We start from the raw sequence: 51,058 nt of genomic DNA on the forward strand, positions 1-51,058 counted from the left end.
GGCGGCGGCTGCGGCCGGGCCGGCGGGGTCGCCGGCGGCGCCGGGGCGGGCGCGGCGGCGGGGGGCGGCGGGGCCGGGGGGAGGGGGGCGAGATCGACCTCGACCGTCTGTTCCTCGGGCGGGAGCGGCGGCGGGCGGCGCAGGCGCTCGTAGCTGACCAGCACCAGCGCGGCATGCAGCAGCAGCGAGGCCGCCAGCGCCCAGGGCAGCAGCGACCGGCGCCATGGGCGGGGGATGGGGCGACGGCCGACCCGGCGCGGCGCCCGCAGGGTCACGCCTGTGCCGGGGTGGTCCATAGGCGTCGCGCCGCCGCGACCACCCGGTCGGGGTCGAGGTCGAGCATCAGGCAATCGCCGCGGCGGTGGTCGAAATCGGGGGCGTGGCAGATGTCCTCGAACGAGCGCGGTCCACGCACGCTGGCGGCGCGGGGGCCGACCGGGCCGTAGAACAGTTCGGACGAGGGGCCGAACAGCCCGAGGGTCGGGCAGCCGGCGGCGGCGGCCATGTGCATCAGCCCGGAATCGTTGCCGAGATAGAAGGCGCAGCGGCCGAGCGCGGCGAACAGGGTGACGAGGTCGGCGCGGCCGTCGGCGAGGTCGATCCGCCGCGCCGCCGGCACCGCGTCGAGCACCGGCTGGGCCTGGGCCCGCTCGCTGGGGGCGGCCAGCACCGCCACCCGCGCCCCGGGCAGGATGCCGTCGGGCGCGGTCAGCCGCTCGATCGCGGTGACGAAACGTTCGGCCGGCCATTGCTTGGCGGCCCAGTTGGCGGTCGGCCCCACCGCCAGCACCGGCGGGCCGGCGGGGATCAGGCGGGCGGCGGCCTCGTGCTGCGCCGCGCCGGCCCACAGGCGGGGCGGCGGCGGCGGGTCGAGGTCGAGCAGTCCGGCGAGGTGGAACAGGCGGTGGCGCGGTTCCCACGACGAGCGCAGCACCCGCCGCCGCCACGCCGGCAGCAGCCAGCCGAGCGCCGAGCCGCGCAGATCGACCACCAGGGCCCAGCGCCGGGTGACGGTGCGGCGCCACAGGTCGAGCCAATGGCCGGCGCGGCGGCGCTTGACCATCGGGATCACCTCCTCGACGAACGGGGCGGCGGCGAACAGCGGCGCCGCCACCGCGCCGCAGGCGACGGTGAAGCGGGCTTCGGGATGGCGGCGGGCGAGGGCGTCGAGCAGGCCGCTCGACAGCACCGCGTCGCCGATCCGGCTGGCGGTGATGAACAGGATCCGCATCAGTGCCGTCCCGTCGCCCGCCGCGCCACCGGGTCGTAGATCCGGCCCACCGCCAGCAGCAGCGAGGCGCGCCCGAGCGTCGGCGCGGTCAGCTCGTCCCGCACCATCCGGGTCAGCTCGATCAGCGCGGCGCGGTCGGGATCGTCGGCGAACAGCGGGCCGAAACTGTCGAACAGCGCCAGCCCCTCGGCCAGCGCGGCGGTGAGCCCCTGCCGTCCCAGCCCCAGCCAGCACTCCACCAGCAGCGCCACCGTCGTCCCGACCACGTCGGCATGGGCGCGGCGGCGCATCGCCTCGCGGAACTGCACCACCAGGGCGCCGGGGCGGGCGGCCAGTTCCTGGGTGCAGAACGGCCGGGACGGGGCGGTGCCGGCGGTGTCGCGCGACACGCCGTGGCAATAGGATTGCAGTTCGGTCAGGCCGAAGCGGGCATGGCCGAAGCGGGTGAACAGCATCATGCCGAGGATGTCGACCAGCACCGGGTCGAGGCTGTGCTCGGCCGCCTGCAACTTCTCGACCAGGAACGGGCCGCTGGTGCTGGCATGGCCCATCAGCGCCATCAGGGCGTCGCGGGTGGTGGCGAACGGGCGGGGATCGCCGGCGAGCAGGGCGCGGATCAGGGCCAGATCGACCCCGTCGGGCAGATCGATGCCGTGCTGTTCCGCCTCGCGGTCGAGCGCGGCGAACAGGTCGAGCGCGGTCACCTCCTCGGGGTCGAGCGCGTTGGGGTCGGGCCGGCGCACCCGCACCCGGCGGGTGGTGGTGACCTCGCCCAGGGTGAAGCCGACCCCCAGCACCTTGAACACCCGGGGCCGGGTCACCCGCTTTTCCACCACCCGATAGCTCGGCGCGGCCGGCGCGGCCTCGGGGGCGGTCTGCTTGGCCTCGGCCCGCCGCTGCGCCTCGGCCAGCTTCCTCAGCCGGTCGAGCAGGATCGCCCACACCGCCTCGCGCTTGTCCTCCATGAAGGCGGCCCAGTCATGGTCGTCGAGCGGGATGCGGTCCTCGAACGGGCGATAGACCCGCCGCTCCATCCCGTCGCGGCAGGCGCGCAGCAGCGGCCCGGCGACGAAACCGGCCAGCAGGTCGGGGAAGGACGGATCGAACAGGAAGAACGGGGGGCCGACCCGGTAGGCGGCCGAGGGCATCCGCGCCGGCGGGGTCTCGAACGCGGTGACGCGGCGGCGGACCAGTTCGGCCAGATAGCGGCCAAGCCCGGCCTCGGCCACCGCGAACGGATCGTCGAGGGCGGGGACGGGCGGGGGGGGCGGGGCGGGCGCGTGGTCGGGTTGGTCGCTGCTGCGCCGGGCCGGGGCGTCGGCGGCGGCCGCGCCCCCCCGCGCCGCCCGCCACGCCCGGGCGATCTCCGGCCGCTTGACGATCACCACCCGGATCACCTCGGCCGCCAGCGCCCGCTGTTCCGGCCGGTCGTGCTGCACCACCCCCTCGACGAAGGCGGCTTCGATCGCCTCGCGGAACTCGGTGTCGCCCTGGCGGCGCAGCAGGCTGCGCAGCACCTCGGTGACGAAGTGGATCAGCGCCGCCTGATCGGGCTGGCGGCCGAGCTGGGCCAGCAACCCGTCGAGCAGCCGCCGCTGATCCTCGGGCAGCGTGGTCACTGCGCCACGTTCTTGTCGAGCGACACCGCCGAGACCGAGTTCTTGGGCGAGCCCTCGATGATCTTGTCGCTGTAGACCAGATAGACCAGCACGTTGCGCTTGCGGTCGAAGAACCGCACCACCTGCATCGTCTTGAACAGCAGCGAGGTGTCGGTCTTGAACACCGTCTCGCCGTCGCGGAAGGATTCGGCGATCTGGACCGGCCCGACCCGGCGGCACGAGATCGCGGCGTCGTCGTCGGGCTCCTCGACGATGCCCATCGCCCCCTTGATCCCGCCCAGCTTGGTGCGCGACAGGTAACAGGTGACCCCGGCCACCTTGGGGTCGTCGAACGCCTCGACCACGATCTTGTCGTTGGGGCCGATCGCCTTGAACACGGTCGAGACGCTGCCGATTTCCTCGGCGCCCAGCGGCGCGGCCAGCGCCACCGCCGCCACCATCGCCAGCCCCAGGCTTTTCGCCAGTCTCGTCATGGTTTCCCTTTCCATCGCTCGCGACCGGCCGGCCCCGGTCGTCTCCGTGATGTCCCCTATCCTGTCTTACCCGACGCCGCCGCCCGGCGCACGGGTCTTTTTGGCCGGTCCGCCGCGCGAAACGTCCTGCAAAATCCGGTCAGGATTCCCGTGGCAACGGGAACCCGGGGCGGACACGCGCGGGGGCGGGCCCATAACATAGGGAGATTCGACGAGTCCGCCAGTCGTGGGGCCGGTTTCGCCCCCCCGGTCAGGACGGCAGCGGCACGGCGGCGAAGCGGCGGGGCGGGTCGATCATCGCCGTCTGGGCGGCGACCAGGGCCAGTTCGCGCCGCCCCTCGGCCCGGGTGCGCTCCAGCACCGCATGCAGGCCGGACACCGCCAGCGCCAGCGCCTCGGGCAGGGGGCGGCCGGCCAGCCGGTGGCCGAACAGCAGCGCCGCCAGCAGGTCGCCGGTGCCGCTCGGCTCGGGGGCGAAGGGCAGGCGCGGGCTGTCCACCCGCCAGCCTTCCCCGGCGGTGACCGCCAGCACCGCCAGCGCGTCCTCCCCCGCCGGCAGGCCGGTCACCACCACCGCGCCGGGCCCGGCGCCGTCGCGGCCGAGCAGGCGGCGGGCGGCGGCTTCGGCGGCGGCGAGGTCGCCGACCGGGGTGCCGGCCAGCATTTCCAGCTCGAACCGGTTGGGGGTGATCAGGTCGGCCAGCGGCAGCAGCAGGCGGCGAAAGGCCTCGGGCAAGGCGGGATCGACATACAGCCCGCCGGGGAAATCGCCCATCACCGGGTCGCACAGATAGAGCGCGGCGGGATTGGCGGCGCGGATCCGGCGGATCGCCGCCGCCGCCACCTCGGCCACCCCGGCGGCGCCGAGATAGCCGCTGAGCAGCCCGTCGCAGCCATCGAGCGCCCCGACCGCCGCCAGCCCCTCGACCATCTCGGCGAGGTGGTCGGGCGGCAGCCGCCGGCCGCGAAAGCCGCCATGACCGGGATGGTTGGAGAACTGGACCGTGTCGATCGGCCAGACCTCGTGGCCGAGCCGCTGCAACGGCAGCAGGGCGGCGGAATTGCCGACATGGCCGAACGCCACCGCCGATTGGAGGGAAACAATCTGCATCGCGGCTCCGGTATAGACGACCTTTTATTGCGCTGCAACCTTGCCAAGCCTTCCCCGGGTTGTTACCCTTTCCACCCCTTTCGCCTCGTCCCCGACCAAGGAGCCGCCCCATGGCCGCCACCCCCCGGCCCCGCCGGTCCGTCCTCTACATGCCGGGTTCCAATCCGCGCGCGCTGGCCAAGGCCCGCACCCTCGCCGCCGACGGCCTGATCCTCGACCTCGAGGACGCCGTCGCCCCCGACGCCAAGGAAGAGGCCCGCCGGCTGGTGGTCGCCGCCTTGGCCGAGGGCGGCTATGGCGGGCGCGAATTGCTGCTGCGGGTCAACGGTCTCGCCACCCCGTGGGGCCAGGCCGACCTTGTCGCCGCCGCCACCGCCGGGGCCGACGCGGTGCTGATCCCCAAGGTCGAAAGCGCCGACATGGTCCGTCAGGTCGAGGCCGCGCTGGTCGCCGCCGGCGCGCCGGACTCGCTCGCGCTGTGGTGCATGATCGAGACCCCGCGCGGGGTGCTGCGGGTGGCCGAGATCGCCGAGGCCAGCCCCCGTCTGGCCGGGCTGGTGATGGGCACCTCCGACCTCGCCAAGGACCTGCACTGTGCCCACACCCCCGACCGCCAGCCGCTGGTCACCGCACTCGGCCTGACCCTGCTGGCTGCGCGGGCCAACGGGCTGGCCGCGCTCGACGGGGTCCATCTCGACCTCGACGACGAGCTGGGATTCGAGGCCGCCTGTCGGCAGGGCCGCGATTTCGGCTTCGACGGCAAGACCCTGATCCATCCCAAGACCATCGCCGCCGCCAACCGGGTGTTCGCCCCCAGTTCGCTCGAACTCGACTGGTCGCGCCGGATCATCGCCGCCCATGCCGAGGCCCAGGCCGCGGGGCGCGGGGTGGTGGTGGTCGATGGCCGGCTGGTCGAACAGCTGCATGTCGATAATGCCCGCCGTCTGGTCGATCTGGCGGCGCGGATCGGCGAGCTCGACGCCGCCCAGGCGGAGGCGGGGCGATGAGCAAGACCAATCGCGGCAATTTCCTCGAGGATTTCCGGCTCGGCCAGATCCTCCGCCACGCCACCCCGCGCACCGTCACCTGCGGCGACGTCGCGCTCTACACCGCATTGTACGGGTCGCGCTTCGCGGTTCAGTCCGCCGCCAGCTTCGCCGGTTCGGTCGGGCTCGGCCGCGACGGCCACGCCCCGCTCGACGATCTGCTGGTGTTCCACGTCGTGTTCGGCAAGAGCGTGCCCGACATCAGCCTCAACGCGGTGGCCAATCTCGGCTATGCCGGCGGCCGCTTCGGCGCGCCGGTCTATCCCGGCGACACCCTCGACGCGGTGTCCGAGGTGATCGGGATCAAGGAGAATTCCAACCGCCAGACCGGGGTGGTCTATGTCCGCACCACCGGGCGCACCCAGCGCGGCGCGGTGGCGGTCGAGTATGTCCGCTGGGTGATGGTGCGCAAGCGCGACCCCGAGGCGGTGCTGGCCGAAACCCGGGTGCCCGAGCTGCCCGGCGCGGTCGCCGCCGCCGATCTGATCGTGCCGGCCGGGCTCGACCTCGCTTCCTATGACGACACCCTTGCCGGCAGCCCCTATCGCTGGGACGATTACCAGCCGGGCGAGAAGATCGACCATGTCGATGGCGTCACCATCGAGGAAGCCGAACACATGATGGCGACCCGGCTGTGGCAGAACACCGCCCGGGTCCATTTCAACCAGTTCAGCGAAAGCCAGGGCCGCTTCGGCCGGCGGCTGATCTATGGCGGCCACGTCCTGTCGCTGGCCCGGGCGCTGTCGTTCAACGGCCTCGGCAACGCCTTCCGCCTCGCCGCGATCAATGGCGGCCGCCACGCCAACCCGACCTTCGCCGGCGACACCCTGTTCGCCTGGAGCGAGGTGCTGGAACGGATCGAATTGCCCGGCCGCACCGATGTCGGGGCGTTGCGGCTGCGGCTGGTCGCCACCCGCAACCAGCCCTGCGACGCCTTCCCGCTGCTCGCCGCCAACGGCCGCGACACCGATCCGGCGGTGGTGCTCGATTTCGATTACACCGTGCTGATGCCGCGACGCTGAAAGCGGGCTCCCGCCCGCACCCGGCCGGGGCGATGCCCCCGACCCCCTTTGTTTTCGTCGATAAAAAAAGAAGGAGGTCCGGAGCATCGCTCCGGGCGGGGCCTGGGCGGCAGCCCGCCCCGGGAGGCGGCAGCCTCCCGGGGGATTAGGGTCAGTGCAGGGCGGCGAAGGCGTGCTCGATGGTCTGATCGGCCTCGCTGCGCCAGCCGGCGCGGATCGTCTTGGCCTCGGCGCTGTCGGGGTTGCGCAGCAGCGCGTTGAGGGCCGGGTCGGCCGCCGCCGCCGCCGTCAGCGGCGGGTGGGCCAGCGCGGCGCGGGCCAGGGCGGCACGGCCCCGGTCGCCCTTGGCCTCGGCGGCGTGGATCGCGGCGAACAGCGATTGCAGCTTGGCGTGGCGGACGGCGATCCATTCGTCGAACAGCGCGGTCACCGCCGCTTGCCGGGCATTGGCCAGCGCCGGGTCGAACCGGCCGCCGGCGGCCTGGGGATCGAACGGGCGGGCGACGTCGGCCGGGGCCTCGGCATAGACGGCGCGGCGCACCGGCAGGCGCGACACCGCCGGGTCGAACAGCAGGGTCTGGCCCTGGTCCGACAGCAGGAAGGCGACCAGGGCCCGGGCGGCCTCGGGATGGGGCGCCTTGACCGGGATTCCGACATGGGCCGGGCTCAGCAGGGTCGGCGCCGGATAGGTGAAGGTCAGCGGCTTGCCCTCCTTGCGCAGCGGACGGACGAAGAAATCCATGGTCAGGGCGATCGAGCGGTCGCCGTCGAGCAGTTCGTTGAGCACGGCGACGCCGCCGCCGGCATCGACCAGGGTGGCGTTGGCGGCGATTTCCGCCCAGGTCGCCCAACCCTGCTCCCAGCCGCGCTCCTGCAACAGGGTCTCCAGCATCGGCGGGGCGTAGCCGATCGCCGACGGCACCGGCAGGGCGATCTGGCCGGCATAGATCGGCTTGGCCAGATCGTCCCAGCGCGCCGGCAGGGGCAGACCGCGCGCGGCAAGCCGGTCGGCGCGCAGGGCAAGGCCGTAGCCGGCCAGTTCGAACGGCAGCAGGCCGCGCGCCGGGTCGCCCAGCGCGACGCCGCGCAGGCTGGTCTCGATCCCGGCCTCGAGCCCGGGCAGCTTTTGTAGGCCACCCTCGCGCGCCAGCACCGGGAAGGCGTTGGCGGCCGGGGCCCACCACACGTCGATCCCGCCCTGGTCGGGGCTGCGCAGGGTCTTCAGCGCGCCGCCGCCGTGATCATATTCGACCTCGAGCGTCAGGTCGGGCCGGACCCGGGCGAAGGCCTGCTGGTACAGCTCGATCATCTCGGGGGGATAGCTGGTCAGCACCCGCAGGGTTTCGGCGGCGGCCGGACCGGCCAGGGCCAGCCAGAATGCCGCCAGCAGCAAGGTCATCCTTGGATTCATCTCAAACTCCTATTCCAGACGGAAGGTGATCGGCGCCACCACCACCAGATCGGGGCGGGGCGGAGAGGCAAGGGCCAGCCGGCGCGCCGCCTCGATCGCCGCGTTGGCCAGCAGCGGGTCGGGGGCGGTGCCCAGCACGGTGATCGATTCGGGATCGATCCGGCCGTCGTCCCGCACCCGCAGGCGCAGCCGCACCTCGCCGTGCAGGCCGAGGCGGCGGGCCTTGGCCGGATAGATCAAGGCGCGTTGCAGCCGCAGCCGCAGGTCGGCGAGGTAGGCATCGACCGAGTCGTCGCCGTCGCCGCCCCCGCCGCGCCCGCCGCCGGTCGGGCCGCCACCGGGCGCGGCGGGGGACGAACCGGTGGCGCCGGCTCCCGCCGCCGCCCCATCCGCCGCCCCGTCCGCCGTGTCGTTCGTCGCCGGGGCGGTGGGGGCGGTTTCAGCCGGGGCGGCCAGCGGTTGCGGCGCCGCCACCGGGGCCGGTGCGGGCGCGGACGGACGCGGCTTCGCCGGGGGGAGGACGGTCGCGGCGCGCGGGGGCGCGGCGGTGGGAGCCGCCGGGGCAAGCGGGAGCGGGCGCGCGGCCGGAGCGAGCGCGGCGGTCGCCGGCGGCGGCGGTGGCGGTGGCGTCACCAGTTCGACCGGCAGCGGTGGCGGCGGCTCCGGCGGCTCCGGCGGCGACGGTGGTGGCGGTCCGGCGGCAAGCAGGGCCACCGCCAGGGCGTGCGCCAGCAGCGAGGCGGCGACCCCGGTCGGGCCGGGGCCGCCCTCCCGCCGGACTCCACCGTCCGCCGGCTCAGAAAGTGACCCGGACATCGGCGAAGTAATTCCGCCCTTCCTCCGGGAACCCGTCCACCGTGTTGTAATTGACGTCGAAGATGTTCTTGGCGCCGGCCTCGAGGGTCAGAGCGTCGAGCGGCTTCCACGCCAGCTTGAAATTGACCAGGGCGTAATCGGCGCCCCGGTAATAGGCCTGGCTGGAGGTGTTCTGCATCCAGCGTTCCGACCCCAGTTCGACCGAGGGGACGGCATGGACCGCGTCGAGCGCCTCCCAATCGGCGTAGAGGATCGCCTTGTGGCGCGGCACCCCGGTCAGCCGCACCGACTTGTCGCCCGGCTCGACCACCATGAAGGTGTAGTTGGCGCCGAGTTCCAGCACCTCGAGCGGCTGGGCCGACAGTTCGACCTCGACGCCCTGATGCTGGGCCTTGCCGGAATTGAACGACACCGAACGGGTGCCGACCACCGGAATGGCGACGTTGCGCGAGACGATGGCGTCGTCGAGGTAGGAATGGAACAGGGTCAGGCCGCCGCGCAGGCCGGGGGCGAGGGTGTCCTTGATCCCGATCTGGGTGTTGAGCGACTTTTCCGCCTTGAGGTCGGGATTGCCGTAGGCGAGGCCGAAGCGGGTGCTGAAACGCTCGAACAGGGTGGGGAAGCGGGTCCGCCGCTCGATCGAGGCGCTGAGCTTGCCGCTGTCGCTGTAGCGGTAGATCGTCGCCAATTGCGGGTTGAGGGCGAAATCGTCGTTGCGCCGGTAGGGCACCATCAGGTTGTTCGACCAGTCCTGGGCCTTTTCCAGATTGCGGATGTCGTAGCCGAGGCCGGCGATCACGTCCCAGTCCTGGGTAACCCGGAAGGTGTTCTCGATCGCGGCGGAATAGGTCTGCTCGATCGAATCCTGCCACGGCTCGGTCACGGTCGGGCTGGTCTGGCTGCGCTCGCGGTGGGTGTCGGAGCGGGCATGCAGGGCGACGCGGATCAGGTCGCGCCCGCCGAACAGGCCGAGGCCGCCTTCGACGCTGCCGCCGAAGGCGGTGTCCTGATAGCGGCTCCAGACGCCCTGATTGGCGTTGGGCGCGGTGTAGCTGTCATTGGCGTAGAACTTGATCCGGTTGTCCATCCAGTCATAGAAGGCACGGACCTTGATGTAATCGTTCGCACCGAAGCTGGTGTTGGACAGCCAGTAGAGACTTTTCTTGCCCCATTCCGGCCAGCGCCAGTAGCGATCGTTGGAAACGGCGTTGGGCGGCGCACTCTTTCGCCCGTTCTGCTCGATGTAATTGATGGCGTATTCGTCGCCAGCCTCGGGAACGTAGCCGACCTTGAGGTTGACCTTGTAATCCTCCTTGCCGGATTCGTTGCGGTTGCCGCCATTCTCATAGCGGGTGGCGCCGAAATCGTCGGAAACGCGGAAATGGTCCTTCTGGGCCCATTGCCCCGAGCCCTGGACGTACCATTGATCGTGCAGGCTGCCGACATAGGCATCGGAGGTGAAACCGTTGAAGGCGCCGTTGCCGTCGAGCGACACCCCGCTGCGGAGGTCGCCGTCCAGCGCCGAGGTCGGCCGCCGGCTGACCAGATTGACCGAGCCGCCCATCGCGCCCGGGCCGTTGATCACCGAGCTGTAGCCCTTGGTCACCTGGATTTCCGCCACGTCGGTGGTGGTGAACCGCGCCATGTCGAGCCGGTTGTCGTAGGGCAGATAGACCCGGATCCCGTCGATGTAGAGCGGCACCCGGGTCCGGTCCATGCCCCGGATATAGTAATTGGCCTCGTTGCGCGAACTGCCGCCCCGCGTCACCGAGGCGCCGGCCATGGTGGCGAGGGCGTCGTCGAGGGTGTCGCGGTTGAGCAGGCGCATCTGGTCGAGGGTCAGGGTCGAGGTGCCCGGCAGCTCGCTTTCGGCCGGGGCGGCGACATGCACTTCGCCCAGGGTGAAGATGCCGTCATCGGCGGCCCGGGCCCCCCATGGGACCAGGGCGGTACAGGTCAGTATGGCGACCGTCATCGGTCGATTCATCGCGTCCCCCTTTGTACGGATGGCGGAAGAGCCGTCGCCGCGTCCCTTGGGCGGGGTGGCGCCGGCACCGCCTGTGCTCGTTATATAGCCATGCTATATGACGATGACCGAAAAATGAACAGGGGGACGGTGTGGCGAGGAAAATGCCCGTCGCAATGAGTAGCCACACAACAAATATTCGCCATTTGCGGGAATATGCCAAAAGATCGAGCGTCATTCCCGTTTGGCGGGGATGGCGTTGCCCCGCCGATCCTGTCGGGATGGCCGGCTCTGTTCGAAGGCGGATCAAAGGAGGCGGGTGGATCCCTTCGTTTTCCTGGCGTGTCACCCAACCCGGCGCGGTTTTCCTTGGCCGGGACCCGTGGTGGTCCCGGGCGGTGGCCGGGCGGGGAGACGACAAGGCGATTGAAGGGGGGGTGGCAACGGTGAAAAAATCATCCGTTACGTTTCCACGCCCTTCCGCGGCGGGGGCCAAGGCCAGGCCAGGGCCGGAACAAGGCCATCGGGTCGCCGGTCGCCCCCAACGATTGACGCGGGATGTGGTATCTCTTTCGGCCGGTCCGGTCGGGTGCTATAAACCTCCGGTGGACCATCGGGAGGCAGACCGTTGACTTTGCTTGATGTTTTGCTGGTCGCCCTGATTCGGGGCCTGGGGGAGGCGCTGCCGCTCGGCGCCTCGGGGCCGCTGGCGGCCCTGCCCGGACTGACCGGCAGCGACAGCGCCCGCGCCGCCCTGTCGGTGGCGACCCATTTCGGCATCCTGTTGGCGCTGCTGCTTTATTTCTGGCGCGACGTGCTGGCGATGGCGCTTGGCCTGTGGCGGCTGGCCAAGGGCAAGCCCGATGCCGGCTCGCGGCTGATGCTGCATGTCGCCGCCGGCACCGTGCCGACCGCGCTGGCGGCGGGGTTCCTCGCCGTGCCGGCGGCGGGGCTGGTCGGGCCGCTGGCCGCCGCCGGGTTGATCGTGCTGGGCGGCGTGGTGCTGCTCGGCTGCGACCGGCTCGGCGTCACCGTCCACCGGGTCGAGCATCTGTCGATTCCGCTGGCGGCCGGGCTCGGTTTGACCCAGGTGCTGGCGCTGGTTCCCGGGGTGTCGCGCACCGGCATCACCATTTCCGCCGCCCGTCTGCTGGGGTGGGAACGGGTCGAGGCGGCGCGGTTCTCGCTGCTGCTGGCGATCCCGCTCCATCTCGGCGCCGGCCTGTTCGACCTGTGGCGGCTGACCCGGCAGGCCCAGCCGATCCTGTCGAGCGATCTTCAGCTCGCCACCGTCGCCTCCGGCGGCATCGCGCTGGTAGCGGTGGCGGCGATGATGGCCTGGGTCGGGCGCCATTCCTACGCCCCGTTCGCCCTGGCCCGGATCGCCCTCGGCGTGGTGATCCTCGCCGCCGTCGCCTGGACCTCGCTCGGTCCGGCCTGATCACGGAGGCGCTGCGGGGCTGCCGCCCCGCCCCCACCTGGAGGCTGGCGCCTCCAGACCTCCCCTTGTTTTGAAAATAAAGGGGGTTTGGGGCATCGCCCCAAGCGGGTTCGGGCGGCAGCCCGATAACGTGGGCGCCCCTTGGCGGCTATTCCTCGCCGCGCAGGGCGCGCACCGCCGCGATCAGGCCGGCGGTCGAACCGTCATGCGCCGCCGGCGCGGCCGGGCCGGTCAGTTCGGGCAGGATCACCTTGGCCAGCGCCTTGCCCAGTTCGACCCCCCACTGGTCGAAGCTGTTGATGTCCCAGATCACCCCCTGCACGAACACCTTGTGCTCGTAGAGCGCGATCAGCCTGCCGAGGGTGTGGGGGTCGAGCTTGCGGTAGAGCAGGAAATTGCTCGGCCGGTTGCCGGGGAACACCCGGTGCGGCACCAGCGCGTCGATCTCGGCCGCCGGCCGGCCGGCTTCGGTCAGCTCGGCCCGCACCTCGGCCTCGTCGCGGCCGCGCATCAGCGCCTCGGCCTGGGCCAGCACGTTGGCGAGCAGCATCGGGTGGTGCGGACCGATCGGATTGTGGGTCTCGGCCGCGACCAGGAAGTCGCAGGGGATCAGCCGGGTGCCCTGGTGGATCAGCTGGTAGAAGGCGTGCTGGCCGTTGGTGCCGGGCTCGCCGAACAGGATCGGCCCGGTGCTCCAGCCGACCGGGCTGCCGTCGCGGGCGACCGACTTGCCGTTGCTTTCCATGTCGAGCTGCTGGAGGAAGGCGGGGAAGCGGTGCAGATACTGGTCGTAGGGCAGCACCGCCACCGCCTCGGCGCCGAGGAAATTGGCGTTCCAGATCCCGATCAGCGCCAGCAGCACCGGCAGATTGGCCCCGAGCGGGGCGGTGCGGAAATGCTCGTCCATCGCGAAGGCGCCGTCGAGCAATTGTTCGAACCGCTCGAACCCGATCGCCACCGCGATCGACAGGCCGATCGCCGACCACAGCGAATAGCGTCCGCCGACCCAGTCCCAGAAGGCGAACATGTTGGCCGGGTCGATGCCGAAAGCGGTCACCGCCGGGGCGTTGGTCGAGAGGGCGACGAAATGATGGGCCACCGCCGCCTCGCCCAGCGCCGCCACCAGCCAGTCGCGCGCGGTGTGGGCGTTGGCGATGGTTTCCTGGGTGGTGAAGGTCTTCGAGGCGACGATGAACAGGGTGGTGGCCGGATCGCAACGCTTGAGGATCTCGGCGGCGTGACTGCCATCGACGTTGGAGAGGAAATGGACGTCGAGTCCGGGCTGGCGGTAGGGCGCCAGCGCCTCGACCACCATCGCCGGGCCGAGGTCGGAACCGCCGATGCCGATATTGACCACGGCGCGGATCGGCTGGCCGGTGGCGCCGCGCCACGAGCCGTCGCGCACCCGGGTGGCGAAGTCGCGCATCTTGTCGAGCACCGCCCGCACCTCGGGCATCACGTCCTGGCCGCCGACCCGGACCGGCCGGTCCGAGCGGTTGCGCAGGGCGACATGCAGCACGGCGCGATGCTCGGTCAGGTTCCATTCGGCCCCGCCGAACATCGCGTCGCGCGCCGCTTCGACTCCGGCCTGCCCGGCCAGCGCCACCAGCAGCTCGCGGGTGATCCGGTCGATCCGGTTCTTGGAATAATCAAGCAGCAGGTCGCCCAGCCGCAGCGAGAAATCGGCGAAACGCCGCGGATCCTCGGCGAACAGCGCCCGCATCGGCCGGGCTCCCTCGGTCGCCGCGCGCGCTTCGAGCGCCGCCCAGGCCGGCAGCGTGGTCGGATGGGTCATGACCTCTGAGTTCCCCCCTCGAGAGCGTAAACCGCCGGCGACTGTACTCCGCTTCCGCGAAGCTGTCGCCGGTGGCTGGAACCGTCACGATGTGAAAGATTGATGTCGAAACGATGACGCATCCCCCGGCGGGCGGGGGATCACCCCTCCCGCCAGCCGCCCTGGCGCAGGCGCAGGTCGATCCAGCGCCGCCCCAGCCGTTCCCACACCGCGTTCTGGGCGAGGCGGTCGCCCAGGCTGGCGAAATCGACCTGATCGAGCGGCTGGTCCTGGTCGGCGCAGGTGAAGACGAAGCGGGTCTCGCCGCTGACCGGGTCGTGGTGGCGTTGCAGGCACTGGGCGCAGACCTCCTTCAGCATGCATTGCATCGGCGCGTTGATCGAGCCGATCGCGGTGTGATCCGGCTTCAGCCAGGGCGCCAGCCGATCGTGACGGGCCGCCGCCACCGCCGCCATCATCCGGTCCGAGCCGATCACGATCACCCGGTCGACACTGTCGAGCGGCAGGTCGGTCGGGCCGAGCCGGCCCTGGCCATAGGCCTCGATCGCCTCGATCACGTTGCCGACGAAACTGTGCTCGTGCGGCGATTCGGCGGCGAAGGCCGCGCCGCGATCGACGCACCACACCACCCGGTCGGCGGCGGCGCGGATCTCGTCGGGCTTGAAGCGGTCCTCGGTGGTGCGGTAGCCGGCGAAATACAGCACCCGCGCCCCGGCGGCGCGGAAGGCGGCGCCGATCGACACCAGCACCGCGTTGCCGAGCCCGCCGCCGACCAGCAGCACCGTCTCGTGGCCGCAGACATGGGTGGGGGCGCCGCTCGGCCCCATCAGCACCACCGGCTCGTCGGGACGCAGGGTGGCGACCAGATCGGACGAGCCGCCCATCTCCAGCACCACCATCCCCACCAGCCCGGCGGCGGGATCGACCCAGGCCCCGGTCAGGGCCAGTCCCTCCATCGCCAGCCGGTCCGGCTCGGGCCGGCCCCATGGCCGCTCGTAATTCTGTAGGCGGAAGAACTGGCCGGGGCGGAAGGCGCGGGCGGCGGCGGGGGCGCGCACCACCAGTTCGACGATGCGCGGCGCCAGCCGGGTCACCGACTGCACCGTCGGCCGCAGCAGGTCGTCGAGCCCGGCGAACAGCACCTCGGCCGGCGGTGCCGCGCCCGCCGGCAGCCGGGCCAGGGCGCGGGTGATCACGGCGTGGCCCTGGTGGGCCGAGGCCATCGCCGACACCACGTTGCCGGCATAGGACGGATGGAGGTCGCCGAAGAAGCTGACCCGCCCCTCCTGGCCCTCGACCCGCATCAGCACCGCGGGCTGCGCCGGCTTGGGGCTGCGCTCGGGGGTGACCGGGCCGCCATCCTCGTCCACCGCCTGGAAATAGGCGCCGTCGAGAGTGATGCCGGGCAGCTCGCGCGCCAGGGCGGTGTTGGGAGCGGTGCCGGCGGCGATCAGCACGGTGCGGGCCGGCATCACATGCTCGGCGCCGCCGGCGTCGCGCAGCCGGATCGCCCTGGCGGCGCCGTCGGCATCGGTCTCGATCGCCAGCGGGGTGAGGTGTTCGGCAAAGCCGATCCCCTCGGCCAGGGCGTGGCTGACCTCGTCGCGGTTGCGCCAGGCCGGGCTGTCGGCCAGCCCCCGGCGATAGACCACGGTGGCCCCGCCCCATTCCGCCAGCAGCGCCCCCAGCCGGGGCGGGCGGCCCTCGGCGGCGGCGGCGGCGCGTTCGGCCCGGATCGCCCGGGCATGGGCGATGAATTCCTCGGCGATGGCCCGTTCGGCCGCCGGCCAGCCGTCGAGCGGCGACACCCCGTCGGCCACGGTCAGCGCCTCGACCCGGGCAAGGAAGCTTTCGACCTCGACCGGGTAATAGGCCAGCGCCTCGGTGGCGGCGTCGATCGCGGTCAGGCCGCCGCCGATCACCACCACCGGCAGGCGGAGCTGAAGATGGGCCAGCGCGTCGCGCCGCGCCGCCCCGGTCAGTTGCAGGGTCATCAGGAAGTCCGAGGCCAGCCGCACCCCGCGCGCCAGCGCCCCGGGCAGATCGGGCAGGGTCGGCCGTCCCGCCCCCAGCGCCAGGGCGACATGGTCGAAGCCGAGCGCGCGGGCGCGGTCGAAATCGAGCGCGCCGCCGAACCGCACCCCGCCATGGAGGGCGAAGGACTCGCGCCGCTCCAGCAGCAGGCGGATCAGGTCGAGGTTGTTCTTGTCCCAGCGGGCGGTGATGCCGTATTCGGCGACGCCGCCGAACCCGCCCGGGACCCGCTCGCCCAGCGGCCGGGCCAGGGCGCGCACGTCGCGCAGCGGCTGGAACGGCCGGCGGGCGCCGTCGGCGGTCCGCCCCGACCAGCGCGGGTCGAGCGGCTCGATCTTCAGCCCGTCGATCGCCACCACGGTGTGGCCGTCCTGGAGCAGGTGGTGGGCCAGGGTGTAGCCGGCCGGGCCGAGCCCGACCACCAGCACCGCCCGCCCGCTCGGCGGCAGCGGCAGCGGCCGGTCGAAATCGAGCGGATTCCACCGCGTCAGCAGCGAATAGATCTCGAACCCCCACGGCAGGTCGAGCACGTCGCGCAGCACCCGGCTTTCCACCGCCGGGGTATCGACCGGGTCGCGGTTCTGGTTGCCGTAGATGCAGGCCTCCTGGCAGGCCGAGCAGATGCGGTGGCCGGTGCCGGCCAGCAGCGGATTGTTGACCGCCACCACCGCCAGCGCCGCCAGCGGCAGGCCGGCGGCCTTGGTCTCGTGCATCTCGGAAATCCGCACCCCGAGCGGGCAGCCGGCATGGGCGCCGCCGTCGCGCCGGACCAGCCCGGTGCGGCAGCTGTCCTTGCCCTGATGGGCGCAATGGATGCAGTAGCGGGCCTGATCGAGCGCCTGGGCCAGCCCGGTGCCGGGATCGGTCAGGTCGAAGCCGTCGCGCGCGCGCCGCGCCGCCGGCTCGGCCCGCCACACCTGGCGGCCGTCCTCGTCATGGCGGCGGGCGCCGGGCGGGGCGGCGGGGTCGCGCCGTTCGGGCAGGGTGAACAGCGGTCCGGCCGGCCCGGCCCCGGGGGCGCCGGCCAGCCGGGCCGCCGCCAGCCGGGTGGCGAGGGCGAGATCGTCGCCGTGGGCGGCCTCGTCGTCGAGCCAGCCCAGCACCCGCCGGGCGAAGCCGAGATCGCTGTAGGGCTCGCCGCTGCGGGTCTCGTATGCGGCGGTCAGCGCGGCGAGGTCGAATCCGGCCGCCTCGGCCGGCGGATAGGCGCGGGCGGCGCGGCGCTGGACGAATTGGCGCTTGGCCGCGAACAGCGGCGCCAGTTCGTCATGCGCCGCCGCCAGCGCCGCCACCGGGGCGCGCAGGCCGAACAGCCCGGCCAGGAAATCGTCGAGCAGTGGCGCCAGCGCCAGCATCAGCGCCGGGCGGTCGGCCGGACTCGGCGCGCCGGCCCGGGCCGCGCCCAGCCATGTCGCCAGCGCCGGATCGGTCGCGGACAGCCCGTCGAGGAAGATCCGGTCGAGCCGGATCAACCCCTGCCGTTGATAAAGGTCGGCCAGCGACAGGTCGTGGGCGAGCGTGATGTGGGCCAAATCGGATGTCATATATTCTCCTGCCTAGGGCTCTTACCCGTTGGTGTAATATCTTATTAAACTTTGCGCTGTCAGGCTTGCGCCTGGGAATGGGCTGTTGATGTAGATGGACATGCCGAGTGCCAATGACAGCCTCGACCGAGGAACAGGGCGCGCTGTTCCAGGCCCTTATCCACAAGATTTCCCAGACCGAGGATCCGGCGCGCCTGCGTGACGCCAGTCTGGCCGCGCTCGGGCTGATGCTGCGCCGTCCGTCGGACCAGGCGCTGCGGGGCGAACTGACCGGCCAGATCGACTCGATCCTGGCCGGCGTGGTGCCCGACCGGCCGGAAACGGTTCGCCTCGCCGCCCGCCAGTGTCTGGTGGTGCTGCGTCGCGCCCGCGATTCCCGGCGGCCCCGACCGGAAACGGCGCGGGGGCTGCCCGCGCCGCCCAAACGCCGCCGCCGCCCGTCGTCGCCGTCGCACCATCATGCCGCCGCCCGCGCCCTCACCATCGCCGGCGGCGGCACCGTCCTGGTCGGCTGTCTGCTGTGGGTGTGGGGGCTGACCGTCCATCCCGCCCCGGCGCCGGAAATGGCCGACGGGCAGCGGCTGGCCGAGCAGATCGCCGCCGCCGCCGAAACGGCGCCGATGCCGACCCATCTGCTCGGCGGGCCGCTGCGGCGGACGGTGCAGGACGGCCAGCCGACGGTGGTGGTGGCCGAAAAGGTGCCGCCCCACGTCTGTGCCGCCGCCGGCTGGACGCTGGTGCGCAAGGGCACCCTGTCGATCAACGGCATCACCCCGAGCCGGCTGTCCGCCGCCCGCATCACCGAATTGTGCAATCAGAGCAGCGTCGCCAGCCTGCGCTGGATGCCGAAGACCGCGCCATGATCCGTCTGCTGCCGGCGTTGCTGCTGTTGCTGCTGCTGCTGCCGGCCCTGCCGGCGGCGGCGGAGCCGCCGCAACTGGCCGGCCGGGCCGAACAGGGCGGGCTGCTGGCCGGGCGGGCCGGACCGGGCGATCAGGTCTGGCTCGACGCGGTCGCGGTGCCGGTGGCCGCCTCCGGCCGCTTTCTGCTCGGCTTCGGCCGCGACGCCGCCGCCGGCGCGGTGCTGACCCTGCGCCATCCCGATGGCGGCGAGGAACGGTTCGCTCTCGCCGTCGCCCCGCGGTCCTGGCCCGAGCAGCGCATCGCCGGCCTGCCGCCGTCCCAGGCCGCGCCCGATCCCGCCGCGCTGGCCCGCATCCGCGCCGACGCCGCCCGGCTGACCGCCTGCCGCGCCCGGGTCAGTCTCGATCCCGCCTTCGAGGGCGGGCTGGTCCGCCCCGCCGCCGGCCCGGTGTCGGGGGTGTTCGGCAGCCGCCGCAGCTACGAGGGTCATCCCGGCGCGCCCCATTCCGGGCTCGACATCGCCGCCCCGGCCGGGGCCCCGGTGCGGGCCACCGCCGCCGGCCGGGTGGTGCTGGCCGATCCCGACCTGTTCCTGACCGGTGGCACGGTGCTGATCGATCACGGCCTCGGCCTGATGTCGAGCTATGCCCATCTGTCCCGCCTCGACGTCGCCGAGGGGCAGCGGGTCGCCGCCGGCGACACCATCGGCGCGGTCGGGTCCAGCGGCCGCGCCACCGGGCCGCATCTGCATTTCGGCCTGTCCTGGCTCGACCGCCGGCTCGATCCCGAGGCGGTGCTGGCGGTGCTGGCGCCGCCCTGAGCCGGCGGCGGCCACGTTTCTTCAATGCAACGGCGGCGGCGGAGGTCTATATCTTGCGTCCGTCCCCGGCCCGCCCGAGGTGGTGGTTGATCTTCCCCACCCGAAGGGGTGGCTCAAAACCCTGCGTCCGGGTGGGGTTTCCCGCCGGAAAGTGTGGCTCGGATCGTTGACTTGTCCGACGCAACTGGATAAACAATTTCCCCACACTGCTCGGGGGGCCGGCACGGCCCCGGGACTTTCCGCCATTCTGGGGCTCATGCCATGACGAAGCGCGATCGGCCGCTTTCCCCTCATATTCAGATCTACAAGATGCCGTTCACGGCGGTTCTGTCGATCAGCCACCGCATCACCGGGGTGGTGATGGCGGTGGGGACGGCGGTGCTGGCCTATTGGCTGGTCGCGGCGGCCAGCGGCCCCGATTCCTTCGCCACCGCCCAGGCGGTGCTGGGCTCGGTGCCCGGGCGGATCCTGCTGTTCGGCTGGTCGCTGGCGCTGTTCTACCATCTGTGCAACGGCATCCGGCACATGTTCTGGGATGCGGGCCTCGGTTTCGAGATCCGCGACGCCCAGCGGTCCGGCCTCGCCACCGTCGCCGCCGCGCTGGTGCTGACCGCGCTGGCCTGGACCATCGGTTTCTAACGAGAAGGGGTCGGACGTGAGACTCAGATCCGCCTTGGGCCGCGCCCGCGGCCTCGGTTCCGCCCGCGAGGGCGTCGGGCATTTCTACGCCCAGCGCGTGTCGGCCATCGCGCTGATCCCGCTGTCGCTGTGGTTCGTGGTGTCGGTGATCCACCTGACCCATGCCGACCACGCCGCGGTGGTCGCCTGGGCCGGCCAGCCGATCAATGCCACCCTGCTCGCGCTGACGGTGCTGACCGCGCTGTACCACGCCCAGCTCGGGGTCGAGGTGGTGATCGCCGACTATGTCCATGGCGAGACCATCAAATTCACCCTGCTGACCGCCTCGATCCTGGCCGCCGTGCTGCTCGGCGCGGTGATGGCGGTGTCGATCCTGAAAGTCGCTGTCGGAGTCTGAGCCCATGCCCGCCTACAAGATCATCGACCACACCTATGACGTGGTGGTCGTCGGCGCCGGCGGCGCCGGCCTGCGCGCCACGATGGGCATGGGACAGGCCGGTCTGCATACCGCCTGCATCACCAAGGTGTTCCCCACCCGCTCCCACACCGTCGCCGCCCAGGGCGGCATCGGTGCCGCCCTCGGCAACATGGCCGAGGACAATTGGAAGTGGCACATGTACGACACCGTCAAGGGGTCGGACTGGCTGGGCGACCAGGACGCGATCGAGTACATGTGCCGCGAGGCGGTGCCGGCGGTCTACGAACTCGAACATTTCGGCGTGCCGTTTTCGCGCACCCCCGAGGGCAAGATCTATCAGCGCCCGTTCGGCGGCCACATGTCGAACTACGGCGAGAAGCCGGTGCAGCGCGCCTGTGCCGCCGCCGACCGCACCGGGCATGCGATCCTGCACACCCTCTATCAGCAGTGCCTCAAGCATTCCTGTCAGTTCTTCGTCGAGTACATCGCCCTCGACCTGATCATGGATCAGGACGGCGCCTGCCGCGGCGTGATGGCGTGGAACCTCGATGACGGCACGCTGCACCGCTTCCGCGCCCACCGGGTGGTGCTGGCGACCGGCGGCTATGGCCGGGCCTATTTCTCCTGCACCTCGGCCCACACCTGCACCGGCGACGGCCACGGCCTGGTTGCCCGCGCCGGCCTGCCGTTGCAGGACATGGAATTCGTCCAGTTCCACCCCACCGGCATCTACGGCTCGGGCTGCCTGATCACCGAGGGCGCGCGCGGCGAGGGCGGCTATCTGACCAACTCGGCCGGCGAACGCTTCATGGAGCGTTATGCCCCCACCGCCAAGGATCTGGCCTCGCGCGACGTGGTCAGCCGGGCGATGACGATGGAGATCCGCGAGGGGCGGGGCGTCGGCAAGGCCAACGACCACATCTTCCTCCATCTCGAACATCTCGGCGCCGAGACGCTGGAACTGCGCCTGCCGGGCATTTCCGAGACCGCCAAGATCTTCGCCGGGGTCGATGTCACCCGCGAGCCGATCCCGGTGCTGCCGACCGTCCATTACAACATGGGCGGCATCCCGACCAACCTGCATGGCGAGGTGCTGCGCCCGACCGCCGAGGATCCCGACGCCACCGTGCCCGGCCTGATGGCGATCGGCGAGGCGGCCTGCGTCTCGGTCCACGGCGCCAACCGGCTCGGCACCAACTCGCTGCTCGACATCGTGGTGTTCGGCCGCGCCGCCGCGCTGCGCGCCGCCGCCACCCTCAAGCCCGGCACCCCGCACAAGCCGCTGCCGCAGAACGCCGGCGATCAGGCGGTCGCCCGCTTCGACCGGCTGCGCCTCGCCAACGGCCCGACCCCGACCGCCGAGCTGCGGCTGGCGATGCAGAAGACGATGCAGAACGACGCCGCCGTGTTCCGCACCGCCAAGACGCTGGCCGAGGGCGTCGAGAAGATGGGGCAGGTCGCCGGCACGCTCGACCAGATCCGCATCAGCGACCGCTCGATGGTGTGGAACTCCGATCTGGTCGAGGCGCTCGAACTCGAGAACCTGATGGATTGCGCGCTGGCCACCATCGTCTCGGCCGAGGCGCGGCACGAAAGCCGTGGCGCCCACGCCCACGAGGATTACCCCGAACGCGACGACGTCAACTGGCTGAAGCACACCCTGGCCTGGGTCGAAGGCGGCAAGGTGCGGCTGGATTACCGTCCGGTCCACACCTACACGCTGACCGACGAGGTCGAGTACATCAAGCCGAAGAAGCGCGTGTACTGATCGCCCCGGGAAGGAGAAACCGCAAATGGTCGAAATCGCCCTGCCTGCCAATTCCCGGGTCCAGCCCGGCAAGACCTATCCGGCTCCGGCCGGGGCCAAGCGGGTCAAGCGTTTCAACATCTATCGTTACGATCCCGACGCGGGGAGCAATCCCCGCCTCGACAGCTTCGCGATCGATCTCGACGATTGCGGGCCGATGGTGCTCGACGCCCTGCTGAAGATCAAGAACGAAGTCGATTCGAGCCTGACCTTCCGCCGCTCCTGCCGCGAGGGCATCTGTGGGTCCTGCGCGATGAACATCGCCGGCACCAACACCCTGGCCTGCCTCAAGCCGATCGACAGCATCGAGGGCGACGTCGCGATCTATCCGCTGCCGCATCTGCCGGTGGTCAAGGATCTGGTCGCCGATCTGGCGGTGCCCTACGCCCAGTACGCCTCGGTCAAGCCGTGGATGCAGACCCAGAGCCCGAATCCGCCCGACAGCGAGCGGTTGCAGAGCCCGGAGGAGCGCGAGGTGCTCGACGGGCTGTGGGAGTGCATCCTGTGCTTCTGCTGCCAGACCTCCTGCCCGAGCTACTGGTGGAACGGCGACCGTTATCTCGGCCCGTCGATCCTGCTCCAGGCCGCGCGCTGGATCTTCGACACCCGCGACGAAATGACCGGCGAACGCCTCGACAATCTCGAGGATCCGTTCCGGCTCTATCGTTGCCACACCATCATGAACTGCACCCAGACCTGCCCGAAGGGCCTCAATCCCGCCCGTGCCATCGGCGCGATCAAGGGCAAGCTGATCGAGCGCCGCGCCTAACCGCGCGGCGTCTCGCCCCGCGCGCCTTGCGCGCAAACATGTGCAGGTTAGGCGGGCTGCCGCCCCCGCGCGCTCCGCGCGCAAACATACACAGGCTAGGCGGGCTGCCGCCCGCCGGCCCGCTCGGGGAGCAGAGCTCCCCGAACCCCTCCCTTTTTTATCAATGAAAACAAAGGGGGTCCGGGGCATCGCCCCGGCCGGGCCCGCGGGCGGGAGCCCGCGCAACTGTTCGGTATGGCGCCTACGGCGTCGGCGTCGGCGTGGGCGTGTCGCCTTCGGCCGGCTGGCGGGGCTGGCTGTTGCGCCATTGATCGACCGCGCCCGTGCTGAACGGATCGACGTAGCGGCCATCCTTGAAGCGCATGGCCGGATCGACGCAGGCATAGGTGGCGAGGTGGGGCACCAGCAGGCGGCACTGCCAGGGCTGGTCAAGGATCAGCACGGCGTGCAGGCCCCATTGGGTGCAGGCTTCCTCGGCCAGCCGGTCCCGGTCCTCGCGTGGCGTGTCGCCGCCGTAGCAGACCCGCACCTGTCCGTCATAGCCGGCCGGCTTTGGCTTGCTGACCTCAAGGGTCGCCTTGGCGTAATTGCGGTCGATGAAGGCGTCGCTCGACGAGCAGCCGGCCAGCACGGCCATGGCGGCGGTCAGGGGCAGCAGGCGGGTCAGCTTCATCGGCGATCGTTTCCGGACGGGATCGAGGCCCTGTTCTACCCCATGGCGGCGCGGTTGGGAACCGTTGCCCGGCCGGCGGTTGTTTCGCCGCGCCGCCGCCGTTATCCTCTTTTTCCAGGCGTGGCGGTCCCTCGCCCCGCCAGCACATCGGCCCGGTCGGGGCCCCAGGGAAGGGAAGATCGATGTCCGAGACCCCCAAGCGCCGTCTGGTCACCCGCAGCGATTTCGACGGCCTGGTCTGCGCCGTGCTGCTGCGTCACCTCGACCTGATCGACGAGATCACCTTCGTTCATCCCAAGGACATGCAGGACGGCCGGATCGAGATCGGCCCGGGCGACATCACCACCAACCTGCCCTATGTCGAAGGGGTCGCGCTCGCCTTCGACCACCATCTGTCCGAAACGCTCCGCACCGGGCGCCACGACAACCATATCATCGATCCCGACGCCCCCTCGGCGGCGCGGGTGGTGTACCAGTATTACGGCGGGGCGGAGCGCTTCCCCGCCGCCTGGTCCGAGATGATGCAGGCGGTCGATCAGGCGGATTCGGCCCGCTACAGCCTGGGCGACATCCTCGATCCCGATGGCTGGACCCTGCTCAATTATGTGATGGATGCCCGCACCGGGCTCGGCCGCTTCCGCGAGTTCCGCATCTCGAACTACCAGTTGATGATGAACCTCATCGACTATTGCCGCACCCACACCATCGACGACATCCTGTCGCTGCCCGACGTCAAGGAGCGCACCGACCTCTATTTCGCCCATCAGGAGAAGTTCAAGGAACAGATCCGGCGCTGCGCCCGGGTTCACCGCAATCTGGTGGTGCTCGACCTGCGCGGCGAGGAGGTGATCTACGCCGGCAACCGCTTCATGATCTACGCCCTGTACCCGGAATCCAACATCTCGATCCACGTGCTGTGGGGGCTGAAGCGGCAGAACACCGTGTTCGCGATCGGCAAGTCGATCCTCGACCGCTCCTCGCGCACCAATGTCGGCGAACTGTGCCTGCGCCATGGCGGCGGCGGCCATCAGGCCGCCGGCACCTGCCAGATCGACACGGCGCTGGCCGAGAAGGTGCTGGCCGAACTGATCACCCGCATCACCGCCGACGGCTGATCGCCCGCCCGGTTCCGCCGCCTGCCCAGGGCTGGGGGCGGAACCGGGCCATTTCCCCGACATGTTGCGGCAGCAGGGATGACATTGTCGTGACCGCGCCGGGTGCGGGCTCGACAGCGGCGGGGAGATTCCGTTAGGGTTGTGGTCAGGATCGCCGGTCAGCGAAGGAGGGTTCCTTCCGTGCCGTCCCGCCAGGGTCGCCCGCTCTGCCTGTCCCCCCGTCCGCCGGTCCCCGGCGGAGCAGAGCCGCTCCCCCCGATCCCGTCCCCAGGGTCTCTCGTCCGCGAGAGGCCTTTTTTGTTGGCCGGCCGCCCCTGGCCGGGCCGGCCCCGTTTCCCCGCTTGTGTTCCGACAGCCGCGAAGGAGAGCCCGATGGCCAAACGCGCGACCCGCAGCGCCGTGTCCAAGTCCGACCCGGTGGTTCCGCTCTACCCCGTCCCGACCGGCGAGGGTCAGGACTGGTCCCCCTTGCCGGCCGACGAGGAGCGCGATCAGAGCTTCCGCCGCACCGTGCGGCCCCGCAGCGACAATCAGCGCCGGCTGCTCGGGGCGATCGGGGATCATCATCTCACCGTCGCCCTCGGTCCGGCCGGCACCGGCAAGACCTATCTGGCGATCTCGGCGGCGGTCGAGGCGTTCGAGGCGGGGGAGGTCGGCCGGATCGTGCTGTCACGCCCGGCGGTCGAGGCGGGGGAAACCCTCGGCTTCCTGCCCGGCGACCTGCAGGAGAAGATGGCGCCCTATCTGCGGCCGCTCTACGACGCCTTGTCCGACCGGCTGGGCGGCAAGAAGCTGCGCGCGCTGCTGGCCGACGGCTCGATCGAGATCGCGCCGATCGCCTACATGCGGGGGCGGACCCTCAACAACGTCTTCATCGTGATCGACGAGGCGCAGAACTGCACCTACGGCCAGATCAAGATGCTGCTGACCCGGCTGGGCTGGCATTCGACCATGGTGCTGACCGGCGATCCCGACCAGAGCGACCTGCTGCCCGGCCTGTCCGGGCTGGCCGACATCGCCGCCCGTCTGCGCGGCCTGCCCGACGTCGCCGTGGTCGATCTGACCGAGGCCGACATCGTGCGCCATCCGCTGGTGGCCAGCATGCTGACGGTGCTGTAAACGGTTGGTGCGGGGCCGGGGGTGCGGCACCGCCGCCGCTCCTCCGCCCCGGGCCGGCAGCGGACGGGGGGATGCGGCCAGGGTTTGACCGACAAACGGATACGCCCCGCGAAAGACGTTCCGGTCTTTCGCGGGTGAACGGATCCCGACCGTGTCGCCCGACGTTCAGGCGAGGAGGTTGCCGCCGGGACGAACCAGACGATCCCCGTTGGCTTCGATCTGCTGGACCGAGCGCCCCACCGGGCTGGTCGCCACCGCCTCGGCATATTGCAGCGCGGCCTGCGACGGCACCTGGGCATAGGGCACGCCGGTATTCTGGTTGCGATATTCCAGGATGGTCGAGCCGGTTCCGGCATCGACGCCGATCACCGGGCTGGAGAAGCGGGTGGCTTCACTCTGGGGCTGGTCGGTTTCTTCGGCCGTGGTCTTGTCGGCCGTGGTCTTGTCGGCCGTGGCCTTGGCGGCCTTGTCGGCGGCCTGCTGTTCATTGGCCTCGGTCTGGCCGTTCACGGCGCGGGCCGAGGATGAATCCCAGGATGGTGAAGATGGCGGAAGGTTGAAGGTCGAGACGTCCATTCTGGCACCTATCTACTACAGGTTGTTCCTAACCCATTCCAGTAGATAATGACAGAACGGTCAGCCCGCCTCAAGGCAATTTGTCGGCGGGCTGGCCGTCCGGCAGGGGGTGAAACCCACTCACCAGGGTAGGGCGGACCCGTCATAATCGAAAAAAACGCCGTTATCGGCCGGGGTGAGCCGGTCGAGCACCGCGCGCATTCCGGCCACCGCCTCGGCCGGGGCCAGCGGCGCCTCGGGCCCGCCCATGTCGGTGCGGACCCAGCCCGGCGACAGCGCCACCGCGCAGGCGCCCTGGGGGGCCAGATCGACCGCCAGGGTGCGGATCGCCATGTTGAGCGCCGCCTTGGCGGCGCGGTAGCCGTAATGGCCGCCGGCCTGGTTGGCGCCGATCGAGCCCAGCCGCGACGACACCGCCGCGAACACGCCCCCCGGCGCCAGCCGGGCGGCCAGGGCCTGGGCGGTCAGCAGCGGGGCGACGGCGTCGATCCGCATCACCTCGAGCAGGTCGATCGCCTCGAGCGCGCCGAACGGCTGGTCGGCGCCGAAGATCCCGGCATTGTGCACCACCAGATCGAGGCCGATGCCGTCGAGACCGTCGGCCAGCCGGCGGATCGAAGCCTGATCGCCGACATCGCACAGATAGACCTCGCCGCCCGCTTCGGACACGGCGCGGCCGGCGGCGGGCTGGCGCACCGTGGCCAGCACCCGCGCCCCGGCGGCGGCATATTGGCGGACGAATTCCAGACCCAGCCCACGGCTGGCGCCGATGATCAGGACGGTGGCCATCGAGGGAACTCCTTGCGGTGAGGGGGGGGAGGGGAGGGGGGCGCGGCGCCGTCGCGAGGGGCGCCGCGTCCCGGTCCGGATCAGGCCTTGAAGGCGGTGACTTCGATCTCGACCTTCATCTTGGGATCGACCAGCCCGGTGACCACGGTGGTGTTGGCCGGACGGACGCCCCGGAAGGCCTCGCCCAGCACCGGGGCGATCCGCTCGAAGAAGCCGGGCTCGGTGACGAAGGCGCGCACCCGCACCACGTCCTTCAGCGAGGCGCCGGCCTCGGCCAGCGCCTTGGCGATGGTCGCCAGCGCCTGACGGGCCTGCTCGGCGACGTCGTCGGAGATCTGGCCGTTGTCATAGCCCGAGGTGCCGGACACGAACACCCACGGCCCCTGGGCCACGGCGCGGGAATAGCCGGCCACCTCTTCGAAGGCGGAGCCGGAGGAAATCAACTGACGGGTCATGGCAGGTCCTCGGTTGGAAAAAAAACGGACCGCCCCGGCCGGGGCGGCGGCCCAGGCGGGCCGGGCCGATCCATAGCCGATCCCGCCGCCGCCGCCAACCGTCAGCCGGCCAGGATCCGTTCGAGGAACGGCAGCCGCCCGTCGCGGTCCTCGACCTCGATCACCCACAGATCGGGATCGTTGCCGCGCTGGCGGGCCAGATAGGCGTCGGCTTCGCTCTCCGCCACCGGATCGGCGCCGGTGGCGCGCAGCCAGCACAGCCGGCCGGCACCGTCGCGCACCGGGGTGAACACCTCGCAGCCGGCCGGGCCGCGATTGAGCTTGACCAGCACCACCCCGGCATCGTCGTCGCCATGGCGCAGCACCGCGGCGAAGATCCCCTGGCTGCCGCACTGGCGCAGCGCCGCCTGGACCCACAGCCGCGCCTTGAGGCGGGCCTCCGGCTCCGGGGGCGGTTCCGGCGCCGGGGCCGGGGCGGAAACGCGCCCGAAAGGCGGCATCTGCTCTCTCCGATTGATTTTATTTTGACCAGTTTAGGCCGGATTCGCCAAGCTGGACAAGAGACCCGACCGGGTCCCGCTGGCCCGATCCCAACCGCCTGTGGCGAGGAGAGCCGAGATGTCGAACCACAAGCCCGTCGTCGTCGTCACCCGCAAGCTGCCCGAACCGGTCGAAACCCGGATGCGGGAACTGTTCGAGGTTCGCCTCAATCCCGACGACCATCCGTTCGACCGCGCCGAGCTGATCGCGGCGGTGCGCGACGCCGAGGTGCTGGTTCCCACCGTCACCGACCGGATCGATGCCGGGGTGCTGTCGCAATCCGGTCCCGGCCTGCGGCTGATCGCCAATTTCGGCGCCGGGGTCGATCACATCGACCTCGCCTCGGCCCGCACCCGTGGCATCACCGTCACCAACACCCCCGACGCCCTGACCGAGGACACCGCCGACATCGCGATGGCGCTGATCCTGGCGGTGCCGCGCCGGATGCAGGCCGGGGCCAAGTTGCTGCGCACCGGGGCGTGGGGTGGCTGGAGCCCGACCGGGATGCTCGGCCACCGCATTTCCGGCAAGCGGCTGGGGGTGATCGGCCTCGGCCGGATCGGTCAGGCGGTGGCGCGGCGCGCCCGCGCCTTCGGCATGGCGATCCACTACCACAACCGGCGCCGGGTTGCGCCCGAGATTGAGGCCGAGCTGGGCGCCACCTATTGGGAAAGCCTCGACCAGATGCTGGCGCGGATGGACGTGGTGACGCTGCATTGTCCCCACACCCCGGCCACCTTCCACCTGCTGTCGGCGCGCCGGCTGGCCCTGCTGCCGCGCCACGCCTATCTGGTCAATTGCGCCCGGGGCGAGATCGTCGACGAGGCGGCGCTGGCGCGGATGCTGGCGCGCGGCGAGCTGGCCGGGGCCGGGCTCGACGTGTTCGAGCACGAACCTTCGGTCAATCCGGCCTTGCTCGGGCTCGACAATGTGGTGCTGCTGCCCCACCTCGCCTCGGCCACCCACGAGGGGCGGATCGACATGGGCGAGGCGGTGCTGGTCAACATCAAGACCTTCACCACCGGCCACCCGCCGCCCGACCGCGTCGTCGCCGCCCAGCTCTAGGCGGGCTCTGCCCGCACCCGCCAAGGGCCGAAGGCCCTTGGAACCCCTTGGCGCGGCAAACACCCGCGCCCAAGCGGAAAGGCCGGTCCGCGCCCGACCCCGAAAAAAGAAGGGGGTTTGGGGCATCGCCCCAAGCGGGCCCGGGCGGCAGCCCGGCGGGGCCTATCCGGCGAAACAGGCGGCGACGAGCTGACGGAAGGCGTCGGCGCGGTGGCTGATGGCGTGCTTGGCCGCCGGTTCGATCTCGGCGAAGGTGGCGGCTCCCCCCACCGGCACGAAGATCGGGTCATAGCCGAAGCCGCGCGCGCCGCGCGGCGGCCAGACGATCTCGCCCTCGACCTTGCCCTCGAAGCTGTCGCAATGGCCGTCGGGCCAGGCCAGCGACAGCACGCAGACGAAGCGGGCCGAGCGGTCGGCCGAGTCGCCGATCTCGGCGTGGATCCGGGCCATCGCCGCGTCGAAATCCTTGCCCGGTCCGGCCCAGCGGGCGGAATAGATCCCCGGCGCCCCGCCCAGCGCGGTGACGGCGAGGCCGGAATCGTCGGCCAGCGCCGGCAGGCCGCTGGCCCGCGCGGCGGCGCGGGCCTTCAGTTCGGCGTTCTCGACGAAGCTCGCCCCGGTTTCCTCCGGTTCGGGCAGGCCGAGGGTCGCCGCCGACACCACGTCGGCGCCGAACGGCCCGAGCAGGGTGGCGATCTCGCCGACCTTGCCCGGGTTGTGGCTGGCGATCACCAGCCGCCCGCCGCCGAAGCGCCTGGGGGCCATCACGCCTGCTCCAGCGCCTGCTGCTGGAAGCGGACCAGATCGGCCACGCCCTTTTCGGCCAGGGCCAGCAGTTCGAGGAACTGGTCGCGGGCAAACGGGCATTCCTCGGCGGTGCCCTGGATCTCGACGATGCCGCCGCGCCCGGTCAGCACGAAGTTGGAATCCGCCCAGGCGGTCGAATCCTCCTGGTAATCGAGGTCGAGCACCGCGACCCCCTCGCACAGGCCGCAGGAGACGGCGGCGACATGGTCGGTCAGCGGCACCGCCGCCAGCTGGCCATGCTCGACCAGCCGGCGGAAGGCCAGCGCCAGCGCCACCCAGCTGCCGGTGATCGCGGCGGTGCGGGTGCCGCCGTCGGCCTGGAGCACGTCGCAATCGATGCGGATCTGGCGTTCGCCCATCGCGGTCAGATCGACCACCGAGCGCAGCGAGCGGCCGATCAGGCGCTGGATCTCGTGGGTGCGGCCGGACTGCTTGCCCTTGGCCGCCTCGCGGTCGGTGCGGGTGTGGGTCGAACGCGGCAGCATGCCGTATTCAGCGGTGACCCAGCCCTTGCCCGAATTGCGCAGGAACGGCGGCACCCGCTCCTCGACCGAGGCGGTGCAGAGCACATGGGTGTCGCCGAAACGGGCGAGACAGGAGCCCTCGGCGTGCCGCGACACGTTGGGTTCAAGGCTGACGGAGCGAAGCTGGTCGACGGCGCGGCCGGAAGGTCTCATGGCAAACGGGTCCTCGAAGGAGTGGATCAGGCGGAAGGATCGGGCGCCGGGTCGGCGCGGGACGGGGTGGCGGCGGCGCGGGCGCCGTCGCGGGCGGGCGGGCGGCTGGTCAGGCCGATGCCGTCGTGGCGGCGCAGGGCGACCTCGCGGCGGGCATCCTCGTCGCGGGCCTCGCGCAGCGCCTCGGCGGTGGCGTCGATGTGCGCCTCGCTGAGGCGGCGGGCCAGCGCGGCGTCGCCGGCGCGGATCGCCTGCCAGATCGCCCGGTGCTGGGCGAGGAAGCCGTCGCGCACGCCGCGGCGGCGGTAGAGGTCGCAGCGGTCGTAGAACACGCCGCCGCGCAGCATCTCGAAGATCCGCAGCATCACCCGGCTGGTCACCGGATTGCCGGCGGCCTCGCACAAGGCGGTGTGGAAATCGGTGTCGGCCGCCGCTTCCTGGTCGGGATCATCGTGCAGATGGGCCTGTTCCAGCGCGGCGACGCAGCGTTCGATGCGGGCGAGGTCGGCCGGGGTGGCGCGGGTGGCGGCCAGCTCGGCCACCGCCCCGGCCATCAGCCGGCGGAACTCGAAATAATCGAACGCGGTCTCGGGGTGCCCGCGCAGCAACCCGGCCAGCGGCTCGACCGCGCCGCCGCCGCTCACCAGCCGCCCCCGGCGTGGGGACGGTGGTAGCGCACCGGGATCTGCCGCATCGCCAGCAGCCGGGCCAGCACCAGCGGGACGAAGATGCCGAGCCAGGCCCCGGCCACCACGTCGGAGAAGTAATGCACGCTGGTCGCCACCCGGCTGGCCGCCACCAGCAGCGCCACCGCGAGATAGGCGCGGTCGTAGCGCGGGAACACCAGCGCCAGCGCCACCATCGCCGCGAAGATGGTCTGGGTGTGGCCGGAGGGGAAGGAATTGTAGGCCCAGCCGTGGGTGAAGGGCTCGAAGGTGGCGAGATCCTGGTCGAACAGCATTTGCGGCCGGGTGCGGCCGACCACGAACTTGATCACGTCGCCGATCAGGCCGGAGATCGCCACCGACAGGAACAGGAAGCCGGGAGCCCAGGCCAGCCGGGTATAGCGTTCGCGCCCGGCCGGGCTCAGCGCCACCCGGCGGCCGAGCAGGAACAGCAGGGTCAGGATCCCCGACGGGATCAGCCACAGCCCGCCCAGGCCGAAGAAGGTGACGATCTTGAAGAAGCCCTCAAGCTCGCCCTCGACGCTTTCCTTGCACAGCCGGGCCAGCGGCTGGTCGATCACGAAGATGCCGAGCAGCACCAGGACCAGGGCGTAGAGGCTCAGCCATTCCATCGGGTTGCGCCAGGTGCGCCGCCATTGCGCCGCGACCGGCCCGTGCCAGCGGGCGGCCTTGCGCCAGCGGGCGCCGACCGCGATCGCCAGCCGTTCGAGCGGCAGCAGCAGGGTGTCGAGCAGACTCACGGCTTGTCCTCCCCGGCATAAGCGGTCAGCAGCACCGGCCGGCCGCGCGAATAATTGAATCCCTTGACCTTGCCGACCACCTGCGGCGTCACCGCCTGACCGGCGCAGGCCTGACGGAAGCCCGGCTCGTCACGGTCGGCCACCAGCACCAATGCGCCCCGACGGGTGGCCAGGGTGGCGGCGGCCTCGCCCGCGCTGGCGAAGCGGGTGTCGGTGCCGAGCAGGAACACCGCGCTCGGCTCGGAGAAGCCGACCAGCGTCACCGGGCCCTGATGCGGGCGGCTGGCCACCAGTTCGGCGATCGAGCGGCTGACCCACAATTGGTTGAGCTGGGGCAGTACTCCCTCGAACACCACCGGGAAGGCGGTGCAGGCGGTGACCAGGACGGCGAAGGCGGCGCCGAGCGGCCGCCCGCGCACCGCCAGCCAGGCCGACAGCATGCCGGTGGCGGCGATGGCGACGAAGGCCGGCAGGCTGGTCAAGTCGAACCGGTCGCCGAACCCGACCGGGGCCAGCAGCACCGCCACCGCCAGGGCGAGGGCGATCAGGCTCCAGGCGGCGGCCCAGATCTGGGTGCCGCGCCCCTCGCGCAGCCCGCCGCTGAAGGCCGCCGCCGCGATCAGCAGCGCCAGGGCGGGATAGGTCGGCAGCACGTAATGGGGCAGCTTGGTCGGGATCAGCTCGAAGATCACCCAGGTGGGGATGATCCAGGCCAGACAGAAGCGGATCTCCGGCCGCTCGCGCTGGCGCCACGCCCAGATCAGCGCCGGGCCGAGCAGCAGCGAGGCCGGCCACAGCGTCACCGGCGCCAGCAGCAGATAGGTGCCGGGCGGCGCGCCGTGGCTTTCCTGGGCGCCGAGCAGCTTGGGCAGCAGGTCGCCCTTGACCGCCTCGCCGACGAAGGCGCCGTCGGTGGCCTGACTGATGGCGAAGAACCAGGGCGCCGCCACCGCCGTGGCGATCGCGAGGCCCTCGATCGGCCGCAGCGTCCACAGCCAGCCGGCGCCCAGGGCGCGGTTGTCGGCGATCTGGAGCGTCAGCACGGTGGCGATCAGGATCAGCGGCACCACCGGCCCCTTGATCAGGATCGCGGCGCCGATCGCCAGCCAGAACATCAGCACGGCGGCGAATCCGGGCGGGCGCTCGTCGCGCCGGGCGGCGAGATAGGCCCGCCCCAGTACCAGTTGCGCCGCCATCAGGGTGGCGAGCAGCAGCGCGTCGGTCTTGGCCTGATGGGCCTCGGACACCAGCATCAGGCAGGAGGCCAGCATCGCCGCCCCCAGCAGCGCCACCGGGCGGCCGAACAGCCAGCGGCCGAGCCCGAAGGTCAGCAGCGCCGCCGCCCAGGCCGCCAGCGCCGAGGGCAGCCGGTAGGGCCAGGTCTCGCGGGTGGCGGGGTCGGCGAAGGCGAGCGCGCTGGCGGCCTGGGCCCAGTAGGCCCCGGCCGGCTTCTTGGCCCGCATCTCCGACTGGAACTGGATGCGGATGTAGTCGCCGGTCTCCAGCATCTGCCGGGTCGCCTGCATGAAGCGCGATTCGTCGCGGTCGAGCGGCGGTACCGAGGCCAGTCCCGGCAGATACAGGAACAGGCACAACAGCGTCAGCAGGAAATAAGGGCGGGTGCCGCCGGTCAGCCGTTCCACGTCCTGGTCTTTCTGCGGTGGGGACCTCTTGAGTGTCGCATCAACAACACGATGCCCCCCGCGCGGTCAAGCATCGAGCGGCGAATCCTCGCCATCGGCCGGTCCGTTCCGGTCGGCGCGGGGTTTGACATCGGCACGGAAACTGCCCATGGTGGGCCGGCTTTCCCCTCCCGGCGACCGCAGAGTCCGCATGTCCCGCCCCACCGCTTTCGCTCCGGGTTCCGTTGTCTCGTCCGCGGCGCGGCGACGGCTGGTCGCCGCCCTCGGCTTCGGCTGGGTCGGCGTGGCCGGGCTCGGCTATCTCTGGCAGTTCCGCGAGATTCTCGCCCTGCTGCCGACGCTGTGGCGATGAGCGGGGCAACGATGAGCGGGTTCCTCGCCGCCTTCGCCCTGTCGGCGGCCTCCTTCGGCTGGGGGCTGCTGGCGCTGGCCGCCCTGCGGCCCGACCCCCGGCCGGCCGCCGCCTGGGGCTGGCCGCTCGGGGTCGGCCTGCTCGGCTGGTTCGGCTGCTGGCTCGGCGCCGCCGGGCTGCTGGCGCCGGGGCCGATCCTGGCCCTGCTCGCCCCCGGCTGGGCCGGGCTGGCGCTGGCCCGGCCGCGCCGTGCCGGGGGGCCGCTCCGCCCGCCGTCCCTTTCGCCGATGCTGATCGCCCTGGCGGCGCTGCTGGCGCTGGTCGCCGCCGCCACCCTGGCCCAGGGGCTGTGCCCGCCGGGCGATGCCGACAGCCTCGCCTATCATTTCGCCCTGGCGCGGCGGATGGCCGAGAGCGGCCATCTGGTGTTCGAGCCGCGCGCGATCGATGGCGCGGTGCCGCAACTGCTCCAGACCACCTACGCTCTGGCCTATGCCCTCGGCGGCGAACGGGCGATGACGCTGTGGTGCGGCATCAGCGGCTGGCTGGCGGTGCCGCTGCTCCATCATCTCGTCGCCCGCCGGGCCGGCCCCGCCTGGGGGCTGGCCGCCGTGCTGCTGTGGCTGACCACCCCGACCGTGCTCTATGCCGGCGGCACCGGTCAGGTCGAGCCGCGCACCGCCGCCTTCGCCCTGGTGGCGATCGCCGCGGTGGCCGAGGGGCGGGGCTGGCGCTGGGCGGTGTTGGGCGGCCTCGCCGCCGGCTTCTATGCCGGGTCGAAATATCCCGGCCTGCTGCTGGCCGCCGCCGCGCTGGCGGTGCTGCTGGCCCGGGGCCGCGACCTCCGCGCCGGGCTGGCCTTCGCCCTCGCCGCCGCGCTGGCCGGCGGGCAATGGTATGTCTGGAACTGGCTCAACATCGGCGACCCGGTGTTTCCGATGCTGGCGCGCTGGCTGCCGGTGCCGCCCGAATTGTGGAACCAGGCCCAGGCCGCGTTCATGGCCGGCTCGTTCGGTGTCGCCGAGGTGGCGCTGCCGCGCACCCCCGCCGCCCTGCTGGCCTATCCGTTTCTCGCCACCTTCGCCCCCGCCGACGCGTTCGATGCCGGCCGGGCCGGGCTCGGCCTGTTCCCGGTGCTGGCGCTGCCGTTCGCCCTGGCCGCCGCCTGGGCCGGGCGGCGCCGCCTCGCCGCCTCGCCGCTGACGACGATGGCGGCGGTGGTCGCGCTGACCGCCGTCTTGTGGTTCTTCCTCGGCCCGTCGCAGCGGGTCCGACACCTGCTGCCGCTGCTGCCGGCGCTGCTGGCGGTGCTGACCGTTGCCCTGGCCCGGCTCGGTCCCGCCGGTTCCGCCCTGAAATGGCCGGCAGGTGCCGCCGTGGCGCTGTGCCTGGGGCTGGGCGGCGCCGGGCTGGCGGTGGCCGACCTCAAATATGTCCGCCACCTCGCCGGCGGCGAGAGCCGCGCCGACTTCCTCGACCGCAATGTCGGCGGCGCGGCGATGGCGGCCGAGATCAACCGGGTGCTGCCGGCCGACAGCCGGCTGTTCAACACCGAGCGCCAACTCAATTACCTGATCGAGCGGCCGCTGTTTTATGGCAACGCCATCTTCCAGACCGTGGTCGAGATCCGCCCCGGCGAGATTGATCCGCTCCGGTTCTGGACCCAGTTGCGCCGGGGCGGGTTCACCCATGTCCTGTTCCGCCGGGGCCAGGACCCGGCCGACTGGCCCACGGACGGGGTCGTCGGGATGACCCGGCTGCTGGTCGATCTGGGCTGTGCCGAGGCCGAACTGGTCCGGCCTTTCTCGATTCTCAACTCGCGCACCTTGCCCGGTCTGGGCGGCGGGCGGGGCGAATTGCGCCTCTACCGGCTGACCCCGGCCACCTGTTCTCTCTCCCTTCCCGTCGCGGAGCCCCGATGAGACCCTTGTCCCTGCCGGCCCTGCTGGTCGCCCTGGTGTGGATCGCCGTCGTCAACGCGGCCTATTTCCTCGAATCCGCCGCGTACTACGCCAACAAGTTCCAAGAATTCAGCCGCTTCCTGCCGTGGTGATCCGCCGATGAGTCTCGCTCTGGTTTCCTGCGCCTGGCTGGCGGCCTTCGCCGCCGCCGCCGCTCCCGCCGCCGGCCGGGAGGGCGCGCCATGATCCTCTCTCCCCGCCCGTCGCCGCTGGCCCTGGTGTTCGCCCTGGCCGCGCTGCTGGCCCCGATGATGGCCGCGATCGTGCCGAAGGGGGTGGCGCCGCTGTTCGTCGTGGTCGGGCTGGCGGTGCTGCCGCTGTTCCGCCGCGCCCAGGGCCACTGGCCCCGCCCCGACCGGGCGGCGCTGGCGGCGCTGGCCGCCCTCACCCTGCTCGGGCTGGCCAGTCTGGCCTGGAGCCGTGGCCTGCCCGGCGACGGGGCGATGTGGCTGCGTCAGGCGGTGCCGCTGCTGCTGCTGGGGCCGGCAGTGGTCGCCGCCGCCGCCACGCTGACCGCGCCGGAGCGCCGGTTGGTCGGCCGCGCCACGCTGGCCGGCTGCCTGCTCGGGCTCGGCGTCTATCTGTTCGGCCATTTTGCGCTCGGCCTGCGCACCCAGCCCGGGCTGGTCGCGGCGGCGATGATGAGCTGGCCGGCGCTGGCTGCCTGTACCGCGACGGCCCGGCCGCGTCTGGCCGGTGGGCTGTTGCTGCTGGTGGTGACGGCGTTCGGGGTCGGGTTCGGCAGCCTGTCGGCGGCGCTGGTGATGGGGCTGGGGGCCGGGGCCGCCCTGGTCACCTGGTTCGCTCCCCGGCGCGGCCCGGTGCTGATCGCGGCGGCGCTGGCGGGATGGATCCTGGCGGTGCCGCTGGTCGCCACCCATCTGCCGACCCCGGAGGAGGCGGCCAACCGCCTGCCGATGATCGCCAGCTCGACCGTCCACCGGCTGGCGATCTATCGCGGCACCGGCGAACTGGTGATGCACGCCCCCTGGTTCGGCCAGGGGGTCAATGCCGCCCGCAGCCTGCCCGAGGGCCAGAACCAGATCATCAATTACGTGTTTTATGTCGGCGACAAGCGGTTTTCGGCCCTGTCCGAGCTGATCCCGCTGCATCCCCACAACGCCCTGCTGCAATTGTGGCTGGAACTGGGGCTGGCCGGGGCGGTGACGGCGATCCTGCTGCTGGCGGCGGTGGTGCGGCTGATCCTGCGCCGGACCGAGGGTTCCTCCCGGCTGTGGGCGATGGCCGCCCTGACCGGGGTGTTCGGGGTGCTCAACGTCAGTTTCGGGGCGTGGCAGAGCTGGTGGCTGTGCCTGATGCTGGTGCTGGCGGCGACGGTGCGGGCGGTGTCGCCACCACCCGCGCCGCGCCCTTGACCGGGACGGCAGCCAGCCCGCACGGCGTTTGAGCGGCCCCGGGACGGGGCGCGTCGCGCACAAGCCTAGCCGGTTCCATCACATGGAACCGGCTACGCCGCCGCCTCGATCCGGTCGCACAAGGCGTGGCCGATCAGGATGTGCATTTCCTGGATCCGCGCCGTCACCGGGCTGGGGACGATCAGCAGCGGATCGGCCAGCCCGACCATCTCGCCGCCGTCGCGCCCGCTGAAGCCGGCCGCCACCAGCCCGTTTTCGCGCGCGGCGCGCAGCCCGGCCAGCACGTTGGGGCTGCGCCCCGAGGTCGAGATGCCGATGGCGATGTCACCCGGCCGGCCCAGCGCCTCGATCTGGCGGGCATAGATGTCGTCGAACGACAGATCGTTGCCGCAGGCGGTGAGGATCGAGCTGTCGGTGGTCAGCGCCACCGCCGCCAGGGCCGGCCGGTTGACCCGGTAGCGCACCACCAGCTCGGCGGCGAGGTGCTGGGCGTCGGCGGCGCTGCCGCCATTGCCGAACAACAGGATCTTGCCGCCACGGTGCAGGCTGAGGATGCAGGCGTCGGTCAGCCGCTGAAACGGCTCGCGCACCGCCGGCCCGGTCTGGGCGAGCACCTCGGCGTGGGCGGCGATCTGCTCATCGAGAAAACGGGCGAACGGCATGGCGGTCCCTCCTGCGGTTCCTCCGATCCTCCCCCGGCCGGGTCCGGAACGCAACGGCCCGGTCGGGGAGGTCCAGGAACCTCAGGTTCCTGGTGGGTGCGGGCCAAGCCCGCGCAGGTCAGCCCCGCTCGGGAAACAGCCCCAGCAACCCCTCACGGCTGGCCGGGCAGACCCCGCGCTCGGTGATCAGCCCGGTGATCAGCCGGGCCGGGGTGACGTCGAAGCCATAATTGACCGCCGGCGACCCATCCGGCGAAAGCTGGACTTCGACCAGCGTGCCATCGGCCGCTTTGCCGGTGATGTGGGTCTGCTCGCGGGTCGAGCGCTGCTCGATCGGGATTTCGCGCACGCCGTCGGCGATGGTCCAGTCGATGGTCGGGCTGGGCAGGGCGACGTAGAACGGCACCCCGTTGTCCTTGGCCGCCAGCGCCTTCAGATAGGTGCCGATCTTGTTGCAGACATCGCCGTCGCGGGTGGTGCGGTCGGTGCCGACGATCACCAGATCGACCATGCCGTGCTGCATCAGATGGCCGCCGGTATTGTCGGCGATCACGGTGTGCGGCACGCCGTGCCAGTTCAGTTCGCGCGCGGTCAGGCTGGCGCCCTGGTTGCGCGGCCGGGTCTCATCGACCCAGACATGGATCGGAATCCCGGCCTCGACCGCTTTGTAGACCGGGGCCAGCGCGGTGCCCCAATCGACGGTGGCCAGCCAGCCGGCATTGCAATGGGTCAGCAGATTGATCCGCTCGGCCCCCGCCGCCTTCTTCTTCTCCCACAGCGCGGCGATGATGGCGCAGCCGGCCTCGCCCAGCGCGGCGTTCTGGGCCACGTCGGCATCGCAGATCGCGGCGGCGCGGGCATAGGCGGCGGCGACCCGCTCGCCCACCGGCAGCGGGGTCAGCGCCGCGATCATCTCGTCGAGCGCCCATTTGAGGTTGATCGCGGTCGGGCGGGTGGCGTGCAGCCGCTGATAGGCGGCGGCCAGCCCGGCATCCGAGGCATCCTCGCGCGCGGCCAGCGCCAGCCCGTAGGCGGCGGCGGCGCCGATCAGCGGGGCGCCGCGCACCCACATCTCGCGGATCGCCGCCTCGGCCTCGGCCGAGCTGCGCAGGGTGATGACGACGAATTCGTGCGGCAGGCGGGTCTGGTCGATGATCTCGACCCCGGCGCCATCGGCGGCCAGCCAGATGGTGCGATAGGAAACCCCGTTGATCTTCATTCTTTCACGTCCCCCCGGGTACGGCGATGGGGGCAAACCTTAGCCGAACCCCTCCGCAGTGGACAAGGGGCGGCACCGGCGGGTAAAGCAGGGCCGTCCCGCCGGTGCGGGAGCGGAGGAAACAGACACGTCATGACCATCATCGCCATCGACGGCCCGGCGGCGGCGGGCAAGGGCACCCTGGCGCGGCGGCTGGCCGCGGCGCTCGGCTTCGATTATCTCGACACCGGCCTGATCTATCGCGCCGTCGGCATGGGCCTCGCCCGCGCCGGCCAGGATCCGGCCGATCCCGCGCTGGCCGAGGCGGCGGCGCGGGCGCTGACCCCCGAGGCCCTGGGCGCGGGCGATCTGCGCGGCGACGACGCGGCCCAGGCGGCGTCGAAGGTCGCGGCGATCCCCGGGGTGCGCGCCGCGTTGCTCGACTTCCAGCGCCGCTTCGCCGCCCATCCGCCCGGCGGGCGCGGCGCGGTGCTCGACGGCCGCGACATCGGCACCGTGGTCTGCCCCGCCGCCGAGGTGAAGATGTTCGTCGATGCCTCGGTCGAAAAGCGGGCCGAGCGGCGGCTGAAGGAGTTGCAGGCGGCCGGCCGTGGGGGTATATACGCTGACGTTCTCGCCGACATGAAGGAGCGCGACGACCGCGACCGTAACCGGTCGGTTGCGCCCTTGAAGCCGGCGGAAGGCGCGTTGTTGCTGGATACCTCCGATCTCGACGCCGATCAGGCCTTCGCCGCGGCGCTGTCGCATCTGCGGGAGAAGGGGATCGCCTGAGGGCCGCCCCAGCGCGTCGGACTTGACCGCCCGCCGTCCGGACTCTGCCCGGGCGGCGGTTTCTTTCGTTTTCGGGGAGAGCGTCCCTCACGCTCGATAAAAGACCGCCGGATCCAACCGGCTGGCCGGTAACGCAGTGACACACGAAAGGAATTTCCACTCCATGACCACTTCCTCCCCTGTCGCGGGCGATGATTTCTCCGCCCTGCTCGACGAAACCCTGGGCGTCGGCGGCGCGTTCGAAGGCTCGGTGATCCGTGGCCTGATCGTCTCCATCGACGGCGACTACGCCGTGATCGACGTCGGCCTCAAGTCCGAAGGCCGCGTGCCGCTCAAGGAATTCGCCTCGGCCGGCCGTGCCGCCGAGATCAAGGCGGGCGACCGCGTTGACGTGTTCATCGAGCGCTACGAGGACCGCAACGGCGAAGTCGTGTTGTCGCGCGAGAAGGCCAAGCGCGAGGAAGCCTGGACCCTGCTCGAGAAGTCCTTCCAGGATCAGCAGCGCGTCAATGGCGTGATCTTCGGCCGGGTCAAGGGCGGCTTCACCGTCGATCTGTCCGGCGCCGTCGCCTTCCTGCCCGGCAGCCAGGTCGACATCCGTCCGGTCCGCGACATCACCCCGCTGCTCGGCACCACCCAGCCGTTCCAGATCCTCAAGATGGACCGCTCGCGTGGCAACATCGTCGTGTCGCGCCGCGCCGTGCTGGAAGAGACCCGCGCCGAACAGCGCAGCGAGCTGATCGAGAACCTCAAGGAAGGCCAGATCCTCGAGGGCGTGGTCAAGAACATCACCGATTACGGTGCGTTCGTCGATCTCGGCGGCGTTGACGGCCTGCTGCACGTCACCGACATCGCCTGGAAGCGCATCAACCACCCGTCCGAGGCGCTGCATATCGGCCAGACCGTCCGCGTCCAGGTCATCCGCTTCAACCCGGAAACCCAGCGCATCAGCCTCGGCATCAAGCAGCTCGACGCCGATCCGTGGGAGGGTGTCGAGTCGAAGTACCCGGTCAGCGCCAAGTTCACCGGCCGCGTGACCAACATCACCGACTACGGCGCGTTCGTCGAGCTGGAGCCGGGTGTCGAAGGCCTGGTCCACGTCTCCGAGATGTCCTGGACCAAGAAGAACGTCCACCCCGGCAAGATCGTTTCGACCTCGCAGGAAGTCGAAGTGATGGTGCTGGACGTCGATCCGCAGAAGCGCCGCATCAGCCTCGGCCTCAAGCAGACCATCTCCAACCCGTGGGAAAGCTTCCTCGAGCGCTTCCCGTCGGGCACCCAGGTCGAAGGCGAGATCAAGAACATCACCGAGTTCGGTCTGTTCATCGGTCTGCCCGGCGACATCGACGGCATGGTTCACATGTCCGACCTCGACTGGGAGAAGCCCGGCGACCTCGCCATCCAGGACTACAAGAAGGGTGACGTGGTCAAGGCCAAGGTTCTCGACGTCGACGTCGAGAAGGAGCGCATCAGCCTCGGCATCAAGCAGCTCTCCTCCGATCCGTTCCAGGACGCCATCGCCTCGATCAAGAAGGGCGACGTCGTCACCTGCACCGTGACCCACGTCACCGAGAACGGCATCGAAGTCAGCGTCGAGGGCCTGACCGGCTTCATCCGCAAGAGCGACCTGTCGCGTGAACGCTCCGAGCAGCGCCCCGAGCGCTTCGCGGTCGGCGAAAAGATCGACGCCAAGGTCACCGCGGTCGAAAAGGGTGCCCGCAAGGTCAGCCTGTCGATCAAGGCCCGCGAAGTCGAGGAAGAGAAGCAGGCGATGGCCGAGTACGGTTCGTCCGACTCGGGCGCTTCGCTCGGCGACATCCTCGGCGCCGCGATGCGTCGGGCTCAGGCGCAGGAAGAGAAGTAAGCTTCTCGTCCCGGCTTGAACGGAATTGGCCCGGAACAGCAAGGTTCCGGGCCTTTTTCATGGGAAAAAACGCGGGCTCCGCCCGCACCCGCACGCGGGCTCCGCCCGCACCCGCCAGGAACCTGAGGTTCCTGGACCTCCCCGATCGTCCGACTCGGGCGCTTCGCTCGGCGACATCCTCGGCGCCGCGATGCGTCGGGCTCAGGCGCAGGAAGAGAAGTAAGCTTCTCGTCCCAGGCTTGAACGGAATTGGCCCGGAACCGCAAGGTTCCGGGCCTTTTTCATGGGAAAAAACGCGGGCTCCGCCCGCACCCGCACGCGGGCTCCGCCCGCACCCGCCAGGAACCTGAGGTTCCTGGACCTCCCCGAAATTCAGTGAATCGCTTGGCTCTGCCGCCGGGCGGTTGCCAACGGCAGTTGTTCCGGGGGAAACAGCGATGGGGCGAGAAACAGAAACCGTTCGTGAAATTGAGCCAGATCGTCGCAGAACTCTCGGCAACCAGCCTCTTCCAGTTCGCGCCGGCTCCCATAGCCCCACAGCGCCCCGACCGGGGTGACGCCGTTCTCCAGCGCACCGATCACGTCATAGGATCGATCTCCCAGCATCAGGCATTGGTTCGGGCGGGCTGCGCTTTCCCTGAGGGCGCGGGCGATCAGCCCGGTCTTGGTGTCGCTTTCGTCCAGTCCCGCCCCGACAACGCCCCTCAGATCATTTTTGATCCCGAGATTCGTCACCACTTGTTCCGCATATTTCTGCGGCTTCGACGTCACCAGCCAGGAGTGATGTCCCTGTTGGCGGATCGAACTCAGCAGGGCCGCGGCGCCGCGGTACAGCGGGGTTTGGAAAATGCCGCGGGCCTCGTATTCCTGCCGGAAGGCATCGATGCCATGGGCGATGTCCTTGTCGCTGATCGAGGCCATCACCGACCGAAACGCTTCGGGCAGGGGGGTGCCCAGGAAACGGTCGAGTTCCTCGACGGAGACCTTGAGGGCGTTGAACGCGGCTTGGAACGATAGCAGCAGCCCGGGGCGGGAATCGCACAACGTGCCATCCAGATCGAAAAAGAAGGTGGTCATGGGCACCTCTTCGCTGGGGGTCAACCGGCCGATGGGGCGGTGTTTTCCTTGTCGTTGCGACCGATGGTTTCCGAAAGGAACGTGCAGTAAATACTGAAAATTTTCTTAAGATGACGGAGGTAATTGGTTCGCGCCATCTTGACCAGACCGATGAAGATGACCGCCGTCAGTGCGAATCCAAGAAAAGTTTCCTCGTTGACGACATCTATTCCAGCCATCATGGCCCGAACGATGTAGCAAGTAAAGCACAACGCGATCGAAAAGGCAAGATTGATGTGTAGCTCCATGTAGTACCAGTATTGCTCCTGAACATAGACGATTTTTGAGAAATCATCTTTTTGTATGATGGCGTATTCCGGATCGAGATTTTTCTCGGTTTCCTCCCGCAAAATTTGACCGTCCTCTCCGTCGAAGGCGCCTTGCTTGGTCAAAAGGTCGCAGAAATGTTGTCGGATGCGGGTCTCAATCCGATCCTTGGCGGCGATGAACGCTCGATTCCTGGCATTGAGCCGGACCGGGGTCCGGACGAAATGATCGTTGAGGCCGGCGAAGACCAGGGTGTTGGAGATCAAACCGAGGATCACGCAGAGAATAACCGTGATCGAGAAGACCAGGGCGTCGCTATGTTTGTCGATCAGGGAGGGAAGGTTCGTCTCGGGCCGAAGATAGCCATCGACCACCAGAGCCAGCGACATCAGCCAGAAGAAACCGGGAACGAACGTCTTGATCAGACGGCCGAAGGTGAAGCTGCTGAAAATATTCACAATAATACTCGTTTTTCGATTGCATATTGTGGCGATGCTGTTCGAAAAACGCGTAAAAATCAACAATGCGCGTCGAAGGAGGAGGCGATTCCCTCAATGGTGTTGGATCTGACCGGGCGTGGGGCTGTTGGCTCTTCGCGGGTTCCTCGGGGGGCCTTTTCCGCTACCCGTTGTCGGTCAGGATCGTGCCGGCAAGGTACAAGGAGCCGGCAATCAAAATGCGGGCTGGGCCGGGCAGGCGGGTGCGCAGGTCGATCAGGGCGGCGGTGACGTCGGTCGATGGCGCGGCATCGCGGGCGCCGGCAATGCGGGCCGTCTCGGCGACCGTTTCGGCCGGGGCGGCGGTGGCGGCGGTCAGGCGGAGCTGGGCGCTGGTGAAATGCACCGTGCGCAGGGCGGTGACATGAGGGAGCAGCGGGCGCAGCACCGATTCCGCGTCCTTGGCCGCCAGCAGGCCCAGCACCAGGCCGAGCGGGCGGTCGCTCCAGCTGGCGCATTGTTCGGCCAGCGCGGCGGCGGCGTGCGGATTGTGGGCGCCGTCCAGCCACAGCTCCCAATCGGGCGGCAGCAGCGCCGGCAGCGGGCCATGGGTCAGCCGGTGCAGGCGGGCCGGCCATGTCGCCCCGGCCAGGGCGGCGGGATCGGCGGGGAACCGGCCGAGTATTGCGGCGGTGGTCAGGGCCAGCGCGGCATTGTCGCGCTGGAACCGGCCGGGCAGGGGCAATGGCGGCAGGTCGGGGCGGGGCCGGGCGATGGTCAGCGGGCAGCCGAGTTCGGCGGCGCGGGCGGCGATCACGGCGGCGGCGGCGGGGGGCTGGACGGCGGACACCGCCGGCACGCCGGGCTTGAGGATGCCGGCTTTCTCCGTCGCGATCGCGGCGAGGTCGGGCCCGAGAAAAGCCTGATGGTCGAGCCCGATCGGGGTCAGCACGGTGACGGCGGGCCGCGCCACCACGTTGGTGGCGTCCAGCCGCCCGCCCATCCCGGTCTCCAGCAGACACAGCTCGGCCGGGGTCCGGCTGAAGGCGAGCAGGGCGGCGGCGGTGGTGATCTCGAAGAACGAGATCGGCCGCCCTTCATTGACCGCCTCGACCTCCTCGAGCAAGGCGATCAGCGCCGTGTCGTCGGGCAGGGTGCCGGCGATCCGGATCCGCTCGGCGAAACGGACGAGGTGAGGCGAGGTGTAGGCGTGAACCCGCTGCCCGGCCGCTTCGGCCAGGGCGCGCAGGAACGCCACGGTCGAGCCCTTGCCATTGGTGCCGGCGACGTGAATCACCGGCGGCAAGTGCTCCTGCGGCTGGCCGAGATCGTCGAGCAACCGCCGCAACCGGTCGAGCGACAGATCGACCGCGCTTGAATGCAGCCCGGTCAACCGTTCGATCACCGCTTCGATGTCCCCGCCCCCCTCCGTTTTGGAAACGAAGGGGGTCCGGGGCATCGCCCCGGGCGGGCCGGCGGGCGGCAGCCCGCCTGAGTCGCTCATGTTGCGCGCCATCGGCGCGCGGGGCGGCAGCCCGACACCTTACCCCTCGGCGGCGGGGGGCTGGACCGGTTCGACCGGCAGCGGGATCACCGGAGCGGCGGGGGCGCGGTTGCGCAGCAGCGAGATCACCCGGATCAGGGTTTCGCGCAGATTGCGGCGCGGCACCACCATGTCGACCATGCCGTGTTCGAGCAGGTATTCCGCCTTCTGGAAGCCTTCCGGCAGCTTTTCGCGGATGGTGGTCTCGATCACGCGGGCGCCGGCGAAGCCGATCACCGCGCCGGGCTCGGCGATGGCGATGTCGCCCAGCATGGCGAAGCTGGCCGAGACGCCGCCGGTGGTGGGGTCGGTCAGCAGCACGATGTAGGGCAGGCGCTTTTCCTTGACCTTGTCGACCGCGACGGTCGAGCGGGCCATCTGCATCAGCGACAGGATGCCTTCCTGCATGCGGGCGCCGCCCGAGGCCGGCACCACGATCAGCGCGGCGTCCTGGACCATCGCCAGTTCGCCGGCGGCGACCAGACCGTCACCGACCGCGACGCCCATCGAGCCGCCCTGGAAATCGAAATTGAAGGCGGCGACCACCACCGCCTGGCCGCCCATCTTGCCATGGGCGACGATGATCGCGTCCTGCTCGCCGGTCTTGGCGCGGGCGTCCTTCAGGCGGTCGGTGTACTTCTTCTGGTCCTTGAACTTCAGCGGGTCATCGACCGGCTTGGGCAGTTCGATCCGCTGATAGGCGCCGTCGTCGAACAGCATCTGCAACCGCGCCTTGATCTTGAGGCGGAGATGGTGGCCGCAATGCGGGCAGACATTGAGCGCCGCCTCGAGGTCGCGGTGGAACACCATGTGCCCGCACACCGAGCAGCGATGCCACAGGTTTTCCGGCACTTCGCGCGGAGTGGCGACCAGCCGCTGGAACTTGGGGCGGACGAAATTGGTCAGCCAGTTCATGACACAACCCTTTCCTGAAACACGTTAGGGCCGGGCGGCGCGGACGCCGGCGGCAAGCTCGCCGACCAGGGCCAGCGGCGCGGACACCGCCCGGGCGGTGCCGACCGCCTCGGCCAGGGTCTGGACGATGGCCGAGCCGATCACGGCGCCGTCGGCCAGCCGGGCGATCCCGGCGGCCTGGGCCGGGGTGCGGATGCCGAAGCCGACGCAGACCGGCAGGTCGGTGTGGCGGCGGATGCGGGCCACCGCCGCCGCCACCGCGTCTTCCGAGGCCGAGGCGGTGCCGGTGATGCCGGCGATCGAGACGTAGTAGACGAAGCCCGAGGCGTTGGCGAGCACCACCGGCAGGCGGGCGTCGTCGGTGGTCGGCGTGGTCAGCACGATGAAATCGATCCCCTGGGCGCGCAGATGCGGCACCAGTTCCCCGGCTTCCTCGGGCGGCAGATCGACCACGATCATCCCGTCGACCCCGGCGCGGGCGGCGTCGGCGGCGAAACGCTCCGGCCCCCAGGCATGGATCGGGTTGTAATAGCCCATCAGCACGATCGGGGTGACGTCGTCCTGGCGGCGGAATTCGGCGACCATCGCCAGGGTGTGCTCCATCGTCGCGCCGCTGGCCAGGGCGCGCAGGGCGGCCTGCTGGATCGCCGGGCCGTCGGCCATCGGATCGGTGAAGGGCATGCCGAGTTCGATCAGATCGGCCCCGGCGGCGGGCAGGCCGGCCAGCACCTGCTGGCTGACCGCCTGATCCGGGTCGCCGGCGGTGATGAAGGTGACCAGGGCGGCACGGCCCTCGGCCTTGAGCTGGGCGAAGCGAGCGGCGATCCGGCTCATCACACCAATCCCCCGAGGTGAGCGTCGCCCAGGGTGCGGGCGATGGTGGCGACGTCCTTGTCGCCACGTCCGGACAGACAGATCACCATCAGGTGATCGGCGGGCAGCCCGCCGGCGATCTTGCCGGCATGGGCGATGGCGTGGCTGGATTCCAGCGCGGGAATGATCCCTTCGAGCCGGGTGCAGCACTGGAACGCCGCCACCGCCTCGTCGTCGGTGGCCGAGACGTACTCGACCCGGCCGCTTTCGCGCAGCCAGGCGTGTTCCGGGCCGATGCCGGGATAATCGAGCCCGGCCGAGATCGAATGGGCCTCGGTGATCTGGCCGTCGCCATCCTGGAGCAGGAAGGTGCGGTTGCCGTGCAGCACGCCGGGGCGGCCGCCGCTGAGGCTGGCGGCATGGGCCTTGTCGAGGCCGTGGCCGGCGGCCTCGACCCCGATGATCCGCACCGAGGGATCGTCGAGGAAGGGGTGGAACAGCCCCATCGCGTTGGAGCCGCCGCCGATGCAGGCGACCAGACTGTCGGGCAGGCGGCCTTCCTGCGCCTGCATCTGGGCGCGGACCTCGTCGCCGATCACCGACTGGAAGTCGCGCACCATCGCCGGATAGGGATGCGGCCCGGCCACCGTGCCGATCAGATAGTAGGTGTCGGCGACGTTGGTGACCCAGTCGCGCAGGGCGTCGTTCATCGCGTCCTTCAGCGTCGCCGCGCCGGACCGCACCGGGCGGACCTCGGCGCCGAGCAGCTTCATGCGATAGACGTTGGGGGCCTGCCGCTCGATGTCGGTGGCGCCCATGTAGATCACGCAGGGCATGCCGAACAGGGCGCAGACGGTGGCGGTGGCGACGCCGTGCTGGCCGGCGCCGGTCTCGGCGATGATCCGGGTCTTGCCCATCCGCCGCGCCAGCAGGATCTGGCCGATGCAGTTGTTGATCTTGTGGGCGCCGGTGTGGTTGAGGTCCTCGCGCTTGAGGAACACCTTGGCGCCGCCCCAGGCCTCGGTCAGGCGGCGGGCGAAATAGAGCGGGTTGGGCCGGCCGACATACTGCGCCAGCAGGTGGCGGTATTCGGCGACGAAGGCCGGATCGGCCTTGGCCTCGGCATAGGCGCGTTCGACCTCGAGGATCAACGGCATCAGCGTTTCGGCGACATAGCGACCGCCGAAAATGCCGAAATGACCGCGCTCGTCCGGTCCGGCGCGGTACGTGTTCAAGCTCTGCATCGTTTTCCCATCGGCCTGGGCGGAAAAGGGGGGACAATAAAGCACGAAGAGCCCCCGGGTGGGGAGGGGTTTTGTGGGCTTTTTCGTCGCCGCTTCGCCGCCGCCCTGGCCGGCCGCCGCCGGCGCGGGGCAGGGGCGCTCCTTTCGTGCTGGTGGCGGCGGGCGGACCCGTGCTACGAGTGGCAGGGTTGGCCCGGTCCTGGCGTCCGGGGCCTTCCCCGCTTTCTCCCCCCATCGGTGACCGTTCCGTGCGCTCCCCCGCCCGTTCCCCCCGTTCCGCCGTTCGCCCGCCCGCGCCCCGCACCGTCACCCTCGAGATCGATCGGGTCGGCAGCCAGGGCGACGGGCTGGCCCGCCTCGATGGCCAGACGGTCTATGTCCCCTTCACCGTCGCCGGCGATCGGGTGCTGGCGCGGATCGAGGCCCGGCGCGGCGACGGCCTCGCCGCCGCCCTGGTCGAGCTGCTGGCGCCCGGCCCGGACCGCGCCGCGCCGGTCTGTCCCCATTTCGGCCGCTGCGGCGGCTGCGCGCTCCAGCATCTCGCCCCCGCGGCCCACACCGCGTGGAAGGAAGAGGTCCTGGCCGGGGCGCTGGCTCATGCCGGCCTGGGCGAGGTGCCGCGTGACGCGCTGGTGGCGGTCGCCCCCGGCTGCCGCCGCCGCGCCGTGTTCGCCTGGAGCACCCGCCGGGGGGTGGCCCAGCTCGGCTTCAACGCCCGCGCCAGCCATGCCCTGATCGATCTCGAGTCCTGTCCGCTGCTGCTGCCGGCGCTGACCATGGTGCTGGCGCCGCTGCGGCGGCTGCTGGCGACGCTGGTCCCGGGCGGCAGCGGCGACGTCACCGTCACCCAGACCGAGGGCGGGCTCGATCTGGTGATCGAGGGCGCGCTCGATCTCGATCTCTTCGCGCGCGAGACGCTGGCCCGCTTTGCCGATGAGGCGGACCTCGCCCGGCTGCACTGGCGCCGCCCCGGCGGCGGCGGGGCCGAGCCGATCGTTCGCCGCCGGCCGGCGCTGGTGCGGTTCGGCGCGGTCGCGGTCGAGCCGCCGCCCGGCGCCTTCCTCCAGCCCAGCCGCGAGGGCGAGCAGGCGATCGCGGCGCGGGTGCTGGCGGCGCTGGAGGGTTGCGACGGCCCGGTGGCCGATCTTTATGCCGGCTGCGGCAGCTTTTCCCTGCCGATCGCGGCGCGGCGGCGCGGCGCGGTCCATGCCATCGAGGGCGAGGCGGCGGCGATGCAGGCGCTGGCGGCGGCGGCGCGGGCCGCCGGCCTGCCGGCGACGGTCGAGACCCGCGATCTCGCCCGCCGGCCGCTGAGCCCGGTCGAGCTGGCGCCCTACCGCGCCCTGGTGCTCGACCCGCCCCGGGCCGGCGCCGCCGCCCAGGCGGCCGAACTGGCCCGTCCGCCCGACCGGCGCGGCGGCCCCGAGTTGGTGGTGATGGTGTCCTGTGCGCCGGCGACGCTGGGACGCGACCTCAGGCTGCTGGCGGCGGGCGGATGGCAAATCGAGCGCCTTATGCCTATTGACCAGTTCCCTTGGTCTGCCCATCTAGAGGCTGTCGCGGTCGCTCGTCGACAACGCGGGTGAGGGCGGGGTGAAAGATATCGACAGCACTTTAACGGAATTTTTGTGCGCGCGGTTGTGTCATGACCTGGCGGGACCGCTCGGCGCGGTGGCGTCGGGGGTGGAACTGCTGGGGGACGACCCCGACCCCGAGATCGCCCGGCTGGTTTCGGCCAGCGCCGGGGCCGCGGTGGCCCGGTTGCGGCTGCTGCGCGCGGCGCTGGGGCCGGCGGGGCCGGCCCGGCCCGGCGGCGAGGCCCAGGCCCTGGTGCGGGCCTATCTGGAGGCGGCGGCGCCGCTGCGCTTCGACCTCGGATGGCAGGTCGGGGCGGATGAGATTGACGGCGCGCGGCTGCGGCTGGTGCTGGCGTTGGTGATGGTGGCGCGGGATGCCCTGCCGCGCGGCGGCTCGATCCGGGTCGCGCTGGCGGCGGATGACGCGCCGGGACTGGATGGCCTGTCGGTCGCCTTCCACGGCGGCGGGGCCGAGCTGGCCGCGGAGACCCGCGCGGCGCTCGCCGGACAGGTGGCGGCCTTCTCGCCGCGCACCGCGCCGGCCGGGTGGGCGGCGCTGCTGGCGGCGCGGAGCGGGACCGCGATCGTGGTTGAAGTCGGCGTGGACGGTGGCCGGATGGCGACATGAAACGGCCTGCCATCGACTTCGCCGCGCAAAGGTTTTATTGGCGTGAAGCTGCCGTGTCGGTTCTTCCCGAGCCAACCCGGCCGTGTTATGACTAAACCCGATCGGCCTTTCGTGAATCCGTCCGGAAGTGTCGGGAGGGGTTGACGCCTTGGCGGGCGGGAGCCCTCGAGGACCCTACTGGAGTCGACCATGGATGATCTCCTCAGTGAATTCCTGACCGAGACATCGGAAAGCCTTTCCGTTCTCGACGTCGCCCTGGTGACCCTGGAGCAGAACCCCAACGACCCCAAGATCCTCGGCAATATTTTCCGTCTGGTGCACACCATCAAGGGCACCTGCGGGTTCCTTGGCCTGCCGCGCCTCGAGCACGTCGCCCATGCCGCCGAGAATGTTCTGGGCAAGTTCCGCGATGGGGAACTGGAAGTCACGCCCGATGCCGTGACGCTGATTCTCCAGTCGATCGACACCATCAAGGCGATCCTGGGCCATCTTGAACAAAACGAAGTCGAACCCGAGGGGGACGATTCGGCGCTGATCGCCCGGCTCAACGACATGGCCGACGGCCGTGCCGCCCCGGCGGCGGCGCCCGCCGCCCCGGCACC

The 51,058-nt window shown here is 70.9% G+C and carries 49 protein-coding genes; 21 read left to right on the forward strand and 28 right to left on the reverse strand.

The features are described from left to right. The 5 genes from ACFSNB_RS12775 to pdxY all read right to left on the reverse strand — a co-directional run. Positions 1 to 275: hypothetical protein (locus ACFSNB_RS12775; RefSeq protein WP_377317137.1), on the reverse strand; the 275-nt coding region annotated here is incomplete at its 3' end. After that, positions 272 to 1,231, reverse strand: coding sequence for a glycosyltransferase family 9 protein (locus tag ACFSNB_RS12780; RefSeq protein ID WP_377317139.1), 960 nt, complete (start codon positions 1,229 to 1,231; stop codon positions 272 to 274). The genes ACFSNB_RS12775 and ACFSNB_RS12780, both read right to left, overlap by 4 nt. Further along, positions 1,231 to 2,850: a hypothetical protein gene (locus ACFSNB_RS12785; RefSeq protein WP_377317141.1), complete on the reverse strand. Its 1,620-nt coding sequence runs from the start codon at positions 2,848 to 2,850 to the stop codon at positions 1,231 to 1,233. Before ACFSNB_RS12785 ends, ACFSNB_RS12780 begins: the two co-directional genes overlap by 1 nt. Next, on the reverse strand, positions 2,847 to 3,323 hold the full coding sequence (locus tag ACFSNB_RS12790; RefSeq protein ID WP_377317143.1) for a CreA family protein: 477 nt from the start codon (positions 3,321 to 3,323) through the stop codon (positions 2,847 to 2,849). Before ACFSNB_RS12790 ends, ACFSNB_RS12785 begins: the two co-directional genes overlap by 4 nt. A gap of 250 nt (positions 3,324 to 3,573) precedes the next feature. Next, complete coding sequence (gene pdxY, locus ACFSNB_RS12795) at positions 3,574 to 4,434, reverse strand: pyridoxal kinase PdxY (protein WP_377317145.1); 861 nt, start codon at positions 4,432 to 4,434, stop codon at positions 3,574 to 3,576. Between the two features lie 110 nt (positions 4,435 to 4,544). On the opposite strand from pdxY, the gene ACFSNB_RS12800 reads away from it, so the two are divergent. Next, positions 4,545 to 5,441, forward strand: coding sequence for an HpcH/HpaI aldolase/citrate lyase family protein (locus ACFSNB_RS12800; protein ID WP_377317147.1), 897 nt, complete (start codon positions 4,545 to 4,547; stop codon positions 5,439 to 5,441). Further along, complete coding sequence (locus ACFSNB_RS12805) at positions 5,438 to 6,502, forward strand: MaoC family dehydratase (protein ID WP_377317149.1); 1,065 nt, start codon at positions 5,438 to 5,440, stop codon at positions 6,500 to 6,502. Before ACFSNB_RS12800 ends, ACFSNB_RS12805 begins: the two co-directional genes overlap by 4 nt. A 151-nt stretch (positions 6,503 to 6,653) precedes the next feature. On the opposite strand, the gene ACFSNB_RS12810 is transcribed toward ACFSNB_RS12805, so the two are convergent. Genes ACFSNB_RS12810 through ACFSNB_RS12820 form a run of 3 tightly spaced genes read right to left on the reverse strand, consistent with a single transcriptional unit; the run spans position 6,654 to position 10,704 of the window. Continuing rightward, complete coding sequence (locus ACFSNB_RS12810) at positions 6,654 to 7,901, reverse strand: ABC transporter substrate-binding protein (RefSeq protein WP_377317151.1); 1,248 nt, start codon at positions 7,899 to 7,901, stop codon at positions 6,654 to 6,656. 21 nt (positions 7,902 to 7,922) lie between these two features. Further along, a complete protein-coding gene (locus ACFSNB_RS12815) occupies positions 7,923 to 8,729 on the reverse strand; it encodes an energy transducer TonB (RefSeq protein WP_377317153.1) in 807 nt (268 codons plus the stop codon). Further along, a complete protein-coding gene (locus tag ACFSNB_RS12820; RefSeq protein ID WP_377317155.1) occupies positions 8,710 to 10,704 on the reverse strand; it encodes a TonB-dependent receptor plug domain-containing protein in 1,995 nt (664 codons plus the stop codon). Before ACFSNB_RS12820 ends, ACFSNB_RS12815 begins: the two co-directional genes overlap by 20 nt. A gap of 619 nt (positions 10,705 to 11,323) precedes the next feature. Here ACFSNB_RS12820 and ACFSNB_RS12825 point away from each other — a divergent pair. Next, the gene (locus ACFSNB_RS12825; protein WP_377317157.1) at positions 11,324 to 12,136 is read left to right on the forward strand and encodes an undecaprenyl-diphosphate phosphatase; all 813 of its coding nucleotides are present in this window, start codon (positions 11,324 to 11,326) and stop codon (positions 12,134 to 12,136) included. A 148-nt stretch (positions 12,137 to 12,284) separates the two neighbouring features. Here ACFSNB_RS12825 and pgi read toward each other — a convergent pair whose 3' ends face one another. Beyond that, on the reverse strand, positions 12,285 to 13,931 hold the full coding sequence (gene pgi / locus ACFSNB_RS12830; RefSeq protein WP_377317159.1) for a glucose-6-phosphate isomerase: 1,647 nt from the start codon (positions 13,929 to 13,931) through the stop codon (positions 12,285 to 12,287). Positions 13,932 to 14,071: 140 nt separating this feature from the next. After that, entirely contained in the window at positions 14,072 to 17,509 is a 3,438-nt protein-coding gene (locus ACFSNB_RS12835) for an FAD-dependent oxidoreductase (protein ID WP_377317161.1), read from the reverse strand. A gap of 113 nt (positions 17,510 to 17,622) precedes the next feature. On the opposite strand from ACFSNB_RS12835, the gene ACFSNB_RS12840 reads away from it, so the two are divergent. The 6 genes from ACFSNB_RS12840 (at position 17,623) to ACFSNB_RS12865 (ending at position 22,826) form a co-directional block, all read left to right on the forward strand. Then, positions 17,623 to 18,372, forward strand: a complete 750-nt coding sequence (locus ACFSNB_RS12840; RefSeq protein ID WP_377317163.1) for a hypothetical protein — start codon at positions 17,623 to 17,625, stop codon at positions 18,370 to 18,372. Further along, complete coding sequence (locus ACFSNB_RS12845) at positions 18,369 to 19,193, forward strand: M23 family metallopeptidase (protein ID WP_377317165.1); 825 nt, start codon at positions 18,369 to 18,371, stop codon at positions 19,191 to 19,193. Before ACFSNB_RS12840 ends, ACFSNB_RS12845 begins: the two co-directional genes overlap by 4 nt. Positions 19,194 to 19,454: 261 nt before the next feature. Beyond that, entirely contained in the window at positions 19,455 to 19,832 is a 378-nt protein-coding gene (gene sdhC / locus ACFSNB_RS12850) for a succinate dehydrogenase, cytochrome b556 subunit (protein WP_377317167.1), read from the forward strand. 16 nt (positions 19,833 to 19,848) lie between these two features. Beyond that, positions 19,849 to 20,229, forward strand: a complete 381-nt coding sequence (sdhD, locus tag ACFSNB_RS12855) for a succinate dehydrogenase, hydrophobic membrane anchor protein (RefSeq protein WP_377317169.1) — start codon at positions 19,849 to 19,851, stop codon at positions 20,227 to 20,229. A 4-nt stretch (positions 20,230 to 20,233) separates the two neighbouring features. Beyond that, complete coding sequence (gene sdhA / locus ACFSNB_RS12860) at positions 20,234 to 22,018, forward strand: succinate dehydrogenase flavoprotein subunit (protein ID WP_377317171.1); 1,785 nt, start codon at positions 20,234 to 20,236, stop codon at positions 22,016 to 22,018. Between the two features lie 25 nt (positions 22,019 to 22,043). Continuing rightward, positions 22,044 to 22,826: a succinate dehydrogenase iron-sulfur subunit gene (locus tag ACFSNB_RS12865; RefSeq protein ID WP_377317173.1), complete on the forward strand. Its 783-nt coding sequence runs from the start codon at positions 22,044 to 22,046 to the stop codon at positions 22,824 to 22,826. Positions 22,827 to 23,067: 241 nt separating this feature from the next. Here ACFSNB_RS12865 and ACFSNB_RS12870 read toward each other — a convergent pair whose 3' ends face one another. Continuing rightward, positions 23,068 to 23,499, reverse strand: a complete 432-nt coding sequence (locus ACFSNB_RS12870; RefSeq protein WP_377317175.1) for a hypothetical protein — start codon at positions 23,497 to 23,499, stop codon at positions 23,068 to 23,070. Between the two features lie 182 nt (positions 23,500 to 23,681). On the opposite strand from ACFSNB_RS12870, the gene ACFSNB_RS12875 reads away from it, so the two are divergent. Next, positions 23,682 to 24,614, forward strand: coding sequence for an exopolyphosphatase (locus ACFSNB_RS12875; protein ID WP_377317177.1), 933 nt, complete (start codon positions 23,682 to 23,684; stop codon positions 24,612 to 24,614). A 372-nt stretch (positions 24,615 to 24,986) separates the two neighbouring features. Continuing rightward, on the forward strand, positions 24,987 to 25,733 hold the full coding sequence (locus tag ACFSNB_RS12880; RefSeq protein WP_377317179.1) for a PhoH family protein: 747 nt from the start codon (positions 24,987 to 24,989) through the stop codon (positions 25,731 to 25,733). Between the two features lie 165 nt (positions 25,734 to 25,898). On the opposite strand, the gene ACFSNB_RS12885 is transcribed toward ACFSNB_RS12880, so the two are convergent. The 4 genes from ACFSNB_RS12885 to ACFSNB_RS12900 form a co-directional block, all read right to left on the reverse strand. Continuing rightward, a complete protein-coding gene (locus ACFSNB_RS12885; protein ID WP_377317181.1) occupies positions 25,899 to 26,309 on the reverse strand; it encodes a hypothetical protein in 411 nt (136 codons plus the stop codon). Between the two features lie 120 nt (positions 26,310 to 26,429). Continuing rightward, complete coding sequence (locus ACFSNB_RS12890; protein WP_377317183.1) at positions 26,430 to 27,098, reverse strand: SDR family oxidoreductase; 669 nt, start codon at positions 27,096 to 27,098, stop codon at positions 26,430 to 26,432. Between the two features lie 80 nt (positions 27,099 to 27,178). Then, the gene (locus tag ACFSNB_RS12895; RefSeq protein ID WP_377317185.1) at positions 27,179 to 27,553 is read right to left on the reverse strand and encodes a RidA family protein; all 375 of its coding nucleotides are present in this window, start codon (positions 27,551 to 27,553) and stop codon (positions 27,179 to 27,181) included. A gap of 101 nt (positions 27,554 to 27,654) precedes the next feature. Continuing rightward, on the reverse strand, positions 27,655 to 28,053 hold the full coding sequence (locus ACFSNB_RS12900; RefSeq protein ID WP_377317187.1) for a DUF1491 family protein: 399 nt from the start codon (positions 28,051 to 28,053) through the stop codon (positions 27,655 to 27,657). Between the two features lie 118 nt (positions 28,054 to 28,171). On the opposite strand from ACFSNB_RS12900, the gene ACFSNB_RS12905 reads away from it, so the two are divergent. Beyond that, positions 28,172 to 29,158, forward strand: a complete 987-nt coding sequence (locus ACFSNB_RS12905; protein ID WP_377317189.1) for a 2-hydroxyacid dehydrogenase — start codon at positions 28,172 to 28,174, stop codon at positions 29,156 to 29,158. Between the two features lie 162 nt (positions 29,159 to 29,320). On the opposite strand, the gene rdgB is transcribed toward ACFSNB_RS12905, so the two are convergent. From rdgB to ACFSNB_RS12930, 5 genes are read right to left on the reverse strand one after another with little or no spacing between them, the layout of a single operon-like run. Beyond that, positions 29,321 to 29,923 (reverse strand): RdgB/HAM1 family non-canonical purine NTP pyrophosphatase, encoded by a 603-nt coding sequence (gene rdgB / locus ACFSNB_RS12910; protein WP_377317191.1) that lies wholly within the window; start codon positions 29,921 to 29,923, stop codon positions 29,321 to 29,323. Beyond that, the gene (rph, locus tag ACFSNB_RS12915) at positions 29,923 to 30,642 is read right to left on the reverse strand and encodes a ribonuclease PH (RefSeq protein ID WP_377317193.1); all 720 of its coding nucleotides are present in this window, start codon (positions 30,640 to 30,642) and stop codon (positions 29,923 to 29,925) included. The genes rdgB and rph overlap by 1 nt, the downstream gene beginning before the upstream one ends. A 26-nt stretch (positions 30,643 to 30,668) precedes the next feature. Then, entirely contained in the window at positions 30,669 to 31,286 is a 618-nt protein-coding gene (locus tag ACFSNB_RS12920) for a FadR/GntR family transcriptional regulator (protein WP_377317195.1), read from the reverse strand. Next, the gene (locus ACFSNB_RS12925; RefSeq protein ID WP_377317197.1) at positions 31,283 to 32,068 is read right to left on the reverse strand and encodes a phosphatase PAP2 family protein; all 786 of its coding nucleotides are present in this window, start codon (positions 32,066 to 32,068) and stop codon (positions 31,283 to 31,285) included. The genes ACFSNB_RS12920 and ACFSNB_RS12925 overlap by 4 nt, the downstream gene beginning before the upstream one ends. Then, positions 32,065 to 33,711: an ArnT family glycosyltransferase gene (locus ACFSNB_RS12930; RefSeq protein ID WP_377317199.1), complete on the reverse strand. Its 1,647-nt coding sequence runs from the start codon at positions 33,709 to 33,711 to the stop codon at positions 32,065 to 32,067. The genes ACFSNB_RS12925 and ACFSNB_RS12930 overlap by 4 nt, the downstream gene beginning before the upstream one ends. Before the next feature lie 190 nt (positions 33,712 to 33,901). Between ACFSNB_RS12930 and ACFSNB_RS12935 the strand changes: the two genes are divergently transcribed. The 4 genes from ACFSNB_RS12935 to ACFSNB_RS12950 all read left to right on the forward strand — a co-directional run bounded on the left by ACFSNB_RS12935 (position 33,902) and on the right by ACFSNB_RS12950 (position 37,400). Beyond that, on the forward strand, positions 33,902 to 34,063 hold the full coding sequence (locus tag ACFSNB_RS12935; protein WP_377317201.1) for a hypothetical protein: 162 nt from the start codon (positions 33,902 to 33,904) through the stop codon (positions 34,061 to 34,063). 11 nt (positions 34,064 to 34,074) lie between these two features. Beyond that, positions 34,075 to 35,985, forward strand: coding sequence for a hypothetical protein (locus ACFSNB_RS12940; RefSeq protein WP_377317203.1), 1,911 nt, complete (start codon positions 34,075 to 34,077; stop codon positions 35,983 to 35,985). After that, on the forward strand, positions 35,982 to 36,116 hold the full coding sequence (locus ACFSNB_RS12945) for a hypothetical protein (RefSeq protein WP_377317205.1): 135 nt from the start codon (positions 35,982 to 35,984) through the stop codon (positions 36,114 to 36,116). Before ACFSNB_RS12940 ends, ACFSNB_RS12945 begins: the two co-directional genes overlap by 4 nt. Before the next feature lie 90 nt (positions 36,117 to 36,206). Then, the gene (locus tag ACFSNB_RS12950) at positions 36,207 to 37,400 is read left to right on the forward strand and encodes an O-antigen ligase family protein (RefSeq protein WP_377317207.1); all 1,194 of its coding nucleotides are present in this window, start codon (positions 36,207 to 36,209) and stop codon (positions 37,398 to 37,400) included. 92 nt (positions 37,401 to 37,492) lie between these two features. Here the strand turns inward: ACFSNB_RS12950 and ACFSNB_RS12955 are convergent, their stop codons facing one another. Both ACFSNB_RS12955 and mtnA read right to left on the reverse strand, forming a co-directional pair. Next, a complete protein-coding gene (locus tag ACFSNB_RS12955; protein ID WP_377317209.1) occupies positions 37,493 to 38,062 on the reverse strand; it encodes a D-sedoheptulose 7-phosphate isomerase in 570 nt (189 codons plus the stop codon). Between the two features lie 118 nt (positions 38,063 to 38,180). Next, complete coding sequence (mtnA, locus tag ACFSNB_RS12960; protein ID WP_377317211.1) at positions 38,181 to 39,281, reverse strand: S-methyl-5-thioribose-1-phosphate isomerase; 1,101 nt, start codon at positions 39,279 to 39,281, stop codon at positions 38,181 to 38,183. A gap of 132 nt (positions 39,282 to 39,413) precedes the next feature. On the opposite strand from mtnA, the gene ACFSNB_RS12965 reads away from it, so the two are divergent. Both ACFSNB_RS12965 and rpsA read left to right on the forward strand, forming a co-directional pair. Beyond that, positions 39,414 to 40,052 carry a (d)CMP kinase gene (locus ACFSNB_RS12965; protein WP_377317213.1) on the forward strand — a complete coding sequence of 213 codons (639 nt, stop codon included), beginning with the start codon at positions 39,414 to 39,416 and terminating at the stop codon, positions 40,050 to 40,052. Between the two features lie 163 nt (positions 40,053 to 40,215). Then, on the forward strand, positions 40,216 to 41,916 hold the full coding sequence (gene rpsA / locus ACFSNB_RS12970) for a 30S ribosomal protein S1 (RefSeq protein ID WP_377317215.1): 1,701 nt from the start codon (positions 40,216 to 40,218) through the stop codon (positions 41,914 to 41,916). A 372-nt stretch (positions 41,917 to 42,288) separates the two neighbouring features. On the opposite strand, the gene ACFSNB_RS12975 is transcribed toward rpsA, so the two are convergent. The 6 genes from ACFSNB_RS12975 to trpB form a co-directional block, all read right to left on the reverse strand. Beyond that, a complete protein-coding gene (locus tag ACFSNB_RS12975; protein ID WP_377317217.1) occupies positions 42,289 to 42,993 on the reverse strand; it encodes an HAD hydrolase-like protein in 705 nt (234 codons plus the stop codon). Positions 42,994 to 43,013: 20 nt separating this feature from the next. Further along, positions 43,014 to 43,757 carry a hypothetical protein gene (locus ACFSNB_RS12980; protein ID WP_377317219.1) on the reverse strand — a complete coding sequence of 248 codons (744 nt, stop codon included), beginning with the start codon at positions 43,755 to 43,757 and terminating at the stop codon, positions 43,014 to 43,016. A 163-nt stretch (positions 43,758 to 43,920) separates the two neighbouring features. Further along, a complete protein-coding gene (locus ACFSNB_RS12985) occupies positions 43,921 to 45,141 on the reverse strand; it encodes a bifunctional folylpolyglutamate synthase/dihydrofolate synthase (protein ID WP_377317221.1) in 1,221 nt (406 codons plus the stop codon). A gap of 138 nt (positions 45,142 to 45,279) precedes the next feature. Then, on the reverse strand, positions 45,280 to 46,194 hold the full coding sequence (accD, locus tag ACFSNB_RS12990; RefSeq protein WP_377317223.1) for an acetyl-CoA carboxylase, carboxyltransferase subunit beta: 915 nt from the start codon (positions 46,192 to 46,194) through the stop codon (positions 45,280 to 45,282). A gap of 24 nt (positions 46,195 to 46,218) precedes the next feature. Next, positions 46,219 to 47,028, reverse strand: coding sequence for a tryptophan synthase subunit alpha (gene trpA / locus ACFSNB_RS12995; RefSeq protein ID WP_377317225.1), 810 nt, complete (start codon positions 47,026 to 47,028; stop codon positions 46,219 to 46,221). Continuing rightward, positions 47,028 to 48,251: a tryptophan synthase subunit beta gene (gene trpB / locus ACFSNB_RS13000; RefSeq protein ID WP_377317227.1), complete on the reverse strand. Its 1,224-nt coding sequence runs from the start codon at positions 48,249 to 48,251 to the stop codon at positions 47,028 to 47,030. Before trpB ends, trpA begins: the two co-directional genes overlap by 1 nt. A gap of 248 nt (positions 48,252 to 48,499) precedes the next feature. Between trpB and ACFSNB_RS13005 the strand changes: the two genes are divergently transcribed. The 3 genes from ACFSNB_RS13005 to ACFSNB_RS13015 all read left to right on the forward strand — a co-directional run. Beyond that, on the forward strand, positions 48,500 to 49,837 hold the full coding sequence (locus tag ACFSNB_RS13005; protein WP_377317229.1) for a class I SAM-dependent RNA methyltransferase: 1,338 nt from the start codon (positions 48,500 to 48,502) through the stop codon (positions 49,835 to 49,837). Between the two features lie 97 nt (positions 49,838 to 49,934). Then, complete coding sequence (locus tag ACFSNB_RS13010) at positions 49,935 to 50,456, forward strand: histidine phosphotransferase family protein (protein ID WP_377317231.1); 522 nt, start codon at positions 49,935 to 49,937, stop codon at positions 50,454 to 50,456. A 189-nt stretch (positions 50,457 to 50,645) separates the two neighbouring features. Beyond that, a partial coding sequence (locus ACFSNB_RS13015) for an Hpt domain-containing protein (protein ID WP_377317233.1) occupies positions 50,646 to 51,058 on the forward strand: 413 nt, incomplete at its 3' end.

Source organism: Phaeospirillum tilakii, assembly GCF_042683125.1.
GTDB classification, from domain to species: domain Bacteria; phylum Pseudomonadota; class Alphaproteobacteria; order Rhodospirillales; family Magnetospirillaceae; genus Phaeospirillum; species Phaeospirillum tilakii.

Excerpts from the sequence above, each read along its gene's own strand:
- ACFSNB_RS12895 (WP_377317185.1), bottom strand. The coding sequence starts at position 27,553 with ATGACCCGTCAGTTGATTTCCTCCGGCTCCGCCTTCGAAGAGGTGGCC.
- ACFSNB_RS12880 (WP_377317179.1), top strand. The coding sequence starts at position 24,987 with ATGGCCAAACGCGCGACCCGCAGCGCCGTGTCCAAGTCCGACCCGGTG.
- sdhA (WP_377317171.1), top strand. The coding sequence starts at position 20,234 with ATGCCCGCCTACAAGATCATCGACCACACCTATGACGTGGTGGTCGTC.
- ACFSNB_RS12845 (WP_377317165.1), top strand. The coding sequence starts at position 18,369 with ATGATCCGTCTGCTGCCGGCGTTGCTGCTGTTGCTGCTGCTGCTGCCG.
- ACFSNB_RS12975 (WP_377317217.1), bottom strand. The coding sequence starts at position 42,993 with ATGACCACCTTCTTTTTCGATCTGGATGGCACGTTGTGCGATTCCCGC.
- rph (WP_377317193.1), bottom strand. The coding sequence starts at position 30,642 with ATGAGACCTTCCGGCCGCGCCGTCGACCAGCTTCGCTCCGTCAGCCTT.
- ACFSNB_RS12805 (WP_377317149.1), top strand. The coding sequence starts at position 5,438 with ATGAGCAAGACCAATCGCGGCAATTTCCTCGAGGATTTCCGGCTCGGC.
- pgi (WP_377317159.1), bottom strand. The coding sequence starts at position 13,931 with ATGACCCATCCGACCACGCTGCCGGCCTGGGCGGCGCTCGAAGCGCGC.
- ACFSNB_RS12905 (WP_377317189.1), top strand. The coding sequence starts at position 28,172 with ATGTCGAACCACAAGCCCGTCGTCGTCGTCACCCGCAAGCTGCCCGAA.
- ACFSNB_RS12945 (WP_377317205.1), top strand. The coding sequence starts at position 35,982 with ATGAGACCCTTGTCCCTGCCGGCCCTGCTGGTCGCCCTGGTGTGGATC.
- trpA (WP_377317225.1), bottom strand. The coding sequence starts at position 47,028 with ATGAGCCGGATCGCCGCTCGCTTCGCCCAGCTCAAGGCCGAGGGCCGT.
- accD (WP_377317223.1), bottom strand. The coding sequence starts at position 46,194 with ATGAACTGGCTGACCAATTTCGTCCGCCCCAAGTTCCAGCGGCTGGTC.
- mtnA (WP_377317211.1), bottom strand. The coding sequence starts at position 39,281 with ATGAAGATCAACGGGGTTTCCTATCGCACCATCTGGCTGGCCGCCGAT.
- sdhC (WP_377317167.1), top strand. The coding sequence starts at position 19,455 with ATGACGAAGCGCGATCGGCCGCTTTCCCCTCATATTCAGATCTACAAG.
- ACFSNB_RS12940 (WP_377317203.1), top strand. The coding sequence starts at position 34,075 with ATGAGCGGGTTCCTCGCCGCCTTCGCCCTGTCGGCGGCCTCCTTCGGC.
- ACFSNB_RS12955 (WP_377317209.1), bottom strand. The coding sequence starts at position 38,062 with ATGCCGTTCGCCCGTTTTCTCGATGAGCAGATCGCCGCCCACGCCGAG.
- rdgB (WP_377317191.1), bottom strand. The coding sequence starts at position 29,923 with ATGGCCCCCAGGCGCTTCGGCGGCGGGCGGCTGGTGATCGCCAGCCAC.
- ACFSNB_RS12965 (WP_377317213.1), top strand. The coding sequence starts at position 39,414 with ATGACCATCATCGCCATCGACGGCCCGGCGGCGGCGGGCAAGGGCACC.
- ACFSNB_RS12840 (WP_377317163.1), top strand. The coding sequence starts at position 17,623 with ATGACAGCCTCGACCGAGGAACAGGGCGCGCTGTTCCAGGCCCTTATC.
- ACFSNB_RS12950 (WP_377317207.1), top strand. The coding sequence starts at position 36,207 with ATGATCCTCTCTCCCCGCCCGTCGCCGCTGGCCCTGGTGTTCGCCCTG.
- trpB (WP_377317227.1), bottom strand. The coding sequence starts at position 48,251 with ATGCAGAGCTTGAACACGTACCGCGCCGGACCGGACGAGCGCGGTCAT.
- ACFSNB_RS12875 (WP_377317177.1), top strand. The coding sequence starts at position 23,682 with ATGTCCGAGACCCCCAAGCGCCGTCTGGTCACCCGCAGCGATTTCGAC.
- rpsA (WP_377317215.1), top strand. The coding sequence starts at position 40,216 with ATGACCACTTCCTCCCCTGTCGCGGGCGATGATTTCTCCGCCCTGCTC.
- ACFSNB_RS12865 (WP_377317173.1), top strand. The coding sequence starts at position 22,044 with ATGGTCGAAATCGCCCTGCCTGCCAATTCCCGGGTCCAGCCCGGCAAG.
- ACFSNB_RS12890 (WP_377317183.1), bottom strand. The coding sequence starts at position 27,098 with ATGGCCACCGTCCTGATCATCGGCGCCAGCCGTGGGCTGGGTCTGGAA.
- ACFSNB_RS12820 (WP_377317155.1), bottom strand. The coding sequence starts at position 10,704 with ATGACGGTCGCCATACTGACCTGTACCGCCCTGGTCCCATGGGGGGCC.
- pdxY (WP_377317145.1), bottom strand. The coding sequence starts at position 4,434 with ATGCAGATTGTTTCCCTCCAATCGGCGGTGGCGTTCGGCCATGTCGGC.
- ACFSNB_RS12815 (WP_377317153.1), bottom strand. The coding sequence starts at position 8,729 with ATGTCCGGGTCACTTTCTGAGCCGGCGGACGGTGGAGTCCGGCGGGAG.
- ACFSNB_RS12835 (WP_377317161.1), bottom strand. The coding sequence starts at position 17,509 with ATGACATCCGATTTGGCCCACATCACGCTCGCCCACGACCTGTCGCTG.
- ACFSNB_RS12935 (WP_377317201.1), top strand. The coding sequence starts at position 33,902 with ATGTCCCGCCCCACCGCTTTCGCTCCGGGTTCCGTTGTCTCGTCCGCG.
- ACFSNB_RS12900 (WP_377317187.1), bottom strand. The coding sequence starts at position 28,053 with ATGCCGCCTTTCGGGCGCGTTTCCGCCCCGGCCCCGGCGCCGGAACCG.
- ACFSNB_RS12870 (WP_377317175.1), bottom strand. The coding sequence starts at position 23,499 with ATGAAGCTGACCCGCCTGCTGCCCCTGACCGCCGCCATGGCCGTGCTG.
- ACFSNB_RS12810 (WP_377317151.1), bottom strand. The coding sequence starts at position 7,901 with ATGACCTTGCTGCTGGCGGCATTCTGGCTGGCCCTGGCCGGTCCGGCC.
- ACFSNB_RS12790 (WP_377317143.1), bottom strand. The coding sequence starts at position 3,323 with ATGACGAGACTGGCGAAAAGCCTGGGGCTGGCGATGGTGGCGGCGGTG.
- ACFSNB_RS12885 (WP_377317181.1), bottom strand. The coding sequence starts at position 26,309 with ATGGACGTCTCGACCTTCAACCTTCCGCCATCTTCACCATCCTGGGAT.
- ACFSNB_RS12780 (WP_377317139.1), bottom strand. The coding sequence starts at position 1,231 with ATGCGGATCCTGTTCATCACCGCCAGCCGGATCGGCGACGCGGTGCTG.
- ACFSNB_RS12800 (WP_377317147.1), top strand. The coding sequence starts at position 4,545 with ATGGCCGCCACCCCCCGGCCCCGCCGGTCCGTCCTCTACATGCCGGGT.